Genomic DNA, 57,671 nt, shown 5'->3' on the forward strand with positions numbered 1-57,671 from the left:
TTAAAATGACGCTTTCGTATCCTGGAAGTTATGAACTCCGGAGCAGATGGAGCTCATGAGACGGAGTTTTGAAGGCCAGTCCGACAGGCTCCTAGGATGCGGTACGTCAGGTCCGGTTCCCGGGATGAGGGGAAGTTTCGTCCAAGGATGACCAGCTCGACTTCCCCGCTCCTGAGATCGGAGAGTATTTCCGTGGTGTTTCCCGAGGAAACGGACACGGAGACGGACGGAAAAGCGGCACGGAAATCGGCCAGGGCCGGGGGAAGGATGTAGTAGCCCGCGAAGGGTGAGACACCGGTCTCAAGCCTTCCCGAGCGCAGTGCCTGCATGTCCCTGAACCTGGCGGGGATCTCGTCGGCCTGGCGGAGAAGATCGGAGGCCAGGACATAGAGGGCCCTGCCCTCCGGGGTGAGGGATATGGTCCGTCCCTTTCGTTCGAAGAGGCGGATGCTATGGTCCTTTTCGAGAGAGGCCACGTGCTGGCTCACCGAGGGCTGGGAAAGGAAAAGCTTCTCGGCTGCCTGCCGGAAGGACCCCTCCTCTACCACGGCGCAGAAGATTCTCAGCTGATGGAGGTTCACAAAAAAACGCCTCCCCTGATTTGATATAGGAAATACTGATGGATTATATCATTATTTCTTTCTTGAAAATAATACTGTCTGGTGTATCTTGGTGATGTTGGAGAAGGGAGCGTTGAGTCATGGAAGGGAAACGGCAGGAAGATCTCATCCAGCTCTGCAGGGAACTCCTCCGCCGCCCCGCCGTTTCGGGCAGGGAGGGTGAGGTTGCCCGGTTCGCGGCCGACGTCATGACCGCTCTCGGCTATGACCGTGTGACCACCGACTCCTACGGCAACGTGGTGGGCACCATGGTGTTCTCCGGCGAAGGCGAGAGGGTTCTCCTCATTTCCCAGATGGATCACGTGGACGTGGGGGATGCCGCCGAGTGGTCAAAGTATCCCTACGGCGCCTTCATCGAGGATGACCGAATTTTCGGCAGGGCGGCCTCCGACCAGAAAGGATCCCTCTCCGCCATGATCATGGCGGGCGCTTTTCTCAGGTCCGACCTGGGCCGTTCGCTGAAAGGGCAGCTTTCCGTGGCCGCCGCCGTTCACCAGGAAACTTTCGAGAACGTGGCTTCCAGGGCGATCGCCGACACGGTGGATCCGACCTGCGTCCTTGTGGGGGAGGCGTCCTCCCTTCTGCTGGAACGGGGCCAGCGGGGAAGGGCGGAGATCCGCCTGGACACCTTCGGAAAAATGGCCCACTCCTCCCACCCTGAATACGGCGTCAATGCGGCCGACACCATGAACGCCCTTCTCGCCTTTCTGAAACAGCAATTTATCCCTCCCAGGGATCCTTTTCTCGGTGAGGGAATCCTCGTGCTCACCAGTCTCTATACATCCCCTGCCGGAGCCAGCGGCGCCGTTCCCGAAAAATGCACCGCCATCTTTGACCGGAGACTCCTCAGGGGGGAAACCCTCGAAGGAGCCGCCGGGGAACTGAGAACCCTCATCGCCCGCGCTGCGGAGCAGATTCCCGGCCTTCGGGCCAGGGTCTCCTTTCCGGTGATGGAGGACCGGTGCTACACCGGAGCCCCCATCCGTGGAAACCACTACGCCCCGGCCTGGGTCCTGCCGGAGGAGTCGGCCTTCCTGAAGGTTCTTTCAGATGCCCTGGCCGAAGCGGGACTTCCACACAGGGTCTCGGACAGACCCGGATTCGGCACCAACGGATGTCACTTCGCCGTGGAAAGGAATCTTCCCACGGTTATTTACGGTCCCTCCCGGAGGGAACTTGTCCACGGAGTGGACGAATATATTGAGATCCGGGAACTCCTTGAGGCCTGCCGCGGGTATTACACCATGGGCGGCCGGCTTCTTTCGGGACGGGGCGGCGTACAGGCCCCGGCGGCGGGAGTGACGGTTTCGGAAGGAGGAAGATAGGATGGGAAAACCGGTGGAGCTGCGGTGCGTCCTCTGCGGTGCGTCCTACGCACCGGGAGAGGTGGAGTACACCTGCCCGAAATGCGGGCTCGACGGAACCCTTGATGTGCTTTACGACTACGAAGAGGCGGCCAGAACACTGACGGCCGGGGCGCTGGCGGGGAGAGCCCCTTCCCTGTGGCGCTACGGAGAGATTCTTCCCGTGGAGGGGGAGGAGAATATCCCATCCCTCTCGGTGGGGTGGACTCCCTATTACGACTGTTCAGCTCTTGCCGAGGAGTACGGGGTCCGGGAGTTCTTCGTGAAGGACGACGGACGGAATCCCACGGGTTCTCTCAAGGACAGGGCAAGCGCCGTTGGCGTGGCCCGGGCTCTCGAGCTCGGGCAGAGGACCGTGGCGTGCGCTTCGACGGGAAACGCCGCGAGCTCTCTCTCGGGATTCGCGGCCGTAGGGAGGCTGAAGAGCTTTATCTTTGTCCCTGAAAAGGCTCCGGCAGCCAAGGTGACCCAGCTCCTCGTCTACGGGGCGACGGTAGTGCTGGTCAGGGGCGATTACGCCGACGCCTTCCGGCTGGCCACGGCGGCCATCGAAAAGTACGGATGGTACAACAGAAACTGCGCCATCAACCCTTACCTCGTGGAGGGGAAAAAGACCTGCGCCCTTGAAATCGGCGAGCAGAGCGGGTGGAATCCTCCCGACAGGATCTTTATCTCCGTGGGCGACGGCTGCTGTATCGGCGGACTGCACAAGGGCTTCAGCGACCTGATGAAGATGGGGTTCATCAGCAGGATGCCGAAAATTACGGGAGTCCAGGCGGAGGGGGCAAAGCCCATCCTCGATGCCTTTAAAAGCGGGGCGGAGCGGGTGATGTTCGGCCCTGCGGACACGGTTGCGGACAGCATTTCCGTCGGGGCGCCCAGGAACTGGGCAAAGGCCCTGCGGGCGGTTCGGGAAACCGAAGGGGACATGGTCGCCGTGTCGGACGCCGAAATTTTGTCCGCCATCCCCGAGCTTGCGAGAAAGACCGGTGTCTTCGGGGAACCCGCCGGGGCGGCAGCCTTCGCGGGATTCAGGAAGATGGCGGGGGAAGGCCGTCTCGGAAGAAAGGAACGGGTGGCCGTGGTGGTCACCGGCAACGGCCTGAAGGATATCGAGAGCGCACGGAAGTCAGCCGGCTCTCCCATAGTCTCGGAGCCTGATATCGACAGGTTCTCTGCACAACTTGAAAGGAGTGGGTTCCCGTGTTAGAGCAAGGCCAGGAATTTCTTCGCGACGCCGACCCTGAAATTTTCAGCGCCATCACCGACGAGCTCGAGAGGCAGAGGAACGGCATCGAACTCATAGCATCGGAAAATTTCGTCTCCCGGGCTGTCCTCGCCGCCATGGGGTCGGTTATGACCAACAAGTATGCGGAAGGGTACCCCCATGCCCGGTATTACGGCGGCTGCCACGTGGTGGACAGGGCGGAGGACCTCGCCAGGGACAGGGCGAAGGAGCTCTTCGGCTGCGACCACGTGAATGTCCAGCCCCATTCGGGGTCCCAGGCGAACATGGCCGTCTACTTCTCCGTTCTCCAGCCGGGCGACACCATCCTGGCCATGAACCTCGCCCACGGAGGGCATCTCACCCACGGCTCCCCGGTCAATTTCTCGGGCAAGCTCTACAACATAATCCCCTACGGGGTCGACAAGAACACCGAGAGGATCGACTTCGCCGAGGTGGAGCGCCTCGCCGTGGAACACAAGCCGAAGATGATCGTCTGCGGCGCCTCCGCCTATCCCCGGGAGATCGACGCCGAACAGTTCCGGGCCATCGCCGACAAGGTGGGCGCCCTGCTGTTCTTCGACATCGCCCATATTGCCGGCCTCATCGCGGCGAAATGCCACAAGGATCCCGTCCCCTTCTGCCATTTTCTCACGTCAACCACCCACAAGACCCTCAGGGGTCCCCGGGGCGGCATGATCATGTCCACCGCCGAATATGCCAAGGTCATCGACAAGAACATCTTCCCCGGCATGCAGGGCGGCCCGCTCATGCACGTTATCGCGGCGAAGGCCGTGGCCTTCAGGGAGGCCCTGCAGCCTTCCTTCAGGGAATACCAGAAAAAGGTGGTGGCCAACGCGAAAGCCCTCGCCGGGGAACTCCTGTCCCTCGACTATCATCTTGTCTCCGGGGGAACGGACAACCACCTGATTCTCGTGAACCTCACGACCAAGAGCGTGACGGGAAAGGCAGCGGAAGCAGCCCTCGACCGGGCGGGGATCACGGTGAACAAGAACGCCGTTCCCTTTGACACCCAGAGTCCCTTCGTCACCAGCGGCATCCGGGTCGGCACTCCGGCGGCCACCACCCGCGGCTTCGGCGAAGACGACATGAAGCTCATCGCCCGCTGGATCGACAGGGTCGTCCGGAACGTGGAGAACGAGAAGGAGATCGAGGCCGTCCGAGCGGAGGTTCTCGAGGCATGCGGCAATCACCCCCTGTATCCGGGGCTGGAATAAAGGAGAGCGCCATGAAATACGGAATCGACCTCACCATTCATGAAGAAGGACTGAAACACGCCGTCGAGGTGGCGAAGAAACGGAACATCGTCATCCCCACCTTCAAGCAGATGAAGGATCCTGAGACCCACACCCCCGCTGCCGTGAAGGAGAAGCTGAAGAAGACGGGGCTGTGGGACGTGGATTCGGCGAACCTCTTCAGGATCACCTGGAAAAACGAACCCGTGAAATCCGGCGGCCTCTTCGGAGGGGTGAACTATATTGAACTGCCTTCAGCCCTCACCGGTGTCGACGCCAGGATTGTCGCCATCGTGGGCAAGTGGTTTCCCACGGGAGCCCACAAGGTGGGAGCGAGCTTCGGCTGCCTGGCCCCCCGCCTGGTGACGGGACAGTTCGATCCCCTCCACCAGAAGGCCGTCTGGCCCTCCACGGGGAACTACTGCAGGGGAGGAGCCTACAACGCCCAGCTCCTGGGCTGCGAATCCATCGCCATCCTTCCCGAGGGAATGAGCCGGGAACGGTTCGACTGGCTCGAAACGGTGGCGGGGGAGATTATCGCCACCCCCGGAACGGAGAGCAACGTCAAGGAGATTTATGACAAGGTGTGGGAACTCCGGAACACCAGGGACAACATCGTCGTGTTCAACCAGTTCGATGAAATGGGCAACCACCTCTGGCACTACGAGGTGACGGGACACGCCATGGAAGAGGCCCTCCGCGAACTGATGAGGCCCGGAGACAGGTTCGCGGGAGTGACTGTCACGTCAGGTTCGGCAGGAACCACCGCCTGCGGAGATTATCTCAAGACAATTTTCCCCGGCAGCAAGGTGGCCGTGGGCGAGGCCCTTCAGTGCCCCACGCTGCTGGAGAACGGCTTCGGAGCTCACAGGATCGAAGGTATCGGCGACAAGCACGTTCCCTGGGTGCACAACGTGAAGAACACAGACATGGTAATGGCCATCGACGACGAGGACAGCATGGGCTTCATCCGGCTCTGCAACGAACCCGCAGGAAAGAAGTACCTCCGTTCCCTGGGGCTGAAGGATGAATTCATCGACCAGCTTCCCCTCATGGGCATCTCCGGTGCGGCCAATGTCATTATGGCCGCGAAGATGGCCAAATACTACGAACTGACGTCGAAGGACGTGATCCTCACCGTCTTCACCGATTCCATGGAGATGTACGGTTCCCGGCTGAAGGAGATGGAGGAGGAGCACGGTCCCTACACGGACATGGACGCCGCCGCAGACCACGCCCGCCATGTTCTCGGCGTCCGCACCGACGGTCTTCTCGAGCTGACCTACGCCGAGAGAAGGCGGGTGCACAATCTGAAGTACTACACCTGGGTGGAGCAGCAGGGCAAAACGTCGGAAGAGCTCAACGCCCAGTGGTATGACGCCGAGGAGTACTGGGGCGGCATCCACGCCACGGCGGACAAAATCGACGAAAGAATCGAAGAGTTCAACAGGCTGACGGGACTGCTGTAGCCCCCTCCCGCATGGAGGAATGTCTGGAGGTGATGTCAGTTCCCTGTTCCATAACGGCCCGGAGGCCGGACTATACGCACCGCAGCGGAAGAGATGAAATGGAGAGTTCAATGTCGAAAAGGAGGAGAACACAATGAAAAAGCTCGGAATACTGTTTCTCGCGATCTGCATCGTGGCGACCTCGGCGGCGGCCTTCGCGACCCCGAAGACCATCAAGCTGGCCCACCTGAACCCCCAGCAGCCCTTTGAAGTGGCCACCGCGTCCATGGCGGCCGTCTTCAAGAGCATGGTGGAAGCGGAGAGCAACGGCGCCCTGAAGGTGGATCTTTTCCCCGCCGGTCAGCTCGGCAGCGAACGGGAAACCATGGAGCAGGTGAAGCTTGGCGTGGTGCAGAGCTACATCGCCTCCGCCGGCGGCATGGCCGCTTTCTACCCCCTCTACAGCATCGTGGACATTCCTTTCGCCGTTCCCAACTACGACGTGGCATGGAAAGTCTATGACGGTCCCTTCGGCAAGCATCTCGCCTCCGAGATCGAGAGCAAGGCCGGCTTCAGGGTGCTCGGCTACGGCGAAGCGGGCGGTTTCTTCCAGCTCTCCAACAGCAAGCGCCCCATCAAAACCGTGGCCGACATGAAGGGGCTCAAGATGCGCACCATGACCCTTCCCTCCCACCAGAATCTCATGAAGGCCTACGGAGCCGCCGCCACCCCCGTGGCGTGGGCCGAGGTATACACAGCCCTGCAGACCGGCGTGGTGGACGGCCAGCATAACCCCATTCCCATTCTCCTGACAGGGAAACTTTTCGAGGTGCAGAAATATCTCACCATCACCAACCACCTCTACAGCTCCTACTGCTGGGTCATGAACAAGGACTTCTACGCCGGACTGAGCGAGAAGGAAAAGGCAATCGTGGACTCCGCCGCCCGGACGGCCATCGTGGCCGGCCGCGGCCTCAACAGGATCATAGAGTCCTCCGAGAAGGGCCTTCCCGCCCTTGCCGAGGCGGGCATGGAGATCAACACTCCCACCCCCGAGGCTCTCGAGGAATTCCGGAAGCTCGGCCGGGAATCCGCCATGGCCTTCATCAGGGAAACCTACAAGGATGAAGGCGTAGCCCTGGCCCAGATGTACCTTGACGCCATCGAAGCCGCCATGAAGGAGGAAAAGTAGGGCTCAGGCCCTGCTTTTCCTCCCCGGAGAGTTTCATGGTTACGAACGGTCTCGACGGGGCGAACGGGGAGGAAAGAGGTCTTTTCCTCCTCGCCAGGAAAGTGGGGAACGGACTGGAGAGGATGATAGAGATTCCTGTCTTCATCCTCTCCGTCCTCATGACCGGGATAGTTCTCCTCGGGGTTTTCTTCCGCTACGTGATCCACGCCCCCCTCGGGTGGTCGGAGGAGCTGTCCCGGTACCTCATGATCTGGATGTCCCTGCTTTCCGTGGCGCTCTGCGTCTGGCGCCACGAGCACGTGGGGGTGACCATGGCGATCAAAAAGTTTCCCCGGCTGATCGCCAAGGCACTGATATTTGTCTCCAACGGTTTGGTGATGTATTTCCTCTTCGTCCTCACATGGTACGGTTTCCGGATGGCCGAGGGGGGAAAGGTCCAGCTCTCCACGGCCCTCCATACGTCCATGGAGTGGTGGCTTATGGCGGTCCCCGCCAGCGCCCTTGTATGCATGATCATGCTGGCATGCAAGATGGTTCTTGATATCAGGAGAAAAAATCTCGATGAGATGCTCATGTCGGAGGACATAATCGACACAGTGAAACGGGAGGAAGGGCTCGACTTCGGCGATGTTCCCCTCAAGGAGGCGAAGCCGCGATGACAGGGTTCATTACCATCACCTTTATGATCCTTATCGCCGTGGGTATGCCCATCGGCTTCGTGCTCGGCGTCAGCGCCCTCGCCGCCATGCTGAAGATGGAGCTTCCCTCGGTGCTCCAGCTCGTACCCCAGCGGTATTTCGCCGGGGTGGACATGTTCACCCTCATGGCCATGCCCTTCTTCATCCTGGCAGGGGAAATCATGAACAAGACGGGTATCACTTCCCGTCTGGTCAAGTTTGCAAATGTGCTCGTCGGCCATCTTCGGGGCGGATTGGCGCACGCCAACATTCTTGCGTCGGTCTTCTTCGCGGGCATCACGGGGGCGGCAGTGAGCGACACCGCCGCCATCGGCTCCATGCTGATCCCCGCCATGGTGGACGAGGGGTACGACAAGGACTTCTCCGCAGCGGTCACCGCGTCGTCTTCCATCATCGGCCCCACCATACCGCCGTCGAACATCATGGTGATCTACGGGGCCTTCATGCAGGTCTCCATCGCCGGTCTTTTCCTGGCGGGAATAGTGCCGGGTCTGCTCGTGGCGGTGGCTCTCATGATCCTGACGGCCAGAATTTCGAAGAAAAGGGGCTACCCCGTGGGAGAGCGGAGAGCGACGTTCAGGGAAATCGCCGTCGCCTTCAGGGAAGCACTGGTGGCGCTCCTCATGCCCGCCATCATCCTCGGGGGCATCCTGTCCGGCATCTTCACGCCGACAGAGGCGGCGGCGGTGGCCGTGGCCTATTCCATGATTCTGGGGTTTTTCGTCTACAGGAACCTGACCCTGAGGGACATGTGGGCCATCTTCATGAAGATGGCCCGCACCACCGGAGTGGTCTTCCTCGTCATCGCGGCGGCGTCCATTCTCGGGTGGGTGCTCACCATAGAGCAGATTCCGGAGAAGGTGGCGGCCCTCATGCTCAGCGTGAGCACCAACAAGTGGGTGGTCATGGGCATGATCCTGCTGCTGCTCCTTTTCATCGGCATGTTCATGGACATCGCGGCTGCCCTCATCATCCTCGGGCCTATCCTGCACCCCCTGGCGGTGAAGATCGGCTTCCACCCCCTTCACTTCGGCATCATCATGGTGCTGGCGCTGAACATCGCCCTCATGACGCCTCCGGTGGGCGCATGCCTTTTCGTAGCCTGCGGCATCAGCAAACTGACCATCGAGCAGCTTAGCAGGGAAATCTTTCCCTTCATCCTGGTGGTGGTGGCGGTGCTGCTGCTGATCACCGTAGTGCCCGAGATTCCCCTCTTCCTTCCCAGGCTGATGGGGATGGTCCATTAACATCGGGAAATACGATCATTGTATGAAAGAAGGTATTCCATGATTCCCTTCGAGAAAGTACTAAGCAAGGCGGAAGAATACAGACCGAAAATATCCCGTTTTCTCCGGGACATGATTGCCCTTCCCAGCGAGAGCTGCGGGGAGAAGGAAGTGATTTGCCGGATCAAGGCGGAGATGGAGGCCTGCGGGTACGACCGGGTGGAGATCGACCCCATGGGCAACGTCCTGGGCTTCATCGGGACGGGAAAGCATCTCGTCGCCCTCGATGCCCATATCGATACCGTAGGCATCGGCGACCGGTCTCTCTGGCAGTATGACCCCTACGAAGGATACGAGGACGACGAGATCATCGTCGGCAGGGGAGCCAGCGACCAGGAGGGCGGCATGGCATCCATGGTCTACGGCGGGAAAATCATAAAGGACCTCGGCCTCCCCGGAGATTTCACCCTCATGGTGGTGGGATCGGTCCAGGAGGAGGACTGCGACGGCCTGTGCTGGCAGTACATCATCAACGAGGGCGGATACAGGCCGGAATTCGTGGTGCTCACCGAGCCCACGTCCTGCAACATCTACAGGGGGCACAGGGGGCGCATGGAGATCAGGGTGAGCGCGAAGGGCCTTTCCTGCCATGGCTCCGCCCCTGAACGGGGCGACAACGCCATCTACAAGATGGCTCCCATCCTGCAGGAGCTCCGGGCCCTTCATGAAAACCTCCATTACGATCCCTTCCTGGGCAAGGGAAGCCTGACAGTATCGGAAATTTTCTTCAGCTCTCCCTCGAGGTGCGCCGTGGCGGATGGGTGCTCCATATCCGTGGACCGGCGGCTGACCCACGGGGAGACCTGGGAAAAGGCCCTCCAGGAGATTCGGAACCTTCCGGCCGTCAAGGCCGCTGGGGCCGAAGTATCCATGTACACCTACGACCGGCCTTCCTGGACCGGGCTGGTCTATCCCACGGAGTGCTTCTTCCCCACGTGGGTGCTCGAGGAGGACCATGCAGCCTGCCGTACCCTCGTGGAGGGCTACCGGGAACTGTTCCGTTCGGAGCCCCTGGTGGACAAGTGGACCTTCTCCACGAACGGCGTGTCCATCATGGGACGATTCGGCATTCCCTGCGTCGGCTTCGGCCCGGGACACGAGGACCAGGCCCACGCCCCCAACGAACGGACATGGAAGGACGAACTGGTGAAGGCCGCCGCTCTCTATGCGGTGGTCCCGTCCATCTATACGGAAAAACACGCCCGCTAGAACGGGCATTCAAGGAGGAGAGAGAATCATGCAGACGATTTTCCGGGGGAAACATTTCATTACCCTCCAGGAGTGGACCAGGGAGGAAATTGACACCCTTCTCGACGTTTCCTACGACCTGAAGATGCAGTTCGCCCTTGACAGACCGACGAACTACCTACCCAACAAGACCGTGTTCCTCATGTTCTTCGAGCAGTCCACCAGGACCAGGAACTCCATGGAGGCGGGGATAACCCAGCTCGGCGGGCACGCCCACTTCCTGGACACAAGCAATATGCAGATCGCCCACGGCGAAGTCCCCAAGGACACTGCCGTCATCCTGTCCCGCATGGGCCACGCCATCGCGTGCCGGAACTGCTTCTGGAAGGAAGGCAACGCCTACCTCAGGGAGATGGCCAAGTGGTCTCCCGTGCCCATCATCAACATGCAGGACGACCTGTACCACCCCCTGCAGGGCATCGCCGACCTCATGACCATCCAGGAGAAGAGGGGAAAGAATACCCGAGGGCTCAAGGTCTCCGTCATCTGGGCCTACGCCACCACCCACAAGAAACCCATCTCCGTCCCTCTCACCCAGGCCCTGCTGTTCCCCAGGTACGGCATGGAGGTCACCCTGGCCTACCCGAAGGGCTACGAGATGCCCGACTGGGTCATCGAGCAGGCGAAGAAGAACGCCCTCGAGAATGGCGGAACCTTCCGGATAACCAACGACCAGGAAGAGGCTTACCGGAACGCCGACGTGGTCATCCCCAAGAACTGGGGCAACTGGGTGACGAACGAGAGCAAGGCCGTTATAGACAGCACCCTCGAGGCGAACAAGCACTGGAAGTGCACCGAGGAGCGCATGGCCCTCACCGACAGGCATTCCCTGTACATGCACGCCCTCCCCGCCGACAGGGTGAACGAAGTGGAAGACTCGGTCATCGACGGGCCTCACTCCGCCATCTACGATGAGGCGGAAAACAGGCTCCATACGGCAAAAGCCGTCATGGCCCTCACCATGGGCGGAAGGTAAAAAACGTTTTTCAGGAGGATGCCCGAAAACAGGGGCGTCCTCCTTTTTTCTTCATGCTATACTCCTGCTGAAATCATCATTATCGTCAAGGAGGGAGAAGGATGAAGCGGTTCGTTCTGCTTGCAGTGCTTGCGGCTATGGTGTCGGCGGGGATTTTCCACGGGGTGCCGGCTTTCGCGAAGGCCCCCGGGGATCATAAAATGGTGCTGATCCTCCCGGGACCGATCAACGACCAGAGCTGGAACGCCACGAACTACGCCGGGCTCCAGGCGGTGAACAAGACCCTCGGCACGAAGATGGAGTATGTGGAGAACGTCCAGGCGAGCGATTACGAGTCCACCTTCAGGAATTACGCTGAAAGGGGATACGACCTCATCATGGCGGCGGGCACCCAGTTTGACGAACCTGCCTCCAGGGTGGCTCCCAAGTACCCCAAAACCGTGTTCTGCGTGGTGAACGGCATGGCCGCCGCCGAGCCGAACGTCATGCCCATCCTCCCGAAGGAGTACGAGGCCAGCTTCCTCGCGGGAATCATCGCCGGGCACGTCACCAAATCCGGAAAGATAGGCATTGCGGGAGGATTCCCGAACAAGCTGATGATCCGCCTGCTGAACACCTATGAATGGGCCGCCAGGATCGGCCGGAGCGACCTCAAGGTCGCCAGGGCCTATGCCAACTCCTGGAGCGACGTAGCCCTGGGGAAGCAGATGGCGAGTTCCATGATCGACGGAGGGGCCGATGTCCTTTTCTTCTACGCGAACCAGGTGGGCCTCGGTGCCATCCAGGCGGCGAAGGAAAAAGGCGTGAAGTATATCGGCTTCGCCAGCGACCAGAACAACGCAGCCCCCGGAACAGTGGTGGCCAGCGTGTATTTTGATTTCGCCTCCATGTACACCTGGGCGGTGAAGAAATATCTTGACGGCACGCTGAAGCCCGTGGTCAATGAAGCCGGCATCGCCGAGGGCATCGTCAAGGTATCCTATGGCGGCGACATCGCCCCGGCAGTACGCGAAGTGGTGACGGCTGCCGAAGAAGCGGTGAAAAAGGGGCACGTCCTCTTCTTCCTCTCCGGTTACCCGGAGAAGCCCTGAGCCGGACCCAGGCTGAAACGCCGCAGCAGGGTCCGGGAAATTTCCCGGGCCCTGCGCACTCTGCAGGGGGGAGGTACATCATGGAATCCCCACACAATGAAGCCCTTTCCCTCCGCGGGATCACGAAAGTCTTTCCCGGGGTGCTTGCCAACGCTGGTGTGAACCTTTCCGCCCGCCGGGGGGAAATCCTGGCCATACTGGGTGAGAACGGCGCCGGCAAGTCCACCCTGATGAAGATACTGTACGGCATGTATCAGCCGGACAGCGGCGCAGTCTCCGTGAACGGCAGGGAGGTCAGGATCCGTTCTCCGAAGGATGCGCTGGCCCTCGGCATCGGGATGATCCACCAGCATTTTACCCTCGTTCCTGTCCATACTGTCTGGGAGAACGTGGTGCTCGGCCTTGACCCTTCTTCGGGGCGTCCCGCCGACCGGAAGGGCGCCGTCAGAGAGCTGGAGGCCCTGGGCAGGAAGTACGGTCTTGCAGTCGACCCCTGTGCCGTCGTTGCCGATCTTTCGGTGGGGATGCAGCAGAAGACGGAAATTCTGAAGGTTCTCTACCGCAGCGTCAGCATCCTGGTCCTGGACGAGCCCACCGCCGTCCTGACCCCGGGGGAGGCCGAGAACCTCTTCGGGTTTCTTCAGGAATTCCGGGCTGCGGGAAATACCGTCCTCTTCATCACCCACAAACTCGGGGAAGTAATGGAGATCGCCGACAGGATTGAAGTCCTGAGGGGCGGCAGAAACGCGGGATCCTTCCTGCGGGGTGAGGTGACCGAACGGGAGCTTGCAGCCCGTATGGTTGGAGGGGACATTCCCCCTGTCGGTGAGCCTCCGTCCCGGCCGACGGGCCGGGACGTCCTGGAAGTCCGGGATTTGTGGGTCAGAGGCAGCCGCGGGCACCATGCCGTCCGGGGCGTTTCCTTTGCCGTCAGGGCCGGGGAAATCTTCGGCGTCGCCGGAGTGAGCGGAAACGGACAGGAGGAGCTGGCCGACTGTGTTTGCGGCCTTGCCCGGCAGGAAAGGGGAGAGATCCTCCTCGACGGCCGGGTTCTTCCCCGGGAGGATCCGGGGGCTGTCTTCCGCGCCGGAGTGGGGTACATTCCCGCCGACAGGCACAGGGAAGGCCTGGTGCTCGACATGACAGTGGAAGAAAACCTCGTGCTGAAAAACCTGCCCGCCTATTCCCGGAAGGGCTTTCTCCGGGAAGGCGCCATTCGGGAAAATGCTGAACGGCGTATCGCCGACTACGGTATCCGGCCGCCCCTTCCGGGCAGCCGGACGGCCTCCCTGTCGGGAGGCAACCAGCAGAAAGTGGTGGCTGCACGGGAGATCGAGGCGGGACGGAAATGCATCGTGGCCGTGCAGCCGACCAGGGGGCTTGACCTGGGTGCCGCAGCCCACGTTCACCGGATGCTCGCAGGTGCCCGGAGCGAAGGCAGGGCCGTTTTTCTGGTGTCAACAGAACTTTCAGAAATTATGAGCCTTTCCGATACAGTCGCCGTCATGACCGGCGGCGAAATTCTCGGAATTTTTCCAAGGGAGAGCGCCGACCTTCGGATGATCGGAATGCTCATGGCCGGCAGAAAGGGGGAACCGGAGTGATGGCGGAAAACCGCAGGGAAAATCCACTATTTGACGCAATCACCGATCCCGACGGCGTTCTTTCATCCCTCTTCTTCCCCGCCATGTCCGTTTTCCTCGGCCTCGCTTCCGCCGGCGTTCTCATGCCGTTCCTCGGGCACAGCCCGGCGGCGGTGTACCGGGACCTGTTTTCCTTCGCCTTCCGGGACATCTACAATATCGCCGACATTTTCGCCAAGGCGTCTCCCCTGATCCTGACGGGCCTGGCGTTTGCCTTCGCTTTCCGGGCGGGCCTGTTCAACATCGGAGCCCAGGGCCAGTTCTACCTCGGCGCCGTCGCCTCGGCGGCCTGCGCCCTTTCCTTTCCGTACCTGCCGTCATGGGTGCTTCTTCCTCTCTGCGCCGCCGCGTCCATGGCGGCAGGAGGACTGTGGGGGGGCATGACGGGCTTCTTCAAGGCAAGGTTCAATGCCAACGAATTTCTCGTCAGCATGATGTCCACCTACGTGGCGGTGGCGATAATGGATTTCCTTGTCAGGAGCCCCCTGAGGGAAGCCAAGGGGGAATACCCCCAGACGGACGTCCTGGCCGAGGCGGCCTGGATTCCATCCTTTCTGCCCGGCACAAGGTTCCACTGGGGATTCTTCCTTGCCCTTGCCGCCGCCGGGGCGGCATGGGTTCTTCTCTGGAAAACGACCCTGGGCTTCCGGATGAGGGCGGTGGGGAAAAACAGGGCCGCTGCCCGGTTCGCAGGCATCAGGGAAAAGAGCGTTTTTGTCTCCGTATTCCTCGTCAGCGGCGCCTTCGCCGGACTGGCGGGCTTCCTCGAGGTGAACGGAGTCCAGCACATGGTCGTCCAGGGCTTCAACCCGCTGCTGGGCGCGGAGGGCATCGGCATCGCCGTCCTCGGCAGCGCCCATCCTCTCGGCGTGGTGCTGTCAGCCCTTCTTTTCGGGGCCCTCAAGGTGGGGGGCCTGCTGGTCACCCAGACGTCCTCCGTCCCGTCGAGCATCATCGCCATCCTCGAAGGATTCGTCATGCTCTACGTGATCCTTTCCTTCTATTTCCGGCACAGGCTGAGGCGTTCAAGGTCCCGCCGACGGACGGCCGCGGGAGGTGAAGCGCCGTGATTCTCGAGGGGCTTCTCGCCCGGGCGGTTCAGATGAGCACCCCCCTTCTCCTCGGGTCGCTCGGGGAAGTGATCGTCGAGCGGACGGGCGTCATGAACATGGCCATCGAAGGTATTTTCCTCCTCGGCGCGTGGGCGGGGTTCACCGGGGCCTACATCACGGGCAGTCTCGCCGCCGGCTTCCTGTGCGCCATGGCTGCAGGCGTTGCCGTCGGCGCCCTCTACGGCTGGATCACCGTCTGCCTGAAACAGCACCAGATCGTGACGGGGGTGGCCATCAACATCCTGGCTGCCGGAATCGGCATCTTCTTCTACAGGGTGCTCTTCGGCGTTCCCCTTCTCCCTCTCACGGTGGAACCTCTCCGTCCCCTGGCCGTCCCGTTCCTGTCGGACATCCCGGTTATCGGCCCGGCACTCTTCAGGCAGAACATTCTCACCTACCTGGCCTGGGGAGCCATGCCCCTGGGGTGGTGGGTACTCTTCCGGACCAGGACCGGGCTGGTTCTCAGGTCAACGGGGGCCAACCCTGAGGCCGTCGATGCGGCAGGCATCTCCGTGGAGCGGGTCCGGTTCGGCGCCGTTCTCGCGGCAGGCGCCCTCAGCGGGCTGGCCGGGGCGTTTTACTCCATAGGCTATCTCGGCCTTTTTTCCAATGACATGATCGGAGGACGGGGATGGATCGCCTTCGCCCTCTGTTTTCTCGGGAACTGGAATCCCCTGGGGGCTCTCCTCGGAGCGGTGGTCTTCGGCATCGCTGACGCGGCGGCCATCACCCTGCAGACATCGGGTATCCGGATGGTTCCCAACGAGTTTCTCATAGCCCTTCCCTATATGCTCACCATTGCGGCCACCCTGGCCAGGAAGCGGTTCAACGTTCCGGCCTCGCTGGGAACGGCCTATATCAAGGAGGAAAAATGACGGGAGGAGAGCCGGATGTATGACCTGGTAATCAGGGGCGGGACGGTGGTGACACCGGAGACCGTTCTCACCACCGACATAGGGATTTTCGGAGAAAAGATCGCCGCCCTCGGCGACGGACTTGAGGGAAAGGCCGAGGTGGACGCGTCGGGCAAGCTGGTCCTTCCGGGAGCCATCGACCCCCATGTGCATTTTTCCCTTCCCGTGGGAGGCACCGTGTCGAGCGACGATTTCTATTCCGGTTCCGTGGCGGCGGCCTGCGGTGGAGTGACTACCGTGATCGATTTCACCGTGGGGGCTCCCGAACGGACCATGGCCGATGACCTGCGGAATCGCCTCGAGGACGCCCGCCCCTCGGTGGTGGATTATTCCTTCCACGGGGAGGTGGTGGGCTGGCGGCCCGGCCGGACCGCCGAAATATCCGACGCCATGGCCAGGGGGATAAAAAGTTTCAAGTTCTTCACCGCCTACGGAGCCTCGGGAAGGAGAACCGACACGGGGCCCCTCTACCACGCCTTCCGGGCCATAGCCGAAGGGGACGGTGTGGCCGTGGTCCACGCCGAGGACGACAGCATGATCGAGGCTTCCGCGGCCCTTCTCTCCAAGGAGGAGTGGGGCCGCATGGGAACTGTGGCGGAAGTCCGGTCCGACCTCTGCGAAGCCTCGGCGGTGAATACCGTGGGATGGATCGCCGCGAAGGCAGGCGTGCGGTGCCACATCGTTCATCTCAGCTCCGCCCTCGGCCTCGGGGAAGTGGAGGAGGCCCGGAAGAAGGGAGCCCTCATGACGGCGGAGACCTGCCCCCAGTACCTGCTGCTCACGTCCGGCGTCTACGGAGGGCCCCAGGGGCACCTCTTTTCCGCCACGCCCGCCCTGCGGACCCGGAATGACAATGAAGCGCTCTGGCGCGCCCTCGGTTCCGGTGCGGTGGATTTCGCCGCCACGGATCACTGCCCCTTCACCCGGACCCAGAAGGAATGGAAGGGGGCTTTCGACCGGCTGCCCGGAGGGCTGCCCGGGGTGGAGACACTCCTGCCACTGCTGTATTCGGAGGGCGTGCTCAGAGGAAAGCTCTCCCTGTGCTCCCTTGCCCGGGTGACCTCGGAACAGGCGGCGAAGCTCTACGGCCTCTATCCAAAGAAAGGCTGCCTCTTTCCCGGCTCCGACGGAGACCTGGTCATCTTCGACCCCGAGGACGCCTGGACCATCCGGGCGGGGGCCCTGAGAATGAACGTGGACTTTTCCCCCTATGAGGGTCTTGAAGTCAGGGGAAAGGTGTGGCAGACCATCTCCAGGGGCGAGATCATCTATGCCGACGGGCGGTTTCTCGGCAGGAGGGGGAGGGGAAAGTTTCTTCCGAGATGACGTGAAACTCTTCCAATGAAACGGAATGAGGCTGAATCTGCAGGCGCCGGAGAAATTCTCCCCTGCCTGCGGGGGCAGGAACAAACGCAATTGATATTTATTTTCCGGTGGAGTAATGTATATTGTGAGAATTTCCCGAAGGGAAACAGACGAAGGAGGAACCACCATGAAAGTACCGAGCGATATAGAGATAGCGCAGAGCGCGGAGCTCAGGCCCATAGTGGGAATCGCCGAAAAACTCGGCATAGGAGAGGACGACCTTGAACTCTACGGCAGATACAAGGCGAAGATCTCCCCGGCGGTGTGGGAGCGGGTGAAGAACAACCCCGACGGAAAGCTCATTCTCGTCACCGCCATCACCCCCACCCCGGCAGGGGAGGGAAAGACCACCACCACGGTGGGACTCTCCCAGGCCCTTGCGAAGCTCGGCCAGAAGGTGAGCTTCGCCATCCGCGAACCGTCCCTCGGCCCCAGCTTCGGCGTCAAGGGCGGGGCTGCCGGAGGCGGGTACAGCCAGGTTATTCCCATGGAGGACATCAACCTCCACTTCACCGGCGACCTCCATGCCATCACCACGGCCCACAACCTCATCGCCGCCATGATCGACAACTCGCTCCAGCAGGGCAACGAGCTCAACCTCGACCCCCGGAGGATCGTGTGGAGACGGGTGATGGACCTGAACGAGCGGGCCCTGAGGAGCATCATCCTGGGTCTCGGCGGAAAGGCCAACGGCGTACCCCGGGAGAGCGGCTTCGACATCACCGTGGCATCGGAGATCATGGCCATTCTCTGCCTCTCCACTGACCTCATGGACCTGAAGGAAAGAATACGGAAGATCGTCATCGGCTACACCTATGACGGCAAGGCCGTCACAGCGGGAGATATCGGCGCGGCCGGCTCCGCTGCCGTCCTCCTCAAGGATGCCGTCAAGCCCAATCTCGTCCAGACCCTGGAAGGTGTTCCCGCCTTCATCCACGGCGGTCCCTTCGCCAACATCGCCCACGGCTGCAACTCCCTCCAGGCGACCCGTCTCGGCCTGAAGCTCTCCGACTATTTCGTCACCGAGGCGGGCTTCGGCGCCGACCTCGGCGCGGAAAAGTTCCTGGACATCAAGTGCCGCCTCGGCGGCCTCACCCCTTCGGCGGTGGTGATCGTCGCCACGGTGCGGGCCCTGAAGATGCACGGGGGAAGAAAAAAGACGGAACTCGCCCAGGAGGACCTTGCGGCCCTGGAAAAGGGCATGACCAACCTGGAGAAGCATATCGAGAATATCGCCTCCTTCGGTCTGCCCGCCGTGGTGGCCATCAACCGGTTCCCCACGGACACCGAGGCTGAACTTGCCCTCGTGGAAGAAAAGTGCTCCCGTCTCGGTGCCTCCGTGGCCCTCTCCGAAGTGTGGGAGAAGGGAGGAGACGGCGGGCTTGACCTCGGCAGAAAGGTTATGGAGGCCTGCGAAAGGCGGTCATCGTTCCGCTTCCTCTACGAAGCGTCCCTCAGCCCGAAGGAGAAGATCGGGAAAATCGCCCGGGAAATCTACGGCGCCGCCGGAGTGACCTACACGGACCAGGCGGAGAAGGACCTCGCCCAGATCCATGAGCTCGGCAAGGACGGCCTTCTGGTCTGCATGGCCAAAACCCAGTATTCACTTTCCGACGATCCGGCCCTCCTCGGCCGTCCCGAAGGCTTCACGGTGACGGTGCGGGAAGTCCGCCTGTCGGCGGGAGCGGGTTTCCTGGTCGCCATCACCGGGTCGGTGATGACCATGCCCGGACTGCCGAAAAAGCCGGCAGCCCTTTCCATCGACATCGACGAAAAGGGCCGCATCACCGGCCTCTTTTAGGGGAGGATGCCATGACCGCCAGGATCCTCGACGGTAAGAAGCTTTCGGCCGAAATACGGGCCTCCGTAAAGGAAGAGACCGCCTTTCTCCGGGAAAAGGGCATCGTTCCCGGTCTCGCGGTGGTTCTCGTGGGGGATGACCCGGCGTCGAAGGTCTATGTCGGGCAGAAGGAAAAGGGGTGCCTGGAGGCGGGGTTCGCGTCCTTCCTCCACAGGCTGCCTGACTCCACCACCCAGGAGGAGCTGCTCGACCTCATCGGCAGGCTGAACGGAGATGCTTCGGTCCACGGAATCCTCGTCCAGCTCCCCCTGCCGCGGCAGATCGATCCCGACACCGTCCTCGCGGCCATCCGGCCGGAAAAGGACGTGGACGGCTTCCACCCCGTGAACGTCGGGCGCCTCGTGGCGGGACTCCCGGCCTGCGAACCCTGCACCCCCAAGGGGATACTCCGCCTTCTCAAAAGCACGGGGATCCCCCTGGCGGGGAAGGAAGCCGTGGTCATAGGGAGAAGCAACATCGTGGGCAAGCCCGTGGCTCTCATGCTCCTGGCGGAGAGCGCCACGGTGACTGTCTGCCACAGCAGGACGAAGGATCTCGCGGAGCATGTCCGAAGGGCGGATATACTCGTCGCGGCCATCGGGAAGCCCCGGTTCGTCACCGCGGACATGGTGAAGGAAGGGGCCGTGGTGGTGGACGTGGGGATCAACAGGCTCGAGGAAGGCCTTGTGGGAGACGTGGATTTCGGTCCCGTCTCGGAGAAGGCGGCGTGGATAACCCCCGTTCCGGGCGGGGTCGGACCCATGACCATCGCCATGCTCCTGGAGAACACCCTGGAGCAGGCAAAAAAAGCCTGAAGCGCCTGAAAGAGCGGAAAATATGTACTTCGGCCGTCCTCCCGGCGTTTCGCCGGGGGGACGGCGTTTCTCAAAGGCCGTTCTCTGTGGTATAAAGAAACGGAACGCCCCCCTGTCCGGCGCATCTTCGTCCGGGCGGGCGGACCAACTCCACGAGGAGGAAGATTGTTCATGACCCTTCTGAAAGACAGGAGCCTTGAGGATTTTTCGGGAGAGCTTGCGGCCGCTTCGGCGGCGCCGGGAGGCGGCAGCGCCGCCGCCCTTTCGGGAGCCCTCGGCGCGGCCCTTGTTTCCATGGTGTGCCGGCTCACTCTCGGCAAAAAGGAGTACGAGGAGTACGAGGAGGAGCTGAAGGAGGTTCTTGCCCTCTCCGAAGACCTGAGAAAGAACCTGGTGAACGCTGTGGACGTGGATGCCGCGGCCTACGGCATGGTAATGGAGGCCTTCGCCCTTCCCAGGCAGACCGACGAAGAGAAGGTGGTCCGGAGGGAGGCCATTCAGAAGGCGTTCCGGGAAGCCTGCGAATCGCCGAGAAAAACATCCCTCTGGTGCCTCGATGTGCTTCGGCTCTGTGCCCGCGTGTCGGGGAAGGTGAACGTCAACGCGGCCAGCGATCTCGGCGTGGGGGCCAACCAGGCCCTGGCAGGGCTTGAGGGAGCCGCCATGAACGTGCTGATCAACCTTCCGTCCATCAAGGACGAGGAGTACACGGACCACCTCCGTGAAGAGGTCGAGGAGACCGAGGAGGAAGGGCGGATTCTCAAGGCCGGGGTACTCAGGGAGGTCCTGGCCTATATCGGGGGAGCCGACTGAACCCGGGTCTTCCCTGTGCCCGAAAAAACGCTCCAGGACGATTCCCCTGTCTCCGGCGGAAAGGTTCCTGACCTTTCCGGACACGATTTTCAAGAGGTGCGAAATGAAGACCGTTACGGTTGGCATCATAGGCGCCGGCTTTGCGTCGAAATTTCACTGCCGGTCCTTTTCCAGGGTGGCGGGCATAGATGTCCGTCTGAAGTCCGTCGCGGATGTGGATGCCGGGAAGGCTTCCGCCCTTGCCGGGGAGTTCGGGCTGGAGGAATGCCACGGCGATTACCGGGTCCTCCTGGACGACCCGGAGATTGACGTCATAGACATCTGCACCCCGCCTTTCCTGCACCCGGGCATGACTCTGGAGGCCCTCGCGGCAGGAAAGCACGTTATCTGCGAAAAGCCCCTGACCGGCTATTTCGGCGTCCCGGGCGACGGGACGCCCATCGGGGACAGGGTGCCCAAATCGGTTATGTACGAAAAGGTTCTCGAGGATATCCGGAACCTTGAAAGGGCCGTGGCAGGAAGCGACAGGCTCTTCATGTACGCCGAGAATTATGTTTATTCGCCGAATATCCTGAAGGCCGCCGAAATAATCAGAGCCCGGAAGAGCAGGATCCTCTTCATGAAGGGAGAGGAAAGCCTCAAAGGTTCCACGTCCCCGGTGGCCGGGCGGTGGGACAGAACGGGCGGAGGTTCCCTCATCCGGGTGGGGTGCCACCCCATCGGGGGGATCCTCTGGCTCAAGAGGGAAGAGGCCCGGGCGAGGCAAACGTCCATCGGCATCCGGAGCGTCCTGTGCGACACGGCCCGCATGACGCCCTCCCTGAGCGATCATGAGCGGCGCCATATCAGTGTCCGTCCTGAGGACGTGGAGGACTTCGCCTCCCTTGTCCTCACGTTCACCGACGGCACCAGGGCGGTGGTGATAGCGGGAGACACCATGCTGGGCGGCACGAGGAACTACGTGGAGGTCTACGCCAACGACGCGGTGATGCTCTGCATGATCACCCCTTCTGACAATCTCAGCACCTACATGCTTGACGAGGAGGGAATGGACGGAGTCTATATCTCGGAGATGCTTCCGGCAAAGACGGGCTGGCAGAAGCCCTTCGTCGCCGAAGAGCACCTGAGGGGATACGTGGTCCAGTTCCAGGATTTCATGGAGTGCGCCGCCACGGGCAGGAAGCCTCTGTCCGACTTGGAGATTGCCTGTGACGTGGCCAGGGTGATCTACGGGGCCTATCTCTCGGCAGAGCAGGGTAAAAGGGTCGATTTCTGAAGACGTAGGCAGCTCTTCAGTCTCTGAAAAGAAAACGCGGCAGGCACCCCCCCGGGGGGTGCCTGCCGCATATGGCCGCAAGGGTCAGCCCTGTTTCTTCGCCGCGGTCAGCGGAACAAGTTCTGCGCAGGTCCCCGCTTTCAGGACTGCGCTGTCGGCGTGTCCCACCCAGTCCCTGAGCTGCCCGGCCAGGGCGATGATGTGGCCGAGATCGATGCCTGTCTCTATTCCCATCTCGTGGAACATGTGGATCATGTCCTCCGAGGCGATGTTCCCGGAAGCCCCCGGTGCGTAGGGACAGCCCCCGAGGCCGGCGAGAGAGCCGTCGAAGCGAACGACCCCGGCCTGCATTCCCGCGACGATGTTTGCCAGGGCCATGCCCCTGGTGTTGTGGAAGTGAAGAAACCAGCGCACGGCAGGAAACTCCTTGATCATCATGGAGGAGAGGTCGAAGACCTGGCGGGGATTGGCCATGCCGGTGGTATCGGACAGGGAAAGCTCGGTCAGTCCCAGGTCGTGCATCCGGCCGGCGATTTCCCTTATCTGTGACGGCGGCACCTTCCCTTCGAAGGGACAGCCGAAGGCGGTGGACACAGCCCCGGAAACCTCCATTCCGTGTGCCGCTGCGAAGGCGGCGCATTCTTTGAATCCTTCGATGAGCTCCCGGGGCGTCTTGTTCAGGTTCGCCTTCGCGTGGGATTCGCTGGCGGAGACGGTGAGCTTCACCTTGGTGATCCCCGAGGCCATGGCGCGCTCCACTCCCTTGAGGTTTGCCACGAGGGCCCGGTATTCCACCCCTTCGACACGGCGGAATGTCCGGGCCACCTCGTCGGTATCGGCCATCTGCGGGACCGCCTTGGGGTGCACGAAGGAGCCTACCTCCACGATTTTCACCCCTGCATCAGCCACGCCCTCGATGAGGGCGATTTTCCTTTCCACGGCAAGGGTGGAAGGTTCGTTCTGCAGGCCGTCCCTGGGGCCGACCTCGCAGAAGATGACCTTTTCAGGCCACTGTACGGACATGTTGTTCATCCTCCTCGCGAAGCAGAATGGCGCTGCTTTTCAAGCAAACATTACCCAAGAATGGGGTTTCTGTCAAACGGCATTGTGTTCCGCCAGACGAAAATGCGCGCCGGAGTAACGGGTCGGCGGAGGAAAGGAAAAATCAGCTTGACAAACGGAAGCAGTCTTTTTATTGTATAATCATTTCTTAGAGGCGGATTGAGTTTCCGTCAAACGGAAAATTGGGAGGTTTTCATGAGACCACAGCCGGAAAAGCCCATTGAGGCAAGAGGAAAGGTTCTTGGAGGCCCCAGGCCTCTCGTCTGCGTCCCCCTCGTCGGAAAGACCCGGGGGGAGATCCTGGCCGAAGCGGAAAATATCCCCGCCATAGCCCCCGATATTATCGAGCTCCGGGTTGATTCCTGGGAGTTCGTGGAAGAAACGGCCGCCTCCGTATCCATGGTCCGGGACGTCCGGAACTCTGTGGGGGACATCCCCGTGATTCTTACCTGCCGGGGCCACTGGGAGGGCGGTTTCAAAAAAGTGTCCGATGAGGCGAAATTCGCCCTCTACCGGGAGGCCGCTGCCGGTGCACTGGTTGATTTTCTCGACGTGGAGCTTGCCTACGGCGACGAAAAGATCAGGGAAACCCTCCGGATGCTTGAACAGACCTCCGTTTCTCTTATCGTCTCATTCCATGATTTTGAAAAAACCCCTTCGAAGGAAGTCCTTTTCTCCACCCTTGCCGCCCAGATCCGGGCGGGGGCCCACGTGGCCAAGCTCGCCGCCATGCCCCGGAGCGAGGAGGATGTCCTCGCCCTTCTTTCCGCTACCCTTATGATCCGCCGGGAATACCCCGACATCCCCCTCATCACCATGTCCATGGGCGGCATCGGCGCAGTGAGCAGGGTGACCGGCGGGCTGTTCGGCTCGGACCTCACCTTCGCGGTGGGCAGCAAAGCGTCGGCCCCCGGCCAGATACCTGTGGCGGCCCTGAAACAGTGCCTGTCCGTTCTCCATCCCCGGGAGAGTTAGACTGCACCGAAAAAAGAATGGAGGCTCGAAAAATGAAAAAAGACCTTGTGGCGTTCCAGCTCGTGAAGTTTCTCGAGGCCCGCGGTGTGGAGAAGATCTTCGGCCTGTGCGGCCACACCGTCATCGGTTTTCTTGACGCGCTCAAAGAAAGCGCCATCCATTTTGTCTCCGTCCGGCATGAGCAGATAGCCGCCCATGCGGCTGACGGCTATTCAAGGGGTAAGGGATGCCGGGTTCCCGGCGTTCTCCTCACCCACCTCGGCCCCGGCCTCGCCAACGCCACCACGGGTGTGGCGGAGGCCTCCCTGAACTCCATCCCCATGGTGGTCATCGCAGGCGACGTCCCGAGCTGCTACTTCGGCCGCCACCCCCACCAGGAGGTGAACCTCCACGCCGACGCCAGCCAGTACGAGATTTTCCGCCCCTTCGTGAAGCGGGCCTGGCGGGTCGACAGGCCCGAGCTTCTTCCCGAGGTTATGGACAAGGCCTTCCGCCTGGCGGTAACAGGCCGTCCCGGCCCGGTGCTCGTGTCCATCCCCATGGACATTTTCTCCATGGAGCTTGACACCCGGTTCTTCGACATGAGGATCGACAACAACCCCCTTCTTCCCAAACCCGGTCTGGATGAAAAGACGGCGGAGGAAATCGCTGTCATGCTGGCCGAAGCGAAGCACCCGATCCTCTATCCCGGCGGCGGCGTCATCTCCTCCGGCGCTTCGGAGGCCCTCACCGCCCTGGCGACCCACCTGGAAATCCCCGTGCTCTACACGCTTATGGGCAAAGGGGCCATTCCGGACGATCACCCCCTTGCCGTGGGCATGACCGGGTTCTGGGGAACCGACTTCAACAATAAGACCGCCATGAAGGCCGACGTGATGATGGCTGTGGGGACCAGGCTTTCCGAGGCCGACTGCAGCTCCTGGTACTTCGGCGAGACCTTCGACATTCCTCCCACCAGGCTCATCCACATCGACATCAACCAGGAGGAAATAGGACGGAACTTCAAGACGGCCATCGGCGCCGTCTGCGACGCGAAAATGGCCCTCGGCGCCATTCTGGCGGCGGCGAAGAGGCTCTATCCTCACGGAGTGAAACGGCCCGAAACGGTGAAGGAAATCGCCGAAACCAAGGCCGCCTATTTCGCGAGCATCGCGGAGGCGCAGAAGTCGGACCAGTTTCCCATGCGCCCCGAGCGGATTCTCGCCGACCTCCGGGAAGTTCTCCCCCGGGACGGTTTCGTCGTCGCAGACGTGGGCTGGAACAAGAACGGCGTGGGGCAGCAGTTCCCCATCTACGAGCCGGGGACCTTCGTCGCTCCCGGGGGGCTGGCCACTATGGGCTACGGTCCTTCCGCCGCCCTGGGCGTGAAGGTAGCCTGCCCCGACAAAAAGGTGGTCGCCCTCATCGGAGACGGCGGCATGGGCGCCAACGTCTCGCCCTTTGCCACGGCCGCGGTGGAGGATATCGCGGTGGTGTGGGTGGTGATGAACAACTGCGCCTTCGGCACCATCGCCGGCCTCGAGAACCAGCATTACCAGCACCAGTTCGGAACTCTCTTCGAGAAGGACGGCAAGCCCTACAGCCCTGACTTCGCCGCCATCGGCGAAGCATACGGGATCAAGGGATATACCGTGAAGAGCGCTTCCGAATTCAGGCCGGTCCTCGAGGAGGCCCTCGCCCTGAACAGGCCCTGCGTCATCGACGTCCGGATGGAGAACGCCCCGGTGATCACGGAAGGATGCTGGAACATCAACGACATCTTCAGGAAGCGGGGAGAGGAAAAGCCCTGGAGAGTTTGGGCCTGGGAAGAGATCGAACCCTGGAGGATGGAAAAGTAGCTCTCCTTTCCGGGAGCTTACAAAGAAAAGGAGATGGAAATGCATGGCGAAAAGGGAATTGACGGCTGAACAGAGGAATGCCCTGGAAAAGATCTTCGAAAGGGCCCGGGCCGCGGAAAAAATAATCGAGAACTACGACCAGGAGCGGGTGGACCGCATGTGCCGCTGTGTGGCCTGGGCCGCCGGCAACCCCAGGGACTTTGACAGGCTCTGCAAGATGGGCGTGGAGGAGAGCGGGGCCGGCGACTGGAGCGGCCGGTTCGGAAAGCGCCACAAGATCCTCGGCGTTCTGAGGGATGCTCTCAGGCAGAAAAGCGTCGGCGTAATCGAGGTTCTCCCCGAGAAGGGGCTTGTCCGGTACGGCAAGCCTGCGGGGGTCATTTCATCCCTGATCCCCATGACCAATCCCGAGCTCACCCCCATCGTCACGGCCATCTATGCCCTCAAGGCCAGGGACGTGGTGGTCTTCTCGCCTCATCCCAAGACGAAAAAGACCACCTTCGAGGTGGTGGAGAAGATGCGCCAGGGGCTCCGGTCCATCGGCGAGCCCGAAGATTTCCTCCAGTGCATTTCGGAGGTCAACATGGCCGTTGTCGAGGAGCTCATGACCATGGGCGACCTTATCATGGCCACCGGCGGGCCGGCCATGACCAGGGCGGCTCACAGCTCCGGGAAGCCGGCCTACTGCTCGGGAGCCGGTAACGCCACCATGATCTTCGACGAGACCACCGACATCGAGGTGGCCGCCCGGAACACCCGCACCAGCAAGACCTCCGACTTCGGCTCAGGCTGCTCCGCCGACGGAAACCTCATCATCTACGGCGGCATTTACGATACAATGGTGGCCCAGCTCCAGAAGGAAGGGGGCTACCTTGCCACTGACGAGCAGAGGGAGATGCTGAAAAAGGCCATGTGGGACGAAGAGGGGCACCGGATCGTGGACACCGTGGCCGTATCCCCCCAGAAACTCTGCAGGGCTGCGGGCTTCGAGATCCCCGAGGACAGAAAGTTCGTCATGGTGGTCGGGGACGGCATCGGCAAGGAGTACAAATTCTCCGGTGAAAAACTGACGACGCTGCTCGCCCTGTTCCGCTACGAGGGTGATTTTGAAAATGCCCTCAACATGATGGACGAGATCTACAAGGTGGGCGGGCGGGGACATTCCTGCGGCATCTACAGCCATAACGAGGAGCATATCCATGCCCTTGCCCTGAGAGCCCCGGTCACCAGGATCATGGTCCGTCAGCCCCAGTCCAAGGCCAACGCCGGAAGCGCCAACAACGGCATGCCCATGACGTCGAGCATGGGATGCGGAACCTGGGGGGGCAACCAGGTGTCGGAGAACATCGCCCTGAAGCACTATATGAACAGCACATGGGTCGCCAAGCCCATTCTTACCGATGCGCCCTCGGAGGAAGTCCTCTTCGGGGAGTTTTACGATCCGACGAACAAGAGGGAAGTCTGATCCGCCCCAGCCGGGTGCGGATGGAGAAAACCGGTCCGGAAAAACCGGGCCGGAAAACAGACACACAGAGGAGGAAGATGCATGAGAAAAGCGGCAGTATTAGGACTTTCGGTTTTGCTGGTATTTCTTCTCGCTTCGGCGGGAGCGGCGGCGTATCCTGAGAAGAATATCCAGGGACTGATCATGTGGGGCGCCGGGGGCGGCACAGACAACTTCGCCCGGGCCATCACACCCCTGGTGGAGCAGAAACTGGGACAGACCATCATTCTCCAAAACAAAACAGGTGCCTCCGGCGCGGTGGCCACAACCCTCACGGTGAATTCCCCCGCCGACGGCTACACCCTGCTATACGGGGCGGAAAACCCGGCCAATTACCGGGTTCTCGGCCTCTCTCCCCTGAGTTTCCATGACCTGCAGCCCATCGTCATCGCAGTGGAGGGTGCCGTGGTCATCTGCGTCAACCCCGATACACCCTACAACACCATGCAGGAGCTGGTGGAGGCGGCGAAGGGCGAGAAGAAAATCCGCATGGCCACCTCCGGCGTGGGCGGCCTTCCCTACGTGGCCGGAGCCATGATGAAAAACATTCACGGCACGGACTTCAACTACATCCAGTTCGACGGCGACGGCCCCGGCGCCACTGCGGTCATGGGCGGCCATGCCGACGTCATGCCCCTGGCTCTCTCCACGTCGGTGGAGTACATCCGGGCCGGACGGCTTCGCGGCCTCGCGGTACTCACCACGAAAAGGGTTCCCCAGCTTCCCGAAGTTCCGGCCATCACCGAGATCTATCCCGAGTACGCCCAGTACCTTCCCTGGGGACCTTTTTACGGCGTTTTCGTGAAAAAGGGGACTCCCGACGATATCGTGAAGAAGCTCAGCGATGCTTTTACCCAGGCCATGGCGGAAGCACGGTTTGAAGAGTACGTGAAGAATTCCGGCGGCTTCAGGAACGGCGCCATGGGCGAGGAAGCTGTGCAGTTCCTCGACAAGTTCGAGTCAACGGCGAGCTGGCTTATTTTCAACGCCGGGGGAGCGAAAAAATCTCCCGCCGAGTTCAACATTCCTGAACCGAAAAAATAGTGCTCCGTCGTGTATAATCGGGGATGGACCGGAACTATAGTTTCGGCCCGTCCCCTCTTGTATTGGGGGCCGGAATCGGGCAACCGCAACGGAAGGACGTGAATCACAGAGATGGAAGAATCCAGGGAATTTCTGGCTGAAGGGGCGGCAGGAGAAGCGGCAGTAGAAGCGGCAGGAACCGTGAAGGATCTCTCGAAATACGTTCCCGAGGCACGGAGAAAACCGGGCGAGCTTGGCATGGCCGTCCTAATGTTTCTCCTCGGCGCTCTCGGCTATTATTTCACCCTCGATATGACGAGCGGAGAATACTCATCGCCCTCGGTATTCCCGAAACTCGCCTCCATGGTGATCATGGCGTGCTCCGCCGTGAATTTTTTCAAAGCGGTGCGGAGGGAAAAACCCGAAGCGGAAGCGACGCTGAAAGGGTATCTTCTCCCCATGGACGTGGTGGTCGTCGTGGTTCTGCTTGTGGCGTACTGCGTCGCGCTGCCAAGGCTTCATTTTGTTGCTTCATCCTACGCTTTCATGGTCATCGGCATGGTGTATCTGCAGAGAGGGAAGAACATCGTCCGGGCACTCCTGATATCAGCGGTCTCCCTCGCGGTCCTGGTAGCGGTCTTCCGTTACCTGTTCCTGGTCATACTGCCGTAAGGGGGCTCGGATATGGAACAAAATCTTCAGTATTTCCTCATACCTTTCCTGAGCTGGGAGATGATGGTTCTCATCTGGGTGGGCGTTTTCGCCGGCATCTGGGTCGGCGCCATTCCCGGCCTTTCCGTGACCATGGCGGCGTCCCTGCTGATTTCCTTTACTTTTTCGTGGGATCTGAACAGCGCCCTTGCCCTGATATGCGGGGTGTTCGTCGGCGGCGTCTACGGGGGCTCCATCACGGCCATTCTGCTGAACATCCCCGGTGCGCCCGCGGCAATCGCCACGGGAATCGAGGGGTACCCCCTCGCCCAGAGGGGCGAGGCAGGCAAAGCCATAGGGCTCTGCACCACCGTTTCGGTGTTCGCCAGCTTTGTCGGGATAATCGTCCTCTCCGTGGCGGCGCCTGTGATCGCCAATTTCTCCCTCAAGTTCTCCCCCAGGGACTTTTTCCTGCTGGCGGTGATGGGGATCCTGCTCATCGGCAGCATCGGCGGGGGTGACCCCATAAAGGGGATCACCGCAGGAGCGGTGGGCGTTCTCCTGAGCATGGTGGGCATGGACCCATCCACGGGGGAGCTCCGGTATACCTTCGGCAATATCTACCTCATGGCAGGAATCAGCTTTGTTACGGCCATGATCGGCCTTTTCGGCGTGTCCGAAGCCCTCACCCAGTTCAGGAATGCAGGGAAGAAGTCGCCGAAGCAGAACCTCGACAGGATCATCCCGAGCTGGGCCACCTTCCTGAAGTACCTGCCCCTGTCCATCCGGTCGTCCCTCCTCGGCGTGTTCATCGGCGCCCTTCCCGGGACCGGCGGTGACGTGGCCGCCCTTCTGGCTTACGACCAGGCCAAGCGGACCGTCAGGCATCCCTCCCGTCCCTTCGGCACAGGGGCCTACGAGGGCATAGTGGCCCCCGAGACGGCCAACAAGGGAGCCATAGGCGGCGCCTTCATCCCCATGCTGACCCTGGGAATCCCCGGCGACGCCGTCACGGCCATCATCATCGGCGCCCTCTATATCCACGGGCTAAAGCCGGGCCCCATGCTCATGATCGAGACCCCCCACCTCTTCTGGATGATCGTCAGCTGCCTTTCCATCGCCAGCGTGGCCCTCATGGTCCTGGGCCTCGTGAGCGTCAAGCCCTTCGCGAAGATCATCGAGATCCCCAAGGAAATCATCATGCCGGTGGTGATCATCCTCTCCGTCATCGGAACCTACGCCATCCAGAACAGCGTGGTGGACATCTTCTACATGATCGGCTTCGGCATCATAGGGTATTTCATGAGGCTCTACGGCTATGCCACCGGCCCCATGGTCCTCGGGCTGATCCTGGGTCCCATGCTTGACGCCAACTACAGAAGAGCCATGCAGGGAGCGGAGAACCAGCTTCTGCCCTTCCTCGAAGGCTTCGTCACCAATCCCATCAGCCTCTTCCTGACGCTGGCCATCGTATTTCTGCTCGTGTCCCAGACGTCTTTCTACAGGAGATGGAGAGGACTGGAATAGATTTTTTCCCTGCCGGGGAAGAGAGAAACGAAAAATAAAGGAGGAATGTTTCATGAGAAAACTCGGTTTAGCGCTGCTTGCGGTATGTGTTCTGGCGGGGGCCGCCTTCGGGGCCTATCCTGAAAAGAACATCCAGGGGTACATCATGTGGGGCGCCGGAGGCGCCATGGACAACGTGTCCCGGGCCATCGTCCCCATCGCCCAGGAACATCTCGGAAAGACCATCATCCTGCAGAACCGTACGGGCGCCACTGGAGCCATCGCCACCACCTTCGTGGCCAACCAGCCCGCCGATGGCTACAGCATTCTCTTCGGCGCGGAGAACCCGAACCTCTACAAGGTCACCGGCCTTTCCCAAATCGACTACGACCAGTTCGAGCCCGTCTTCCTCATGATGGCCAACGTGGGCGTGGTGATCGTCTCCAAGGATTCTCCCTATACCTCGTACAGGGAGCTCATCGAAGCCGCCGCTTCCGGCAAGACCATCACCATGGGATCCACAGGGCCCGGAGGGCTGCCCTACGTGGCCACCACCATGATTGAGAAGATCCACGACGTGAAGTTCAACAAGATGCAGTTCGACGGGGAAGGCCCCTGCATCACAGCCCTCATGGGCGGCCATATCGATGCGGTGGCTGTCGGTCTTCTCGCAGCCGCAAACTTCATTCATTCAGGCAATGTGAAGGGCCTCGCCATGATCTCCTCCGAGAGGATAGAGAGCGTCGCTTCGGTGCCTGCAGTAACGGAAGTCTACGAGGAATACAGGCCCTACCTCCCCTGGGGCGCCTTTTTCGGTGCCTTCGTGCGGAAGGAGACCCCCGCCGAGGTTCTCGACGTTCTCCGGTCTGCCTTCACCAAGGCGTTCCAGGATCCCAGGTTCGACGAGTTCGCAAAGACCATGGGCGGCGTGAAGCTCGGCATCACCGGTGACGATGCGAAGAAATACATCAGGCAGAACCAGTCCGTCGCCGCATGGCTCCTGTACGACGCGGGCGGAGCGAAGTTCTCTCCTGAGGAGTTCGGCATCGAAAGACCCCAGGGCAAGTAGCGAACCTTATTTTTGTGAATGCTGTTCCGGCCCGCCCCTCCGTGGGGCGGGTTTTTCTTATTCCCATTTCTCGAAAAAAAGCATCCTTTCCGGACCCGGCCGTATTGACAAATTCTTTCCTACTCTTTATTGTGGAGGTGTTTCCTAGGGGCGGATTGCGTTTCCATTCAGCGGAAAGTGCGGCAATTGTGCCGGAACAGCCATCCGCTCCGGGGAGGGCGTCCAGCGCCCGGACACCACTTTCGAGGAAGGGGTTTGATGTTCATGGAGTTTCAGTTTTCCCTTGCGCAGCTCACCGTTCTGAATACGTCTCCCGTGGAGATTGCGTCCATGGCGGCGGACTGCGGATATGATTTCGTGAGCATGAGGCAGATTTACATGGGGCTTCCCGGAGAGCCTGATTTCGACCTGGCGAAGAACAGCACCCTCATGAGGGAGACAAAGAAGGTTTTTGCCGACACAGGCATCAGGCTTCTGGATATCGAACTCGCCAGGGTGTTTGACGGCATGGACGTGAAGAAGTACGAACCCGCCATGGAAACAGCGGCGGAACTCGGGGGAAAGCACGTCATCAGCAGCATCTGGACGCCTGAGAGGGAGTATTACCTCGAAAAGTTCGCCGAGATCTGCGACCTTGCGAAGCAGTACAACCTGACGGTGGATCTCGAATACGTTCCCATCGCCTCGGTGAAGACCCTGGCGGGCACGGTGGATGTCCTCAGGACGGTGAACCGTTCCAACGCCGGGCTCATGGTGGACGTTCACCATTTCCACAGGGCCCAGGACGACGTGGCTGAACTGGCGAAGCTTCCGGCGGAATGGTTTCACTTCGGCCACCTCTGCGACGCTCCCGGCGAGATTCCCGCCGAAAAGGACGAGATGACAAGGATCCTCCGGGAGGAGCGGTCCTACGTGGGCGAAGGAGGAATCGACGTTGCGTCAATCATGAACGCCATGCCCCCCATGCCCTATTCCATCGAACTTCCCAACCTGAAGAAAGTGGCGGAGTTAGGCTACAAAGAACATGCCCGCCGCTGCCTCGAGACCGCCAGGGCCTATTGTGCCGGGCGGGTCACGGGCAGAAAAGCATAAAAGAAAAGATCCCCTCCGGACCGGAGGGGATCTTTTCTTATCCTATCTGCTGGGAGATCTCCCGGCACATCCGCTGGATTTCCGGGATGAGAGACAGGGCTGTCTCCTCGGTAAAGCGGGATGCCGGCCCTGCGAGGGAGAAGGAGAAGAGAACCTCCCCCTTCCTGTTGAATATGGGCACCGCGATGGAAAGGATGCCTTCCTCCCGCTCGCCCCAACTCATGGCATAGCCGAGGTTCCTGATTTGGGCCAGGTTTTTTCTCAGCTCCTCCCCGGTGGAGAGAGTAGTGGCCGTAATGGGACGGGCCTTTCCTGCTTCCCTGTCGATGGCTTCCTCGCCCAGAAAGGCCAGGAGTGCTTTCCCTCCCGCACCTGCCCAGAGCGGCGCCCGGTCGCCCACCCTCATGACGCACCTCATGGTGAGCAGGCTTTCCACGTGCTCGTAGCAGACCCGTTCCTCTCCCTCGACGCCGTAGAGGGAGACCGCTTCCTTTGTACCGTCCCGGATGATTTTCATGTACGGGTAGATGATCTGCTGGGGCCTGAAGTTTGCCCTGGCGATGCTCCCGAGAATGTAGAGCTGACTGCCGAGGGAGTAGGTCCTGTCGTCGTGGCGGGTGAGGAGGTCAAGCCTTTCCAGGGTACCCGCCAGCCGAAGGGTCGTCGTGACGGGGAGTCCGATCCTTTCCGCGATTTCGCTGAGCGTGAGCTTGTAGTCGTCCCTCGTGAAGGCCTTGAGAATGTGAAAGGCCCGTTCTACGGACCGCACGGAGTCCTCTTTCATGGAGAAACCGCCCTTTCCTGCTTCGAGTCGTTGTTCCGCTCTTTCCGCTCAGCGGATATTTCAATCATAATGGAACAAACCCCAAAGGGCAATCCGTTCTTCCCGGCAAAACAGCCTAGGTGTTCAGGGAAAGGAGCAGCCTCACGGTTACCCCGGCAATGAGTGCGGAGGCCACCATGATTCCCATGGAGGCCGCCATGCGTTTCCCTCCCAGTTCCCTCCACAGGACGATAAACGTGGCGATGCAGGGGAACGTCATGGAAAGGGTGATGGTGGCCACCACGAGCTGGGCGGGCGAAAGGCCGAGGGTTGCCAGCATTCCCACGGCCACGTCCTTTCTCAGGATTCCGAGCAGGATGGGGCCGGCAGCTTCAGCAGGGAGGCCGAGAAGGCCGGAAAACACCGGGGCGAGCAGCCGGGAGAGAAGACCGGTGATTCCCGTCGCATCCATGAGGCTGATCAGCAGAATACCTCCGAGAACCAGGGGAACGGCCTCAAGGAAGAAGCCGCTGATCCGCATCCAGAGTTTGAGCCCCATGGCCTTCAGTGACGGGATCCTGTAGGGGGGGATTTCCACGATGAGCTCCGGGCTGAATCCGGGGAGGAGGGAATGGAGAATTCTCCCCAGGAGAAGCCATGAGACAAGGAGGGTGCCGTAGACCATGGCGACCCATTTCATCCCCATGCTCCCCAGGGCGCCGATGATCATGGCCTGGAGTCCGGCACAGGGAATGGCCACGGAGATCAGTGTTGCCGCGATAAACCGTTCCCGCTGGGAGTCCAGGACCCGCGTGGCGAGAATTCCCGGTACGTTGCAGCCGAATCCCAGGAGAGAGGGGACGATGGCGAACCCGTGGAGACCCATCCTGTGGAGGAGAGCGTCGAAGATAACCGCCAGCCTCGGCAGGTAGCCGAAATCTTCCAGGAAGCTCAGGACGGCGTAGAAGGAGAGGACATAGGGCAATACCATGACCACGGGAACGTACAGCCCCGTGGTGAGCATGCCGAAACTCTGCTCGAAGTCAATATGTCCGTCCACCAGCCTTCCGATGATGATGTCGTGAAGGAAGCCCTCCCCTCCGAAGAGGCCGGAGAGATAATTCACCACCGGAAGCCAGTATCTTTCGAAAAGGGGATCGAGGAGACCGTCGATGAGTCCTTCACCGGCGTACCTGATGGCGGTGAAGCTCGAGGCGATGACCGCGATGCCGATGACGAGTCCCCAGAAGGAGTTCACGGAGGCATCCTCGAGCTTGTCGAGGAAGGTGTGATGGCGGTGGCGCACTTTCTGGACCTGTTCCGTAACCGCCCCGATGGCCGCCCATCGTTCCTCTTTCGTAGAAGGAACCTCCCGTCCCGGAGAGGCTTCGTGCAGGCGGTCGAGAAGGCGGCTGACCCCTTCTCCGGAGACGGCCACGGTGGAGACCACCGGAACCCCCAGAAGATCCTCCAGCAGGAAGGGGTCGATGTCGATCCCCTTGTGCCGGGCTTCGTCCACCATGTTGAGGGCGATGATCACGGGAAGCCGGCGCTCCATGACCTGGAAGGCGAGGAAGAGGTTCCGTTCCAGGGCCGTGGCATCCAGAACCACCACCACGGCATCGCACTCTTCGGCCACCATCCTTTCGGCCACCTCTTCAGCCTCGTTGGTGGGGGTGAGGGTGTAGGCCCCGGGGACGTCGATGACTCTCCATACGTCGTCTCCCCGGCGGAGCCATCCTTCCAGGAAGCCCACCGTGGTTCCCGGGTAGTTCGAGGAAACGGCATGAACACCGGTGATCCTGGTGAAGAGGGCACTTTTCCCCACGTTGGGGTTGCCCACGAGAAGCAGTTTTTTTCCGGCCGTTTCACTCATGGCGCCCGGCAGCTCCGCCGGAAGGAGCGAGGGGAACGACAAGCACGGAGGAAGAAATCTTCCACCCGATGGCGATCTGCCTGCCGTCGAGCTGGAGGGTCACAGGACCGTGAAAGGGCATTCCGGACACTTTCTCCACCACCTTGCCGACCCGGAGGCCCAGGGCTTCAAGACGTTCGGCGCAGCCGTCCTTTGCCGGCATCTCCGCTATGCGGCCGAAGGCGCCGTTGGGAAGATCCCTCAGGGCCACTGCGGGACCTCCCGGATGACGGGGAGGGGTCAATTCGCCGATTCCCTCCTTCGAAGCTGGCCGCAGGCCGCATTGATATCCGTTCCCTTTTCCCGGCGGATCTCGTTTTCGATCCCGAGCTGGGTGAGGACGGCAGCGAAGGCCTTGATCCTTTCGGGAGTGGACCGCTGGTACACGTCCTTCACAGGGTTGTATGGGATGAGGTTCACGTAGACGCCGAGGCCGGACAGGAGGGCCGCCATTTCATAGGCCAGCTCCGTCTCGTCGTTCACCTTCTGGATCATGACGTACTCCAGGGTGATTCTTTCCCCTGTCTTCTGCTGGTATGTCCTGAGGGCGTTCACCAGGGGGCCCAGGGGATATTTCCTGTTCACGGGCATGATCTTGCTCCGGAGCGCGTCGTTGGGCGCATGGAGAGAGACCGAAAGACGGACCGGCAGGGGAAATTCCGCCAGGTCGAGAATCCCCGGCACGATACCGGAGGTGGAGATGGTGATATGCCGGGCCCCCAGATTTCTCATCTTCGGCGAATTCAGGATGGAAATGGCCTTGAAGACCGCCCGGGTGTTCAGGAAGGGCTCTCCCATTCCCATGAAGACCACGTTGCCGATATTGGCCCCGAGGCGTTTTTCCATGGCGAGAAGCTGCCCCGTGATCTCCCCCGCGGTGAGGTCCCGGCGGAAGCCGGACTGACCGGTGGCGCAGAAGGAGCAGTTCAGCGGGCATCCCACCTGGCTGGAAAGGCAGGCCGTGGTGTGGTTTCCGTGGGTGAGGAGCACCGATTCGATCCGCTCCCCGTCGTAGAGCTGCCAGAGGAATTTCCTGGTGCCGTCCTTTGACGTTTCCTCGGTGACGGGTATGGGAGGGAGGATCATCAGGTCGTACACAAGCTTCTCCCTGAGGTCCTTCGAAAGGTTGGTCATTTCGTGGACGTTGAAGACTTTTTTGTCGTAAATCCACTGGCATAGCTGGTCCGCCCGATACTTCGGGAGGCCCCACCTTTTTGTGCTGACATCGATCCATTCTTCATGGGAAAGATCGAGGGCGTGTACCGGTTCGCTCATTGTGTGCCTCCTGGTGGCATTTCGGGAAAAATTCCCCTTGAAATAACAATATATGATGTCATGAAATCCGGGCGTGTGTCAATGGTAAAAGAGCGGTGAGCTCTCAGGAGATGATTTTTTCCCCTTCGTGGAAGTCAAGGATAAACCGGGCGAATTCTTCAGCCCAGTACGGGTCGAACTGAATTCCCCCACACCGGCGGAGTTCCGCCGCCGCCGCCGCGGGAGATCTCGGATCCCTGTACGCCTTGTCTCCGGTCATGGCTTCATAGGCGTCCACCACGGCCATGATCCTGGCCCCTTCCGGAAGGGCGTCTCCGCCTTCGCCTTCCGGGTATCCCGACCCGTTCCACCAGCGGTGGTGCAGCAGAATATCCTCCCGCAGGTCCGCAATGTCCGGGAAGAGCGAAACGAGGTACGCTCCTCTTTCGGGGTGACGCTTCACGACCTCGTATTCCTCTTCCGTGAGGGGGCCCGGTTTGTCGAAGATCTCCCTGGGAATCTCGGTAAAGCCAAGATCATGGTTCCGGGCCAGCTTCACAAGATACTCCCTTTTTTCGGGAGAGAATTCACTGCGTGACGCGGCAAAAATCTCCATGAGAGCGGCGCATGCGGCCATGTGCCTGTCCCTGGAATCCTTCCTGACGAGGGCAATCCTCTCGGAGAGGTAATCCAGGACGTCCTTCCTGGAAGAAGACCTGTGGGTCTGCTTGAAGACGTACATCCGCTTGTCCGCTTCCTGGACAAGCGTTTCAACCGAAGATTCGTCCCTCGTCCCCGAGGCTATGCCCCAGGCGATGTTGAGAGGGAGGGCTTCGTCGTTCGCCCGGTACTCCCTGATGTTCGAAGCCAGCTTCTCCGGAAAGCGCCTTCCGGCTTCTCCGTTTTCGTCTTCGGGCAGAAGGGCTGCGAATTCGTCCCCGCCGATACGGGCGACAATGTCGCTCTTCCTGGCGCTTTTCCGCAGAACCTCCGCCGCGGCCCTGAGGAGGCCGTCCCCCGCCTTGTGCCCCAGGGTGTCGTTCACCAGTTTGAGCCCGTTCACGTCGCACATCACCACCGTGACGGGGTCGAACCGCCCTGTTCCGAGGCGGGCAAGGGTGTCCTCGAAATAGGACCTGTTGTAGAGCCCGGTCAGTTCGTCGTGGAAGGATCTGAATTCCAGTTCTTCCGTCTTGTTCTTCAGTGAATTTGCCATGAGATTGTAAGCACGTCCCAGTTTATTCATCTCGAGGGGGGCTTTCTCGAGCGCCTGGGGATCGAGGGGGGCGTACTTCCCGTCCCCGGTCCGTTCCACCGCGTCGAGAAGAAGGGTGAGCGATGAGTTCACCTTCCGGTACAGCGTGCCGGAAATGAGGAGGGAGGCTGCCAGGAGGAGGAGTGATGTTCCTCCGAAATAGGCCAGCCCGGCAAGGTAGGGGGCAAGAAATTCCCGGAATTCCATGCGGACTGCCAGCGTCAGTCCGTATTCAGGGAGGCCGGCACTTTTCGCGAGCCACCGTTTCCCGTCACTTCCCCGGTACAGGGCAAGTTTCCCTTTCGGCACCTTCAGCCTTGAGGCCTCCTCCCGGGATATGCCGTAGTTTTCAAGCAGGGAGTCATCGCCGGAGGGATCGAAAAGCATGAAACTGCCGGTGCTTCGGAAAGGGGTGGTTATGAGAGCGGAAAGAAGAGTGTCGAGGGAGATCGATCCGAACACCAGACCCTGAAAACCGTCGTCTCCCGTAAGAGGAACGGAAATGACGACCACCGATCGGCCGGAGCTTCGGCTGGTAATTATTCCCGTGATATGTTCCCGTCCTTCCTTCGCGGCGATAAAGTAGGGCCTGTCGGCTACGGAAATTCCTGTATTGCCCGGTACTTCCCTGTCGCTGTGAACCAGTGGGTAACCTGCAGTATTCACGTAAACAAGGGATGTGAAGTTGGCATTCGACCTGGCGAAAGAGGAGAAGTCACTGTGCATCCCGGGAAGATCCCGGGCGCTCACGGATGAGAGACGGGAAATCGAGCGGACGGCGTTTTTGTGGAAGACGAACCATTTGCGGATGAAATCGGCCTGCATGCCGAGGGCCTGTTCCATGTCCCGGGCCGTATTGAGCCAGGACTCCCGGAAATTGAGTATCCCTATGAGGATGGGGAAAAGGACCATGGCGGCAGCCAGAAGTACCGAAAAGAACCCGAGCATTCCCCTGACGCTCCTGAAGTTGACGGAAAGCATGGAAACCTCCTTATTGGCGGTGGAGCTTCTTGTTGAATAGTACCATAGAATACAGCATTTCCGGTTATGCCGATAAGAATGATAAGAAATATAGACATTAAACTGTAAAAGGGTACACTCTATTCAGTATCTAAAGATGAATCTATCCGTTGACAGAAGGAGGAATCGAAATGAAAAGAATGATTATTGCACTTACGGCGCTCCTGGTGCTCGCCGCGGCGGGGGCCGCCTTCGCGGCCGACGTGGTGCTCACTTCCGTGGGGCAGAGCCCCGACGTCATGATGGTGAGGGTGGTTCTCCGGAAAATGAAAATCGATGCCGACAGCGAGCCTCTGCTCAAGGCCGACGCCCTTGCGGGCCGGAAGGTCCTGGTTGCGGTGGTTGGAGGCAGCTCCAAGGGGCTCGGTGCCGCCGGAATCAACAAGGACCAGGAGGTGGAGCGGGTGAGCTCCCTTCTGAAAGCGGCAAAAGACCAGGGAGTGAAGGTTCTCGTCATGCATATCGGCGGGGAAGGCCGCAGAGGCACCCTGTCCGATGCCTTCATCGAGGCGGCGGCGCCCTGGGGAGACAGGATCATCGTCGTGGACGGAGGCAACAGCGACGGAATCTTCGACAAGCTGACGGAGGGGAAGAACGTGAAAATCCTCACGGCCCCCAACGTGAACGGAACGGACGCTCCTCTCAGGGAAACTCTTTCGGAGTGGGGAATCTCCGCCAGGTAGGCGGACGGTAATCCCGCCATGGACTGGTTCTTTCCTGAAGGATTGTATACGCTGGCGATGGTGGGGAGCTTTGTCTTCGGGGCGTTTGCCCTGAAGCTCCCCATTGCCGTCGCCCTGGCAGCAGCCGCGGTCGTGGGAGCCCTCGCCGCAGGGGAAGGATTCCCCGTCCGGCATTTTGTCGAGGGAACCTTCGGATATCTCGATACCATCCTCATCATTGCCACGGCCATGATTTTTATGAAGTCCGTCCAGAAGACGGGGCTCCTTGAGAGCCTGGCCGCCCGGGTCATCCGCACGTTCAGAACAAAGCCCCTCCTTCTCAGCCTCGGACTTATGTTCATCATCATGGTTCCCGGCATGATCACCGGGTCTTCAACCGCCGCCGTCCTCACCACGGGGGCCCTGGTCGCTCCGGTCCTGATCAAGTTAGGCGTTCCAGCCGTAAAGACTGCGGCGGCCATCGCCATGGGAGCCATCTACGGCATGATCGCCCCTCCGGTGAACATTCCCGCCATGATCATCGGCGGCGGCATCGACATGCCCTACGTGGGCTTCGCCCTGCCTCTTCTTGTCTGTACCGTTCCGCTGGCGATCTTTTCCGCCCTTGTCCTTGTCTACCCCCACCTGAAAAAAGGTGCCGGGGATGAAAACGCCCTCGAGGAAGAACTGCAGCGGATGGAGGCAATTCCCCTCACCGTCAGGCTTGTCTTTCCGGTGATTCTTCTCGCCGTCCTTATGACGGGCGAGCAGTTTCTTCCCGGGATCTGGCCGCCCCTCGGCATGCCCGTGAATTTCCTTCTCGCCGCCCTTTCCGCTCTTTTCACCGGCAGACGGCTGAATTTTATCGAAGCCTCCCGGGAAGCCGTTAACGACGCCATCCCTGTGCTCGGAATCCTGATGGGGGTGGGCATGTTCATCCAGATAATGACCCTCACCGGTGTCCAGGGATTCATCGTGGTATCCGTCCTCGCTCTGCCGGCATGGCTCATGTACCTCGGCATGGCCACTTCGATTCCCCTTTTCGGAGCAGTGTCGGCCTTCGGTGCGGCTTCGGTCCTGGGGGTTCCCTTTCTCCTCGCTCTTCTCGGACAGAATGAAATCATGGTCGGCTCGGCGCTCAGCCTTCTTGCGGGCCTCGGCGACCTCATGCCTCCCACGGCCCTGGCGGGTATTTTCGCCGCACAGGTCGTCGGCGAGGAAAACTATTTCAGGGTGCTGAAGTTCTGCATCGTGCCGGCGGTGGTTACCGCCGGGTGGGCCGTCGTGGTGATCCTCAACGCGAACACCGTGATGGGCTACCTGCCATAGGAGGAAACGGACATGACATACGTTTACAGGGCAATCGTCCTCTTCATTCTTCTTCTGGTAGTGATCTGCCAGTTTCGGGAGAAGGACTTCTGGAAACAGGCCACGGCGGCGCTCGTGGTCATTCCGCTGGTCCTTCGCCTGCTGATGATCAAGTAGGGAGGGAAGGAAGATGAAGCTGAAAGGAACACCCTTCACCGCATTGCTCCTTCTCGCCCTGGCCCTCGGCCTCTCGGCCCTTGCCGCGGTGCAGTTCCGGGCCATGTGGGCCGATGATCTCTTCGTCCCCGCCCCGGGCTTCGAGAAGCATCTGCTTTCTGAATGGTTCGGAGGGATCAAGGACACCCCGGCTGATACTCCTGTCTACATCCAGGAAGGAGCGGAATCCGGCGGGACCGTGCTGATCCTCGGAGGTACCCATCCCACGGAGCCGGCGTCCATGATGACGGCAACCCTGTTCCTCGAACGGGCAAAGGTCACGAAGGGGCGCCTGATCGTCATTCCCCAGGCGAACATCATGGGCTTCACCCACAACTCCCCCCAGGAAGCCCATCCCCGGAGCATCTCCTTCACCGCCGCAGACGGGAGCACACGGACGTTCCGCTTCGGATCCCGCCTGACCAACACCGTCCACGAATGGCCCTCCCCCGACATCTACATTCACCCTGCCTCGGGGCAGAAGCTGCCCGGCAAGGAGCGGGGCAACCTCAACAGGTGCTACCCCGGCGTTCCCGACGGATCGCTCACGGAACGCCTCGCCTATGCTCTCACGGAGCTTGTCCGAAAGGAAAAGGCCGATCTTTCCTTCGACCTTCACGAGGCTTCCCCTGAATACCCGGTGGTGAACGCCATCGTGGCCCATGAACGGAGCATGGAGCTTGCCGCCATGGCCGCCATGGATCTGGAAGGAAAGGGGATTCCCATCCGCCTGGAGCCTTCGCCGAAGAACCTGCGGGGGCTGACCCACCGGGAGTGGGGCAACTACACCGAGACTATGCCGATCCTCATGGAAACCGGAAATCCCGTCCAGGGAAGACTCCGGGGAAGGACGGACGAACGGCTCGCCCTCACCGGTATCGACAAGGCCTACGTCAAGGCCTTCGCCCTCGGGAGGCTTTACATCCCCTACGACGGAAAACAGACCATGGAATACAGGGTGGGACGGCATGCCGAATCCATCCTCGCCTTTCTCGACAACCTCGACATCCTTTTCGAGGAGAGAGCGGTGTTTGTCGAGGGAATTCCCAGCCTCGCCGATCTCGAAGAAAAGGGTGTGGGATTTTTCCTGACCCCTGCAAAACAATAAAGATATTTCCTGTACAATAGAAGGCGGGGTGATTCCCGGAGGAGTCACTGAACGGGCAGCGGCAGGCTTATCCTTGCGGAGAACCATGAACACACATTACTAGGGAGGTGTTTACAGTGAGAAAAAGTATCATGGCACTGGTTGTTCTTGCTCTTGTTCTGGCGGCGGGTTCCGCCTTCGCGGCGGACGTGAAGGAGGTTTACTCCAAAAACGGCATGGTGTCCTCGGCCCACGAACTTGCGTCAAAGGCCGGCGTGGAGATTCTGCAGAAGGGCGGCAACGCCATTGATGCGGCCATCGCCACCATGCTCGCCCTCAACGTGGTGGAGCCCAACGCATCCGGCATCGGCGGCGGCGGATTCTCCACCATCCGGTTCGCCAAGACCGGCGAGGTGGTGGAGCTCGACTACCGTGAAGTGGCTCCCCTGTCCGCCACGAAGGACATGTACGCTTCCGAGGCTTCCAAGAAAGCCAAGGAATCGGTCCTCGGCGGCAAGTCGGTGGGCGTCCCCGGTATCGTGAAGGGGATCTTCACCGCCCTTGACAAGTACGGCACCATGTCCTTCGCCGAAGTGGCCGCTCCCGCAATACGGCTGGCAGAGGAAGGCTTCGAGGTTCATCCCATGCAGACCCAGATCATCACCGATGAGTTCGAGAAGCTGAGCAAGTACAGCCCCGACAGCGCCTTCCTTCCCGGCGGCCTTCCCGCTGAGACCGGCTCCGTCCTGAAGCAGCCCGAACTTGCCAAGGCCTTCAGACTTCTGGCAAGCGACGGGCCCGACGCCTTCTACAACGGCCCTATCGGTGAAGCCCTTGTGGCGGCTGTCAACAACAGCGGCGGAAAGATGAGCATGGAGGATCTCAAGGGGTACAAAATGATCGTCCAGAAACCCGTCCACGGAACCTACCGGGGCTACTCCATCTATTCCACTCCCCCGGCATCCAGCGGCGGTACCCATATCGTCCAGCTTCTCAACATCATGGAGAACTTTCCCGTGAAGTCCCTGAAGCACAATTCTCCCGACTACCTCCATCATCTCGCCGAGGCCATGAAGATGGTCTTCGCCGACCGGCAGAAGTACATGGCCGACACGGCCTTCGTCAATGTTCCCCTTGCGGGGCTGGCGAGCAAGGAATACGCGAAGGAACTGGCGGGAAAAATCCGCCGCTATGACGTCATGAAGGATGTTCCCGCAGGCGACCCCTGGCCCTACAATGATGCCGGGAAGAAGGCCTATCTCGGCGGCGGCGGAAACCAGCACATTTCCACCAGCTCCTTCTCCGTCGTGGATGCGGAGGGCAACATCGTCGCTTCCACCAACACGGTGAACTACTTCTTCGGGTCCGGAGTGATCGTCCCCGAGTTCGGCTTCGTTCTGAACAACGAAATGGACGACTTTTCCCAGGATCCCAACAGCGTCAACGCTCCCGAACCCGGGAAGAGACCCCTTTCCTCCATGTCGCCCACCATCGTTCTCGATCCCGAAGGACGTCCCTTCATGACCATCGGGGCGGCCGGAGCCATGCGCATCATCACCGCCGTGAGCCAGATCGTCATGAACGTGGTTGACTTCGGCATGTCCATGGACCAGGCCATCGAACAGCCCCGCATCTTCAATCCCGCCGGGGGCGGCAAGGCCGGCAAGCTCCTTATCGAGGAAGGCATCGACCCCTCCACAGCCGACTACCTGAAGCTCAGGGGGCATGATCTCGAAATCAGGCCCTTCGGCGGATACTTCGGCACGGCCCAGGGCATTCTCTTCGACCACACGAAAAACAGGATGAACGGCGGAGCCGACAGCAGGCGCCTCGGCGTTCCCGTGGGCTACTAGGTCCGGCGCGAAAATCCGGAACCGGAACGGAACTGTGAGAGGCGGGACCGCGGAAGCGGTCCCGCCTCTCCTCTTTTTGAAAGCTCTGGTACAATGGGCGGCGGAGGAGGGGGTTCCATGAACACGAAGCAGCTTGCGTCCATGATCGACCATACCCTGCTGAAACCCGACGCCCGGGTTGATGATATCAGGCGCCTCTGTGAAGAGGCGAAAGAGTACGGATTCGCCTCGGTGTGCGTCAACGGATCATTCGTGGAGACGGCGGTCCGGGAGCTGAAGGGCTCCGGGGTGAAGGTCTGCGCGGTGATCGGCTTCCCCCTGGGCGCCTGTTCGAGCGAAACGAAGGCCTTCGAGGCCCGGGAGGCGGCCGCCCGGGGAGCGGAGGAGCTCGACATGGTCGTCGCCGTGGGGCGCCTCCTCGCCGGTGATGAAGACTATGTCCGGGAGGACATCCGCAACGTGGTGGAAGCCGCCGGGAAAGGCGCCCTCGTCAAGGTCATTCTCGAGACCTGCCTCCTGAACGATGAACAGAAGATTCTCGGCTGCAGGCTGGCGGAGGAGGGGGGAGCCCGCTTCGTGAAGACATCCACGGGATTTTCCTCCGGAGGGGCCACGGCGGACGATATCGCCCTGATGCGGCAAACGGTGGGCGGCCGCCTCGGCGTCAAGGCATCGGGAGGGATCCGCACCCGCCATGATGCCGAAACCATGATCGCCGCCGGGGCGAACCGCATAGGGGCCTCGGCCTCGGTGGCCATCTGTTCGGAAGACCGCTCCTGAGGACCCCTTCGTTCCATGGTTTTCAGCGGCGCTGCTGACCGTATACCCATTCGGATTCTCGTCACGGGGAGCAGGGGAAAAAGCTCCCTGGTCCGCCTGCTGACGGCTGCCCTCGAGGGGGCCGGTGTTCCCTCCGCGGGAAGGATTACAGGCGTACTTCCCCGGGAGATATCCGGAGGGAAAGAAACGCTTATTCTCCGCTCCGGACCGGGCAGCGTGGAAGAAATGCGGTGGTGGCTCCGTTCCCTGCCCGCTGGGATCAGGGGAGCGGTGCTCGAAAACAGCGCCGTGGACCCGGAGCTTCAGGGCCTCGCATGGCGGTGGATGAAGCCGTCCTGCACGGTACTGACCAATGTCCGTCCGGACCACGAGGAAGTATGGGGCTGCGGAGAGGAGATGGCCGCGGCGGCCCTCTGCGGGGGAATAGGCGGGGGACCCGTCATCCTTCCCAGCTCCGTGGCGGCCGTGCAGACAGTAAGCCGCCTTCTCCGGATGAAGGGGTGCGATCTGCTGCCCTGCCCCGACGGTGCCGGTTTCAGGGAAACCCATCTTTCTCTCGTATCCGGAGCCTGCTCCTTTCTGGGGATTGACAGGCAGAAGGGCCTGGGAGCTGCCCGGGAGCTTCCGCCTGATATAGCCGATTTCCGTTTCTTCCGCGAAGGGAAGGGCATGCTGGCTTCGGCTTTTTCCGCCAACGAGCCCGAATCCACGGAAAGCCTGTTCCGCTTGACCGGATGGGAAAGACAGGAGACCACGGTGCTCTACAACTCGAGAACGGACCGCGTCGCCAGGCTGCGCTCCTTTCTGCCCTGGCTGTCGGCCCATTCCTGGAAAAGCGTGGCCGTCACGGGAAGCCGCCCTCTTTTTCTGCCTTCCGGCGCGGCATTCCTTCCCCTTCGGGATTCCGCCGAGCTGGAGGCTTTCATCGCTGCGGAGGGAAAGGTCTTCGGGTGCGGGAACGTGGCCGGCGTGCCTCTGGAATATCTTCTCGAGCGGAAAGAACGGGCTGAAGGGGAGGAAAAGACCTTTGACTGACGGCGATGTGCTCCTGGTTGCCCTCGGCATAGTCCTGGGGCTGTACCTGTTCCATCGGACCGGGTATTCCCCCGGCGGCATCATCACCCCCGGCTTCCTGGCCATGGAAATGGCCTCGCCCGGGCGGATCGCGGCCGCTTTCGGCTGCGCCCTGGCTGTTGCCGCCCTCCTTTCCCTTCTCGTCAGGGGAACGGGCATGTACGGCCGCCAGAGAACCGGAGCGGCCATGCTTCTCGCCCTCGGCCTGAAAGTGATGCTGGGCGACCTGTTTCCTGCCGCGCCGGTCTGGATCGGGTGGGTCATCCCGGGGCTCATCGGCGCCGACATGCAGCGCCAGGGGATAATCCCCACGGTGGCTGCGGCGATGGCCTCGGCTTTCGCCGCCTCCCTGGCGGCCGCCCTTCTGCTTTCTATTTCAGGTGTGTTGCCATGAAAAACTCTCTTCTTGATGTTCAGCGCGGCTTTTTCCGGAACGCCCGGCTGAGGCTCGTCCTTCTCGCCGTTGTCCTCGGCGCCGCCTGGTATTTCGGTGCCGTCAGCACACTGTCGGGGGACGAGCGGAGGCTCTGGGAGAAAGTCCGGGATGCCCAGGAGTACCTTTTTCGGTGGAGGGAGGACCGGGGTATTTCCCCCGAAGGGGGGACCGACATGGAGAGAACGGGGTTCATCGGCGTGGAATGGAGCCCCCTCACCACCACCCTCGGTCCTCTCGAGGCGAAGCGGACCGCCGCTGATCCTCTCTGGGCGGTGTATGCCCTGCGGCGCTTCCGTGCCCTGGGTATCACGAAGGGCGACCGGGTGACGATCTTATCGTCGTCCTCGTTCCCGGGCCTCGTCTTCTCGATCCTGGCAGCGGCGGAGCACCTGGGCGCGGAGGTTCTGTGGATTCATTCCCTCGGCGCCTCTACCTGGGGGGCCAACAATCCGTCCCTCCCCTGGCCCGTGATGGCATCGGTCCTGCGGCAGGGAGGTTTCCTCTCCCGGAAGGCGAACTGGTATACCCTCGGCGGTAGAGGAGAGATGGGGCTCGATCTCCCCGAGGAGGGAAGAAAAATCCTGGAGGACGCCGCTGCCCGGGAAGGGGTTCCCTTTCTGAAGGCTTCTTCCCTTGCCGGGATGATTGATTCAAAGACCGCCCTGGTTGCCGCTTTCGCACCCCGCCTGGCGGTGAGCGTGGGGGGCGGCGCGGCTTCCTTTGCCGGAAACGATTCGGAGTTCCTCCGGGGAGGGCTTTTTTCTCCCCCGCCGGAGGAGACCGTTCCCTCCGGAGACGGCGTTCTGCAGCGCCTCCTGGCGGAGGGCATTCCCGTGCTCCATTTCCTGAACATGAAGGAAATGGCCTCTGAAGCGGGCATTCCCTATGACGGTGCCCGGGCTCCCCGGTTCGCCTCTCTGCGGAGCGGCGCCGTGTCGGCGGCCGGCATGGCATTTTTCTTTCTCTTCCTGCTGTTCCACAGGCGGTGGGACCGATGGAGACAGTGAAGGGCCTTCATCCGGCGAGGCAGCTCGCCGCCGCCCTGTTCTTCCTCCTGCTCTGGACGGCGGCGCAGCAGATATCCACGGCGCCCCTGCTGGCAGCCATCGCCCGCATTCCCGAGACCATGGACAGCGGCGACCTTCTGACGGCCGCATCCTTCGTGGTTCTGCTGAACGGACTTCGGGCCATAGCCCTTTACCTCGGATGGTTCCTTGCGGGAAACGGCCTTGCGGGACTTCACCCTTCCCTCTCTTTCCTCTCCTGGCTGACTCCTGCCGCCGCCATACCCATGACCTATTTCCTTCCTCCCGTCCTCGGCGAGGGAATCCAGCTCCATTTCGGCATCCCCGCCGTTCTCAGCGTGACGAGTGTTCTCGTGCTCCGGTACCTCACCAGGAACATTTCCGACTGGGCCTACAAATCCATTGCTCTTGCCCTTTTCGTGTTTTCCTTCCAGTGGCTTGATATCATCCCTTCCCTTACGGTCTGGGGCGCCGGCTGGGGGGAACTCTCCTCGTCGGTGAAGACCGCCGCGGGGATACTCGAAAGGGAGGGGCTTCTCAACTGGTCGGGAGGTGCCGTCTTCGCCGGACTCTTTCTCTCGGGGGTCCTCACCACCGAGCTCATGGTGACCTACAGTGCCAGGCTCGCCGACATGGCCCTCCTCAGGGACAGGGAGAACAAGATGGCCCGGCTGAGGGAAGAGAGCCTCAGCAACCGGAGTCTCGTGGAAATGCAGCAGCTTGTCCACGACCTGAAACGGCCGCTCACCACCATCCTCGGCCTCGGTGACGTCATCGTTTCCGGCAGGGGAGAGGGAAACGCGGCGAGATACGGAACCGTCATCTGCGAGGCGGCCCGGTCCATGGAGGAGATGGTCTCCGAGATACTCCACGAGGATTTCAGGAGGCAGGTCTCCATAGGCGACCTGGTGGAATACGTCTTTACCCAGATCAGCCCCTTCCCCTGGAGAGAGACTGTGCTGCTGGAGGCGGATCGGCCGGTCCTGAGGGAGATGGTGAAAGTGAACGTGGTGCGCATGTCCAGAGCGGTGGTGAACCTCCTCGACAACGCGCGGAAGGCGAACCTGCAGGCGGGGGGCGGAAAAATCACCCTGTCCGTGTCCCTGGAGGGCGACAGGGTCACCCTCGCCGTGACCGATGAAGGGCCGGGTTTCCCGCAGGACCGGACGTCCGGTTCGGGGTGGAATTCCACGGGGCTCGGACTCCAATACGTTACAATGGTGGTACACAATCACGGGGGGGTCTTCAGTTCCGCCAACCTTCCGGGAGGAGGAGCCCGGGCGGCGCTGACCCTCGGAAGGTCCGTAAAAGGAAAGGATGAGCTATGATGCCGCTTCATATCGGGGCAATTGACGACGACCGGTCCATTCTTTATACTCTCGAGGCCATGGCGTCCACGGAAGGGTGGAGAATGCTCACCACGAGCGAGCCGGAGGAGTGCCTCCGGTGGGTGAAGCTCGACGAGGTTGACATCCTCCTGGTGGATTACCACATGCCTGTCATGAACGGACTCCATATCATACGGAAAGCCCGGGAGCTGTCCTCGAAGCTCGTTCTCATAGCCCTTACGGTGGAGGACGGCGGCGAACTGGCCTCCAGGCTCACCCTGGCGGGAGCCGACGATTTCATCTCCAAGCCCATACGCCTCGCCGATTTCACCGCCCGCATCCGGCTGCACGAGAAGCTCTGCGCCCACAGGGAACAGCTGAACTGGGAAGAACGGAAAAAAGGCGTGAGCAAGGACACCATGCGGAAGGTGCTGGAAAAGCTCAAGGAGTTTTCCTCCCCCCGGGACTGCGACGATGTGGCTGCAGCCTGCGGACTTGCCTACGTCACCGCCCACAGGTACCTGGAGTATCTCGCCGACCGGGGGCTCATCGTCAGAAGCGCCGGGGTTCAGGACGGCCGTCCGGGACGGCCGAAAACCTACTACGCCATACCGGGCCCTTCGGGGCTTGCAGAGGAGAAAAAAGAGAATGACTGAATCTGACCGCACGCTGCAGATTCCCCTGGGACGAAAGACCATTCCCTGGAACCCGCCCCGGGACGTGGTGATCCCTCTCCCCCGGGGCGAACGGCCTCAGGCGGGAACTCCCGAAGAGGCCCTTGCCGCCCCCATCGGCTCCCCCCGGCTGTCGTCCTTGGCTTCCGGGGCGGGGCATATCGCCATTGTCCTTCCTGACGCCACCAGGCTGTGGCAGGACGTACCCCGGATGGCCCGCGCCCTCAGGATGGAGATCGGCGATGGAACGCCCGCCGCCGTGACGTGGATCATCGGCGCCGGGCTTCACAGGGCTCCCACGGAGAAGGAGAAGGACCTCCTGCTCGGCGGGGCCTCCCGGCCGGGAGACGCCGTCGTCTGGTCCGACCCGGAGAAGGTCGCCGACACGGGCATGGTCACATCCCGGGGAACTCCCGTGGCAGTTGCACCGGAGGCCCTGGAGGCGGATCTGCTGGTTGTTGCCGGGGGCATAGTCTACCACGATCTCGCCGGGTTCAGCGGCGGAAGAAAGGGGCTTCTGCCCGGCATCAGCGGCAGAGCGTCGGTCCAGAACAACCATGGTCTTTCCCTGAGAGGGGGCATCGAAGGCCTGGAGGTGAACGTGGGCAGGCTCTCGGGAAACGCCACCGCCGAGGACATGGAGGAATACGGCAGACTCCTGGAACAGGGCAGGACCGTTTTCCTGCTCAACGTCGTACCCGACGAGACGGGCAAACCCCGCTGCTATACGGCGGGAAGCCTTGAAGAAGCCTGGAGCAGAGGCGTGGAAATGGCCCGGGCGCTCCAGACGCTCCACATCCCGGAGAAGGCGGCCCTCATGGTGGTGTCCAGCGGCGGGTATCCCTACGATATCGACCTCTACCAGGCCACCAAGGCAGTCACCGCGTCCCTCGGCGCCCTGATGCCCGGCGGGGGGCTCATTCTCTGTGCCGGTCTCGAGGACGGTCTCGGCCCGGGCAGCTTCGCCGCGGACCTTCCCCTGGCCCTTTCCGACCCGCAGGACCTTCTCCGCCGGCTGGAAGAAGAGTTCACCATACCGGGCTTCATCGCCCTCAAGGTCCCCCACGACATGAAAGGACACCCGGCGGCCCTGGTGACGGAGAGGGAAGGAACGCCCTTTCCCGGCGAAACCTTCACCTCCTTCGACGCCGCCCTGGAGTGGATGCTCCCGCGGATTCCCCCCGGTCCCGTGGTCTACGTAAGGTCCGGAAACTGCATCGTCCTCAGGGCGGACAGCGAATAAAAAAAGCCCCCGGCCCGATGAAACGGGCCGGGGGCTTCAATTTCGGGGAATCCTACTTGAACCACTGCTCCTTCATCTTCCCGAGCTCCCCGCTCTTCTCGAGGTCGGCCAGGGCGGCGTTGACCGCCGTGATGAACGCCGTCTCGCTGAGGTTCATGGCGAGGGCTTTCCCGGAGCCCGTGATTTCCTGCTCGAAGGCGATCTTGATCTTCCCTGTGAAATCCTTGTGTTCCACGTAGCTCTTGGCCACGGGAGTGTCCATGAGGGTGGCGTCCACCCTCCCGAGGATGACTTCCCGGACGCAGTCGTCGAACTTCTGGAAAGACTTCACCGTAACGCCGGGGATGGTCTGGGAATAGGTCTCCTGCACGGTGCCGAGCTGGACCGCCACGGTTTTGCCCTTCATGTCGTCGAGAACCTTCATGGATTCATTATCCGCCTTCACGATGAAGGCGCTGATGGAGATTTCGTAGTTCTCCGAGAAGGCGACCTTCTTCGCCCGTTCTTCCGTGGCGCTCATTCCAGCGGCCACGATGTCGATCTTCTTCGCGAGCAGGGAGGGAATGAGGCTGTCGAAGGGCATGTCCACCCACTCGATCTTCTTGCCGATCTTCGCCGCTATGGCTTCCATGAGGTCGATGTCGAAGCCCTTCAGGTTGTTCTTCTCGTCACGGAATTCGTAGGGGGGGTAGGTGCTCTCCGTTCCCACGAGAATCACGTCCTTGGCCATGACATCGGCCCATCCGCCGGTGGCCGCGAGGGCCAGGACCAGAAGCGCGAGCAGCATTTTTTTCATGATGATCTCTCCTCCGTTATTGAACATATGTTTATATCATTCTTCACGAATGATATTCAATGTACAGTCAGGATACACGCCCCGTTTTTTCCTGTCAATACCGACTTTCCCCTTTTCCTGCCGGATTGTATAATGAATCATGACCACAGGAAATATGGACAGGTTCCCCGATGCAGAAAGAGCATACTGCGGGGATGAAAGGGGGAAGACGTCGTGGACCGGAATACCTATCTCGTTTTTTCCGCTGGGGGAAAGTTGTTCGCCCTTCCCTCGGAGGATGTGTTCAGGGTGTCCCCGGCGGCTGAACTCCTCGAGGTGCCCGAGGCTCCCGGCCGTGTCCGGGGAGTGGCCAACCTGGGAGGAGAGCCTGTTCCCGTGGCGGACCTCCGGAAAAAGGCGGGCCTTCCTTTCCGGGAGATGGAACTGAGCGACCGGTTCGTGTTTTTCCGGAACGGAGAAAACCTCTGCGGGGTCCTTGCGGAGTCTGTGGAGGGTGTCATGGCTCTCGTTCCCGAAACCGTTCCCTTTCCCTCTGCCCTGGTGCGGCAGGGCGAACCAGTGCCGGGGACCGTCCGGGTGGCATACCGGGAGGAGTGCGGAGCGATCCTGATACGGTCGCCGGAAAACCTTCTTTCCCTTACCGAAGAGGATCTCCGTTCCCTGGAGCCTGCCCTGTCCGCCCGGAGAGAAGACCGGTGAGATCCTTCTCCTTTTCCGTACCGGAAGAAGCCCTGGAGCCTCTCCGCCTCCTAGGAAAAATTGTGGAAGAAAAACTCGGGCTTGTATACTCGGACAAAAGAAGGGCCGATATCTGGCGTTCCCTGACGCGGACCGCGTCAGCCCGGTCGGAATCTCCTCTCGGTGTTCTTCTCGGACTTGCAGGCGCTCCACCCGAAGAGGAGCTGCCCGCGGACTTTGTCGCCGACCTGACCGTGGGAGAGACTTTTTTCTTCAGGGAACGAAAGGCCCTCAGGATGTTCTCCGAGACCGCCCTGCCGGAAATTGCGGCAGGAAAGGGAAACGGCCCCCTCCGGTTCTGGAGTGCCGGGTGCAGCACAGGCGAGGAACCCTACACCCTCTCCATGCTTCTCCTGAACGCTCTTCCCGGAATGGACCCGGAGCAGGTCTCAGTTCTCGGAACGGACATCAACCCCTTTGCCCTCGAGAAGGCGCGGAAGGGAATTTTTCGCCGGTGGTCCTTCCGGGGAATGGCCCCTGAGGAAATCCGGCTGTTCTTCAACGACCTGGGGGACGGATCCTTTTCCGTCAGGGAGCGGTATAGGAGAACCACGGCCTTTTCCCTTCTCAACCTGGCGGAGCGCCCGTGGCGGCTCTGGCGGGACGGGGGGCCTCCCGACGCGGTGTTCTGCCGCAACGTTCTCATCTATTTTTCCCCGAAGAAGCGGGAGGAGGTCCTGGCCGGGTTCCATTCCCTTCTGCCCGAGGGAGGATGGCTTGCGGTCGCCGCATGCGAGACGGCACCCCTCCAGGCCTCCGGTTTCTCCCCCGTCTCTTCCGGCGGGGTCACCCTGTACAGAAAAAACGGCGGAACCGCCCCTATGTTTTTTCCGGGGCCCTTCCGCTTTTCGGATGTTTCCTCCACCGGCGAAGCGGAGGAGCGCCTCCTGTCCTTCGAAGATTTTTTCTCCGGCGGGGCTGCGGTATCTGAAGAGGAGCTTGCACTGTTCACCGGGAATACCGGAGGGGAGGAAGATCGCGGTCCTGAAGAACCCCCGGCGGAAGATGTCCGCGACAGGCTGGAAAAAGCCCGGAGTCTCGCCGACAGGGGGCTCAGGGAGGATGCCCTTGAAGAGCTCGGGAGGATCATCGGCAGGGACAGAACGGATCCCCTTCCCCTCTACCTTCTGGCTCTCATCCACCAGGAGCTCGGAAATGAGAAGGAGGCCGCCGCCGCTCTCAGGAACACCCTGTTTCTCGCCCCGGGGTTCGTCATGGCCCATTACACCCTGGGCTCCGCAGCTCTGCGGAAGGGCGCAGCAAAGGAGGCGGACAGGCATTTTCGAAACGCCGGGGAGATCCTTCTCCGGCTTCCCGGAGATTCCCCGGTTCCGGAAAGCGGAGGCCTGACAGCGGCCCGCCTTCTTGAAACGGTCAGGGGATTGCGGAGCAGGACACACTGCACGACCGGAGCTGATGAAAAATGAACACCCATCGACAGGAAACCCCTGCGGAGAAAAAGACCAGGATATTCCGGGAAAGGGCGAAAAAACTCGCCGCCGAAAACGCCCCCCGGGATTCCGGAGGCGAAAGCCTCGAACTGCTCGAATTCCTCCTTGGAAAAGAACGGTACGCCGTGGAAACGGCCTTTGTCGGAGAAGTATTCCCCCCTGGAGAAATTACTCCCGTTCCGTGCACTCCCCCTTTTGTTGCGGGAGTGGTCAACCTGAGGGGAAGGATCGTTCCGGTAGTGGACTTGAAGATCCTCTTCGGAATCCGGTCCGCCGGGGAGAAGAGGGGGGCCAGGATTGTGCTGCTCCAGTCAGGCGGGGCTGAAATGGGGCTGCTCACCGACGGCGTGCCCGGTATCGGCATCATCGGAAGGGAAACCGTCCGTCCCCCCCTTTCGGTTCCGTCCGGCCTTCCCGGAGCCTATATGACGGGAATCGCCGGAAATGACCTTGCAGTGCTCGACGGGGGAAAAATCCTCAGGGACAGCGCCCTGACCGTCGATGAAGAAGCATAAATCCCGCGAGGAGGGGTTCATTGTGGCATGGAGAGATATGGGGATACGAAAAAAACTCGCCGTCGGTTTCGGGGCGGTGGTACTCATTGCCGTAATACTCGGCGCAGCGGGGGTGTCCGGCATCTCCCGCCTTTCCGACGACATGGCCTATGTAGGGGAGACGAGACTTCCCGACATCCTGTCCTTTTCCCGGCTGAACTACCTCCGGATGATAATCAGGGCAGAGAGCCTGGAAGGGCTGCGGGCGGAGGACAGTTCCTCCAGGGATACGGATGTGCGGCGTATCCTCGACCGAAGGGCCCGGGCATGGGAGGATATTGACAAGACATGGAAGAACGTTCTCGAGACGAAGCGGCACACGAAAAAGGGAGAGCAGCTTCTTGAGATTCTCAAGGTCCAGTTCGATTCATGGAGGAGACTTCATGCGGAGATGGACAGGATCCTCGAAGAGATCTCCAGGGCCCAGTCAGAGGAGAGGAAAAATCTTCTTTTCGGGGACTACGCCGAGCTCTATGCACGGATACTCCCCGTCTCCGACCAGATGGGCCGGGCCTTTGACGACATCACGGAGCACAACAGGACCGTGACCCTCGACATCATACAGAAGGACCTTGAAAGAGGGGCTCTTCTTGAACGGGTCAGCCTTTTCGCCCTTATCGCGGGAGTGCTGGCCGCCCTCGTGCTGACGGCGGTCATATCGAAGAGCGTCTCCGAACCCCTTGTCAGGGGGGTGGAGCTTCTCTCGCGGATACGGAAAGGGGACCTGACCGGGAGTGTGCCCGAGAGCCTGCGGAACAGGAAGGATGAAGCGGGGATGCTGGCCCGGGCCCTTCATGACGTGATGGAGGACCTCCGGTCACAGATCTCGGAGATCAGGGAAGTGACCTCCTCTCTCGCCGCCTCCGCTGCCCAGATATCCGCTTCGGTTTCGGAAGTGGCCGCAGGCGCCGAGGAGTCCTCCGTGGCGGTAGTGGAGACCACGGCCACCATGGAGGAGGTCAGGACCACGGCCGAGGTTACCACGAAGAAGAGCAGGGAAGTGGCGGAGCATGCCCAGCAGGGGCTTCAGCTCGTGCAGCAGGGGAAGGCGGCCACGGATGCACTTTTTGAAGCGATGAAGAATATCGGCGACCAGATGGGATCCATTGCCGAGACCATTGTCCGTCTCAGTGAACAGAGCCAGGAAGTGGGGGAAATCACCGGCACGGTGGAGGACCTTGCAGAGCAGTCGAACCTCCTGGCCGTGAACGCCGCCGTGGAGGCGGCCAAGGCAGGAGAGCAGGGCAGAGGCTTCTCCGTGGTGGCCCAGGAAATAAAGAGTCTCGCCGAGCAGTCGAAACAGTCCGCCCGGGAGGTCCAGAGAATCCTCCGGGATATCCAGAAGGCCACCGGGGCGGCGGTGATGGCAATCGAGCAGGGATCGAAGGCGGTGGACCGCGGCGCGAAGGAAGCTGCTCCCTCCAGGGAATCGGTTCTTGCCCTTTCCAGGAGGTTTACGGAGTCCGCTCAGTCCGCCGCCCAGATCGCGGCGGCGAACAACGAGCTCCTTTCCGGGATCGGGCAGGTGGCCCAGGCTATGGAAAACATCCGGGAGGCGGGCGAGCAGAACGTGATGGGAATGAAGGAGCTTGAATCTGCTGCGGCGAGCCTGAGGGACATGGGAAGAAGGCTGGCGGCTCTTGTCGAAGGGTACCGGATCTGACCGGGGGGATTTCCCGGAGGAGCGGCATGATGAACCTGACGGAAAAGGAATTTCTCGAGGAGCTCAGAAGAGATTTCATCCTCGAGGCGGAGGAATACCTCCAGACCATTACTGCCGGTCTTCTCGACCTGGAGCGGCCGGATTCGCCGCCCCGGGTCCTGGAGGAGGTCTTTCGCGCCGCCCACAGCCTCAAGGGAGCTGCCCAGGCGGTACGCATGCCTGCAATTTCGGGCCTTTGCCAGGTTCTGGAAAGCGTCTTTTCCGCCATGAAAAAAGGGGTGCTCCATCCGTCAACAGAAGGATTCGACATCCTGCAGCGCTCGGTGGATGTTCTTTCGGCCATGGTTTCCGCCGGAGGAGAGGACGACGGACGGGGGACTGAAGCGAGGAAGGTTCTGGAGACCGTTTTGTCCGATGAAGGCTCCCCGGGTTCGCTTTTTCCGCCGTTTATTCCCCACAGACAGGAAACAGCCGGAATTAGGGCGGAAACAGCCGAAGAGAAGGCTCTTCCTCAAATCCCCCCTCCCGCTTCAGGGGAACAGGGAAGGGAGGGTCCGGAACAGCCGGCGGGAAGAGGCACCCCCCGGGAAACGGTTCGGATAGGAGCCGATAAGCTCGACGGACTGCTCCTTCGGGCAGAGGAGATGATCTCCCTGAACCAGGTGCTGGACGTCCGGCTGGGAGAAATCCGGGAGCTCCGCCATCTTCTTGCTGAGTGGCTGGCTGAATGGCGCAGAACGGAGAATGTCCTGAAGAAGACCGGGGAGGATAAACGGCTTCCGCCCAGGGCGGCGGAGTTTTTCACAGCGGGGCGGAACCGCCTCAGGGAAGCCTGGGAACAGGCCGCCTTCATGGAACGATCCCTGGCGGACAACGGCAGGACCTCAGGGATCCTGGTGGAAGACCTCCTCGAGGAAGCCCGGTCCGTTCTCATGCTTCCCTTTTCCTCCCTGCTCCAGGGGTTTCCCAAAATCGTGCGAGACCTTGCCCGCGATCTCCTCAAAGACGTTGAATTCTCCGCCGAAGGCGGGGACGTGGAAGTGGACAAGCGGATTCTCGAGGGACTGAAGGATCCCCTGGTCCATCTTGTGCGGAACGCTCTCGACCACGGCATCGAAAGACCGGAGGAACGGAGGGCCGGAGGCAAGCCCGAAAAAGGAAGGCTGTCCATCGCGGTCTCTTCCGTGGAGAGAGGCCGTGTGGAGATCACCCTTTCCGATGACGGAAAGGGAATCGACCCTGAGAGGCTTCGGGCGAGTGCGATGAAATCGGGGCTCCTGGAGGCCGAAGAGGTCCGGGCCCTCACCGACGAAGAAGCTCTCATGCTCATATTCCAGTCCGGCCTCTCCACCAGCCCGATCATCACGGATATCTCCGGCAGGGGCCTCGGTATGGCCATCGTCCGGGAGGGAGTGGAAAGCCTGGGGGGAAAAATCTCCCTTTCTTCCCTGCCGGAAAAGGGGACACGGTTCACCCTCTCCCTTCCGGTGACCCTCGCCACCTTCCGGGGTGTGATCGTGAGAGAATGGGGGCAGCAGTTCGTCATTCCCACGGCCTGTGTCCGGAGGGCCGCCAGGGTGCGGCGTTCCGACATCCGGACGGTGGAAAACAGGGAGACCGTGTCCCTCGACGGCATGCCCCATGCCCTGGTCCGCCTGGGTTCCCTCCTCGGCA

51 protein-coding genes (1 of these 51 running past the window's edge) are annotated in these 57,671 nt (G+C 61.1%); 43 read left to right on the forward strand and 8 right to left on the reverse strand.

The genetic code is table 11. The annotated features are described in order from the left end of the window. Nucleotides 1–53 precede the first annotated feature (53 nt). A complete protein-coding gene (locus tag C8D99_RS15670; protein ID WP_133957966.1) occupies nt 54–581 on the reverse strand; it encodes a LysR family transcriptional regulator in 528 nt (175 codons plus the stop codon). Nucleotides 582–700: 119 nt separating this feature from the next. On the opposite strand from C8D99_RS15670, the gene C8D99_RS09815 reads away from it, so the two are divergent. The 18 genes from C8D99_RS09815 (at nt 701) to C8D99_RS09900 (ending at nt 22,182) form a co-directional block, all read left to right on the forward strand. Continuing rightward, entirely contained in the window at nt 701–1,945 is a 1,245-nt protein-coding gene (locus tag C8D99_RS09815; protein WP_133957967.1) for a YgeY family selenium metabolism-linked hydrolase, read from the forward strand. Between the two features lies 1 nt (nt 1,946). Beyond that, nucleotides 1,947–3,194, forward strand: a complete 1,248-nt coding sequence (locus tag C8D99_RS09820; protein WP_133957968.1) for a threonine synthase — start codon at nt 1,947–1,949, stop codon at nt 3,192–3,194. Then, nucleotides 3,188–4,447 (forward strand): serine hydroxymethyltransferase, encoded by a 1,260-nt coding sequence (locus tag C8D99_RS09825; protein ID WP_133957969.1) that lies wholly within the window; start codon nt 3,188–3,190, stop codon nt 4,445–4,447. Before C8D99_RS09820 ends, C8D99_RS09825 begins: the two co-directional genes overlap by 7 nt. Before the next feature lie 11 nt (nt 4,448–4,458). Next, entirely contained in the window at nt 4,459–5,934 is a 1,476-nt protein-coding gene (locus tag C8D99_RS09830) for a pyridoxal-phosphate dependent enzyme (protein ID WP_133957970.1), read from the forward strand. 133 nt (nt 5,935–6,067) lie between these two features. Then, on the forward strand, nt 6,068–7,105 hold the full coding sequence (locus C8D99_RS09835; protein ID WP_133957971.1) for a TRAP transporter substrate-binding protein: 1,038 nt from the start codon (nt 6,068–6,070) through the stop codon (nt 7,103–7,105). A 35-nt stretch (nt 7,106–7,140) separates the two neighbouring features. Next, nucleotides 7,141–7,764: a TRAP transporter small permease gene (locus C8D99_RS09840; RefSeq protein WP_133957972.1), complete on the forward strand. Its 624-nt coding sequence runs from the start codon at nt 7,141–7,143 to the stop codon at nt 7,762–7,764. Further along, on the forward strand, nt 7,761–9,050 hold the full coding sequence (locus C8D99_RS09845; protein ID WP_133957973.1) for a TRAP transporter large permease: 1,290 nt from the start codon (nt 7,761–7,763) through the stop codon (nt 9,048–9,050). Before C8D99_RS09840 ends, C8D99_RS09845 begins: the two co-directional genes overlap by 4 nt. A gap of 39 nt (nt 9,051–9,089) precedes the next feature. After that, complete coding sequence (locus C8D99_RS09850; RefSeq protein ID WP_133957974.1) at nt 9,090–10,298, forward strand: YgeY family selenium metabolism-linked hydrolase; 1,209 nt, start codon at nt 9,090–9,092, stop codon at nt 10,296–10,298. 28 nt (nt 10,299–10,326) lie between these two features. Continuing rightward, a complete protein-coding gene (locus tag C8D99_RS09855; protein WP_133957975.1) occupies nt 10,327–11,313 on the forward strand; it encodes an ornithine carbamoyltransferase in 987 nt (328 codons plus the stop codon). 101 nt (nt 11,314–11,414) lie between these two features. Further along, nucleotides 11,415–12,404: a BMP family protein gene (locus C8D99_RS09860; protein WP_133957976.1), complete on the forward strand. Its 990-nt coding sequence runs from the start codon at nt 11,415–11,417 to the stop codon at nt 12,402–12,404. Nucleotides 12,405–12,484: 80 nt separating this feature from the next. After that, complete coding sequence (locus tag C8D99_RS09865; RefSeq protein ID WP_133957977.1) at nt 12,485–14,008, forward strand: ABC transporter ATP-binding protein; 1,524 nt, start codon at nt 12,485–12,487, stop codon at nt 14,006–14,008. Continuing rightward, nucleotides 14,008–15,117, forward strand: coding sequence for an ABC transporter permease (locus tag C8D99_RS09870; protein WP_133958029.1), 1,110 nt, complete (start codon nt 14,008–14,010; stop codon nt 15,115–15,117). Before C8D99_RS09865 ends, C8D99_RS09870 begins: the two co-directional genes overlap by 1 nt. Continuing rightward, entirely contained in the window at nt 15,114–16,034 is a 921-nt protein-coding gene (locus tag C8D99_RS09875; RefSeq protein ID WP_243833890.1) for an ABC transporter permease, read from the forward strand. The genes C8D99_RS09870 and C8D99_RS09875 overlap by 4 nt, the downstream gene beginning before the upstream one ends. 15 nt (nt 16,035–16,049) lie before the next feature. Beyond that, nucleotides 16,050–17,399 (forward strand): dihydropyrimidinase, encoded by a 1,350-nt coding sequence (gene hydA, locus C8D99_RS09880; RefSeq protein ID WP_133957978.1) that lies wholly within the window; start codon nt 16,050–16,052, stop codon nt 17,397–17,399. 166 nt (nt 17,400–17,565) lie between these two features. Continuing rightward, the gene (locus C8D99_RS09885) at nt 17,566–19,239 is read left to right on the forward strand and encodes a formate--tetrahydrofolate ligase (protein ID WP_133957979.1); all 1,674 of its coding nucleotides are present in this window, start codon (nt 17,566–17,568) and stop codon (nt 19,237–19,239) included. A gap of 11 nt (nt 19,240–19,250) precedes the next feature. Further along, on the forward strand, nt 19,251–20,093 hold the full coding sequence (gene folD / locus C8D99_RS09890) for a bifunctional methylenetetrahydrofolate dehydrogenase/methenyltetrahydrofolate cyclohydrolase FolD (protein WP_133957980.1): 843 nt from the start codon (nt 19,251–19,253) through the stop codon (nt 20,091–20,093). Nucleotides 20,094–20,264: 171 nt separating this feature from the next. Continuing rightward, on the forward strand, nt 20,265–20,906 hold the full coding sequence (locus tag C8D99_RS09895; protein WP_133957981.1) for a cyclodeaminase/cyclohydrolase family protein: 642 nt from the start codon (nt 20,265–20,267) through the stop codon (nt 20,904–20,906). A 103-nt stretch (nt 20,907–21,009) separates the two neighbouring features. Then, nucleotides 21,010–22,182 carry a Gfo/Idh/MocA family protein gene (locus C8D99_RS09900; RefSeq protein ID WP_133957982.1) on the forward strand — a complete coding sequence of 391 codons (1,173 nt, stop codon included), beginning with the start codon at nt 21,010–21,012 and terminating at the stop codon, nt 22,180–22,182. Between the two features lie 84 nt (nt 22,183–22,266). Here the strand turns inward: C8D99_RS09900 and C8D99_RS09905 are convergent, their stop codons facing one another. Then, nucleotides 22,267–23,205, reverse strand: a complete 939-nt coding sequence (locus C8D99_RS09905) for a hydroxymethylglutaryl-CoA lyase (protein WP_133957983.1) — start codon at nt 23,203–23,205, stop codon at nt 22,267–22,269. 234 nt (nt 23,206–23,439) lie between these two features. Here C8D99_RS09905 and aroD point away from each other — a divergent pair, with 234 nt between their 5' ends. The 8 genes from aroD (at nt 23,440) to C8D99_RS09945 (ending at nt 32,902) form a co-directional block, all read left to right on the forward strand. Then, complete coding sequence (gene aroD, locus C8D99_RS09910) at nt 23,440–24,219, forward strand: type I 3-dehydroquinate dehydratase (protein ID WP_133957984.1); 780 nt, start codon at nt 23,440–23,442, stop codon at nt 24,217–24,219. A 32-nt stretch (nt 24,220–24,251) separates the two neighbouring features. Continuing rightward, the gene (locus C8D99_RS09915; protein WP_133957985.1) at nt 24,252–26,057 is read left to right on the forward strand and encodes a thiamine pyrophosphate-binding protein; all 1,806 of its coding nucleotides are present in this window, start codon (nt 24,252–24,254) and stop codon (nt 26,055–26,057) included. 43 nt (nt 26,058–26,100) lie between these two features. Continuing rightward, entirely contained in the window at nt 26,101–27,522 is a 1,422-nt protein-coding gene (locus C8D99_RS09920) for an aldehyde dehydrogenase family protein (protein ID WP_133957986.1), read from the forward strand. A gap of 81 nt (nt 27,523–27,603) precedes the next feature. Further along, entirely contained in the window at nt 27,604–28,605 is a 1,002-nt protein-coding gene (locus C8D99_RS09925; RefSeq protein ID WP_133957987.1) for a Bug family tripartite tricarboxylate transporter substrate binding protein, read from the forward strand. A gap of 111 nt (nt 28,606–28,716) precedes the next feature. After that, nucleotides 28,717–29,256, forward strand: a complete 540-nt coding sequence (locus tag C8D99_RS09930) for a tripartite tricarboxylate transporter TctB family protein (RefSeq protein ID WP_133957988.1) — start codon at nt 28,717–28,719, stop codon at nt 29,254–29,256. 12 nt (nt 29,257–29,268) lie between these two features. Further along, nucleotides 29,269–30,762 (forward strand): tripartite tricarboxylate transporter permease, encoded by a 1,494-nt coding sequence (locus C8D99_RS09935; RefSeq protein WP_133957989.1) that lies wholly within the window; start codon nt 29,269–29,271, stop codon nt 30,760–30,762. 52 nt (nt 30,763–30,814) lie between these two features. Next, the gene (locus tag C8D99_RS09940) at nt 30,815–31,810 is read left to right on the forward strand and encodes a Bug family tripartite tricarboxylate transporter substrate binding protein (protein WP_133957990.1); all 996 of its coding nucleotides are present in this window, start codon (nt 30,815–30,817) and stop codon (nt 31,808–31,810) included. 264 nt (nt 31,811–32,074) lie between these two features. Next, the gene (locus tag C8D99_RS09945; protein ID WP_133957991.1) at nt 32,075–32,902 is read left to right on the forward strand and encodes a sugar phosphate isomerase/epimerase family protein; all 828 of its coding nucleotides are present in this window, start codon (nt 32,075–32,077) and stop codon (nt 32,900–32,902) included. 37 nt (nt 32,903–32,939) lie between these two features. On the opposite strand, the gene C8D99_RS09950 is transcribed toward C8D99_RS09945, so the two are convergent. From C8D99_RS09950 to C8D99_RS09970, 5 genes are all read right to left on the reverse strand, one after another. Next, nucleotides 32,940–33,686, reverse strand: a complete 747-nt coding sequence (locus tag C8D99_RS09950) for an IclR family transcriptional regulator (protein WP_133957992.1) — start codon at nt 33,684–33,686, stop codon at nt 32,940–32,942. A gap of 115 nt (nt 33,687–33,801) precedes the next feature. After that, nucleotides 33,802–35,541: a ferrous iron transporter B gene (locus tag C8D99_RS09955; protein WP_133957993.1), complete on the reverse strand. Its 1,740-nt coding sequence runs from the start codon at nt 35,539–35,541 to the stop codon at nt 33,802–33,804. Next, complete coding sequence (locus C8D99_RS09960) at nt 35,534–35,824, reverse strand: FeoA family protein (protein WP_243833891.1); 291 nt, start codon at nt 35,822–35,824, stop codon at nt 35,534–35,536. The genes C8D99_RS09955 and C8D99_RS09960 overlap by 8 nt, the downstream gene beginning before the upstream one ends. Continuing rightward, a complete protein-coding gene (rlmN, locus tag C8D99_RS09965) occupies nt 35,821–36,855 on the reverse strand; it encodes a dual-specificity RNA methyltransferase RlmN (RefSeq protein WP_133957994.1) in 1,035 nt (344 codons plus the stop codon). Before rlmN ends, C8D99_RS09960 begins: the two co-directional genes overlap by 4 nt. A 103-nt stretch (nt 36,856–36,958) precedes the next feature. Beyond that, nucleotides 36,959–39,070 (reverse strand): diguanylate cyclase domain-containing protein, encoded by a 2,112-nt coding sequence (locus C8D99_RS09970; protein WP_133957995.1) that lies wholly within the window; start codon nt 39,068–39,070, stop codon nt 36,959–36,961. Nucleotides 39,071–39,240: 170 nt separating this feature from the next. Between C8D99_RS09970 and C8D99_RS09975 the strand changes: the two genes are divergently transcribed. From C8D99_RS09975 to C8D99_RS10025, 12 genes are all read left to right on the forward strand, one after another. Next, on the forward strand, nt 39,241–39,792 hold the full coding sequence (locus C8D99_RS09975; protein WP_133957996.1) for a DUF6305 family protein: 552 nt from the start codon (nt 39,241–39,243) through the stop codon (nt 39,790–39,792). 18 nt (nt 39,793–39,810) lie between these two features. After that, nucleotides 39,811–41,100, forward strand: a complete 1,290-nt coding sequence (locus tag C8D99_RS09980; RefSeq protein ID WP_133957997.1) for a TRAP transporter large permease subunit — start codon at nt 39,811–39,813, stop codon at nt 41,098–41,100. 12 nt (nt 41,101–41,112) lie between these two features. After that, complete coding sequence (locus C8D99_RS15230) at nt 41,113–41,256, forward strand: hypothetical protein (RefSeq protein ID WP_166670126.1); 144 nt, start codon at nt 41,113–41,115, stop codon at nt 41,254–41,256. Nucleotides 41,257–41,269: 13 nt separating this feature from the next. Then, entirely contained in the window at nt 41,270–42,403 is a 1,134-nt protein-coding gene (locus tag C8D99_RS09985; protein ID WP_133957998.1) for a succinylglutamate desuccinylase/aspartoacylase family protein, read from the forward strand. Between the two features lie 116 nt (nt 42,404–42,519). Further along, complete coding sequence (gene ggt, locus C8D99_RS09990) at nt 42,520–44,235, forward strand: gamma-glutamyltransferase (RefSeq protein WP_338024453.1); 1,716 nt, start codon at nt 42,520–42,522, stop codon at nt 44,233–44,235. Between the two features lie 117 nt (nt 44,236–44,352). After that, nucleotides 44,353–45,015, forward strand: a complete 663-nt coding sequence (deoC, locus tag C8D99_RS09995; protein WP_133957999.1) for a deoxyribose-phosphate aldolase — start codon at nt 44,353–44,355, stop codon at nt 45,013–45,015. 15 nt (nt 45,016–45,030) lie between these two features. Next, nucleotides 45,031–46,050 (forward strand): Mur ligase family protein, encoded by a 1,020-nt coding sequence (locus C8D99_RS10000; RefSeq protein WP_133958000.1) that lies wholly within the window; start codon nt 45,031–45,033, stop codon nt 46,048–46,050. After that, nucleotides 46,043–46,483, forward strand: a complete 441-nt coding sequence (locus C8D99_RS10005) for a poly-gamma-glutamate biosynthesis protein PgsC/CapC (protein ID WP_166670127.1) — start codon at nt 46,043–46,045, stop codon at nt 46,481–46,483. The genes C8D99_RS10000 and C8D99_RS10005 overlap by 8 nt, the downstream gene beginning before the upstream one ends. Further along, nucleotides 46,480–47,532, forward strand: a complete 1,053-nt coding sequence (pgsW, locus tag C8D99_RS10010) for a poly-gamma-glutamate system protein (protein ID WP_133958002.1) — start codon at nt 46,480–46,482, stop codon at nt 47,530–47,532. Before C8D99_RS10005 ends, pgsW begins: the two co-directional genes overlap by 4 nt. After that, nucleotides 47,520–48,878: a sensor histidine kinase gene (locus C8D99_RS10015; RefSeq protein ID WP_133958003.1), complete on the forward strand. Its 1,359-nt coding sequence runs from the start codon at nt 47,520–47,522 to the stop codon at nt 48,876–48,878. Before pgsW ends, C8D99_RS10015 begins: the two co-directional genes overlap by 13 nt. Continuing rightward, a complete protein-coding gene (locus C8D99_RS10020) occupies nt 48,875–49,534 on the forward strand; it encodes a response regulator (RefSeq protein ID WP_243833892.1) in 660 nt (219 codons plus the stop codon). Before C8D99_RS10015 ends, C8D99_RS10020 begins: the two co-directional genes overlap by 4 nt. Next, nucleotides 49,527–50,795 (forward strand): lactate racemase domain-containing protein, encoded by a 1,269-nt coding sequence (locus tag C8D99_RS10025; RefSeq protein WP_133958004.1) that lies wholly within the window; start codon nt 49,527–49,529, stop codon nt 50,793–50,795. Before C8D99_RS10020 ends, C8D99_RS10025 begins: the two co-directional genes overlap by 8 nt. Before the next feature lie 52 nt (nt 50,796–50,847). Here C8D99_RS10025 and C8D99_RS10030 read toward each other — a convergent pair whose 3' ends face one another. Beyond that, nucleotides 50,848–51,591 (reverse strand): transporter substrate-binding domain-containing protein, encoded by a 744-nt coding sequence (locus C8D99_RS10030; RefSeq protein ID WP_133958005.1) that lies wholly within the window; start codon nt 51,589–51,591, stop codon nt 50,848–50,850. A 213-nt stretch (nt 51,592–51,804) separates the two neighbouring features. On the opposite strand from C8D99_RS10030, the gene C8D99_RS10035 reads away from it, so the two are divergent. The 5 genes in view from C8D99_RS10035 to C8D99_RS10055 are tightly spaced (at most 26 nt apart) and all read left to right on the forward strand, a layout consistent with a single transcriptional unit that may run on beyond the window. Further along, entirely contained in the window at nt 51,805–52,290 is a 486-nt protein-coding gene (locus C8D99_RS10035) for a chemotaxis protein CheW (RefSeq protein ID WP_133958006.1), read from the forward strand. Further along, the gene (locus C8D99_RS10040) at nt 52,287–53,756 is read left to right on the forward strand and encodes a CheR family methyltransferase (protein ID WP_133958007.1); all 1,470 of its coding nucleotides are present in this window, start codon (nt 52,287–52,289) and stop codon (nt 53,754–53,756) included. The genes C8D99_RS10035 and C8D99_RS10040 overlap by 4 nt, the downstream gene beginning before the upstream one ends. After that, on the forward strand, nt 53,753–54,295 hold the full coding sequence (locus C8D99_RS10045) for a chemotaxis protein CheW (RefSeq protein WP_133958008.1): 543 nt from the start codon (nt 53,753–53,755) through the stop codon (nt 54,293–54,295). The genes C8D99_RS10040 and C8D99_RS10045 overlap by 4 nt, the downstream gene beginning before the upstream one ends. A 22-nt stretch (nt 54,296–54,317) precedes the next feature. Then, the gene (locus C8D99_RS10050; protein WP_166670128.1) at nt 54,318–55,997 is read left to right on the forward strand and encodes a methyl-accepting chemotaxis protein; all 1,680 of its coding nucleotides are present in this window, start codon (nt 54,318–54,320) and stop codon (nt 55,995–55,997) included. A gap of 26 nt (nt 55,998–56,023) precedes the next feature. Then, nucleotides 56,024–57,671, forward strand: the 5' portion of a protein-coding gene (locus C8D99_RS10055; protein ID WP_133958010.1) for a hybrid sensor histidine kinase/response regulator. Its footprint extends 644 nt past the window's final position; only the first 1,648 of its 2,292 coding nucleotides appear in the window; the start codon lies at nt 56,024–56,026; its stop codon lies off the right edge, out of view.

The sequence above is a fragment of the Aminivibrio pyruvatiphilus genome, assembly GCF_004366815.1.
Lineage (GTDB): Bacteria > Synergistota > Synergistia > Synergistales > Aminobacteriaceae > Aminivibrio > Aminivibrio pyruvatiphilus.

Coding starts and splice junctions, on each gene's coding strand:
- C8D99_RS09815 (WP_133957967.1), top strand. CDS start 701: ATGGAAGGGAAACGGCAGGAAGATCTCATCCAGCTCTGCAGGGAACTC.
- C8D99_RS09820 (WP_133957968.1), top strand. CDS start 1,947: ATGGGAAAACCGGTGGAGCTGCGGTGCGTCCTCTGCGGTGCGTCCTAC.
- C8D99_RS09830 (WP_133957970.1), top strand. CDS start 4,459: ATGAAATACGGAATCGACCTCACCATTCATGAAGAAGGACTGAAACAC.
- C8D99_RS09835 (WP_133957971.1), top strand. CDS start 6,068: ATGAAAAAGCTCGGAATACTGTTTCTCGCGATCTGCATCGTGGCGACC.
- C8D99_RS09840 (WP_133957972.1), top strand. CDS start 7,141: ATGGTTACGAACGGTCTCGACGGGGCGAACGGGGAGGAAAGAGGTCTT.
- C8D99_RS09845 (WP_133957973.1), top strand. CDS start 7,761: ATGACAGGGTTCATTACCATCACCTTTATGATCCTTATCGCCGTGGGT.
- C8D99_RS09850 (WP_133957974.1), top strand. CDS start 9,090: ATGATTCCCTTCGAGAAAGTACTAAGCAAGGCGGAAGAATACAGACCG.
- C8D99_RS09855 (WP_133957975.1), top strand. CDS start 10,327: ATGCAGACGATTTTCCGGGGGAAACATTTCATTACCCTCCAGGAGTGG.
- C8D99_RS09860 (WP_133957976.1), top strand. CDS start 11,415: ATGAAGCGGTTCGTTCTGCTTGCAGTGCTTGCGGCTATGGTGTCGGCG.
- C8D99_RS09865 (WP_133957977.1), top strand. CDS start 12,485: ATGGAATCCCCACACAATGAAGCCCTTTCCCTCCGCGGGATCACGAAA.
- C8D99_RS09870 (WP_133958029.1), top strand. CDS start 14,008: ATGGCGGAAAACCGCAGGGAAAATCCACTATTTGACGCAATCACCGAT.
- hydA (WP_133957978.1), top strand. CDS start 16,050: ATGTATGACCTGGTAATCAGGGGCGGGACGGTGGTGACACCGGAGACC.
- C8D99_RS09885 (WP_133957979.1), top strand. CDS start 17,566: ATGAAAGTACCGAGCGATATAGAGATAGCGCAGAGCGCGGAGCTCAGG.
- folD (WP_133957980.1), top strand. CDS start 19,251: ATGACCGCCAGGATCCTCGACGGTAAGAAGCTTTCGGCCGAAATACGG.
- C8D99_RS09895 (WP_133957981.1), top strand. CDS start 20,265: ATGACCCTTCTGAAAGACAGGAGCCTTGAGGATTTTTCGGGAGAGCTT.
- C8D99_RS09900 (WP_133957982.1), top strand. CDS start 21,010: ATGAAGACCGTTACGGTTGGCATCATAGGCGCCGGCTTTGCGTCGAAA.
- C8D99_RS09905 (WP_133957983.1), bottom strand. CDS start 23,205: ATGTCCGTACAGTGGCCTGAAAAGGTCATCTTCTGCGAGGTCGGCCCC.
- aroD (WP_133957984.1), top strand. CDS start 23,440: ATGAGACCACAGCCGGAAAAGCCCATTGAGGCAAGAGGAAAGGTTCTT.
- C8D99_RS09915 (WP_133957985.1), top strand. CDS start 24,252: ATGAAAAAAGACCTTGTGGCGTTCCAGCTCGTGAAGTTTCTCGAGGCC.
- C8D99_RS09920 (WP_133957986.1), top strand. CDS start 26,101: ATGGCGAAAAGGGAATTGACGGCTGAACAGAGGAATGCCCTGGAAAAG.
- C8D99_RS09925 (WP_133957987.1), top strand. CDS start 27,604: ATGAGAAAAGCGGCAGTATTAGGACTTTCGGTTTTGCTGGTATTTCTT.
- C8D99_RS09930 (WP_133957988.1), top strand. CDS start 28,717: ATGGAAGAATCCAGGGAATTTCTGGCTGAAGGGGCGGCAGGAGAAGCG.
- C8D99_RS09935 (WP_133957989.1), top strand. CDS start 29,269: ATGGAACAAAATCTTCAGTATTTCCTCATACCTTTCCTGAGCTGGGAG.
- C8D99_RS09940 (WP_133957990.1), top strand. CDS start 30,815: ATGAGAAAACTCGGTTTAGCGCTGCTTGCGGTATGTGTTCTGGCGGGG.
- C8D99_RS09945 (WP_133957991.1), top strand. CDS start 32,075: ATGGAGTTTCAGTTTTCCCTTGCGCAGCTCACCGTTCTGAATACGTCT.
- C8D99_RS09950 (WP_133957992.1), bottom strand. CDS start 33,686: ATGAAAGAGGACTCCGTGCGGTCCGTAGAACGGGCCTTTCACATTCTC.
- C8D99_RS09955 (WP_133957993.1), bottom strand. CDS start 35,541: ATGAGTGAAACGGCCGGAAAAAAACTGCTTCTCGTGGGCAACCCCAAC.
- rlmN (WP_133957994.1), bottom strand. CDS start 36,855: ATGAGCGAACCGGTACACGCCCTCGATCTTTCCCATGAAGAATGGATC.
- C8D99_RS09970 (WP_133957995.1), bottom strand. CDS start 39,070: ATGCTTTCCGTCAACTTCAGGAGCGTCAGGGGAATGCTCGGGTTCTTT.
- C8D99_RS09975 (WP_133957996.1), top strand. CDS start 39,241: ATGAAAAGAATGATTATTGCACTTACGGCGCTCCTGGTGCTCGCCGCG.
- C8D99_RS09980 (WP_133957997.1), top strand. CDS start 39,811: ATGGACTGGTTCTTTCCTGAAGGATTGTATACGCTGGCGATGGTGGGG.
- C8D99_RS15230 (WP_166670126.1), top strand. CDS start 41,113: ATGACATACGTTTACAGGGCAATCGTCCTCTTCATTCTTCTTCTGGTA.
- C8D99_RS09985 (WP_133957998.1), top strand. CDS start 41,270: ATGAAGCTGAAAGGAACACCCTTCACCGCATTGCTCCTTCTCGCCCTG.
- deoC (WP_133957999.1), top strand. CDS start 44,353: ATGAACACGAAGCAGCTTGCGTCCATGATCGACCATACCCTGCTGAAA.
- C8D99_RS10000 (WP_133958000.1), top strand. CDS start 45,031: ATGGTTTTCAGCGGCGCTGCTGACCGTATACCCATTCGGATTCTCGTC.
- pgsW (WP_133958002.1), top strand. CDS start 46,480: ATGAAAAACTCTCTTCTTGATGTTCAGCGCGGCTTTTTCCGGAACGCC.
- C8D99_RS10015 (WP_133958003.1), top strand. CDS start 47,520: ATGGAGACAGTGAAGGGCCTTCATCCGGCGAGGCAGCTCGCCGCCGCC.
- C8D99_RS10020 (WP_243833892.1), top strand. CDS start 48,875: ATGATGCCGCTTCATATCGGGGCAATTGACGACGACCGGTCCATTCTT.
- C8D99_RS10025 (WP_133958004.1), top strand. CDS start 49,527: ATGACTGAATCTGACCGCACGCTGCAGATTCCCCTGGGACGAAAGACC.
- C8D99_RS10030 (WP_133958005.1), bottom strand. CDS start 51,591: ATGAAAAAAATGCTGCTCGCGCTTCTGGTCCTGGCCCTCGCGGCCACC.
- C8D99_RS10045 (WP_133958008.1), top strand. CDS start 53,753: ATGAACACCCATCGACAGGAAACCCCTGCGGAGAAAAAGACCAGGATA.